Source organism: Amycolatopsis sp. NBC_00438, from assembly GCF_036026695.1.
Taxonomy (GTDB): domain Bacteria; phylum Actinomycetota; class Actinomycetes; order Mycobacteriales; family Pseudonocardiaceae; genus Amycolatopsis.
Map to the genome: position 1 here is coordinate 1638367 of NZ_CP107923.1, position 57671 is coordinate 1696037.

49 protein-coding genes (2 of these 49 only partly in view) are annotated in these 57671 nt (G+C 72.7%); 26 read left to right on the plus strand and 23 right to left on the minus strand.

What is annotated here, in order from left to right:
- Both OG494_RS07870 and OG494_RS07875 read right to left on the minus strand, forming a co-directional pair.
- Positions 1 to 769, minus strand: partial view of an N-acetylglucosamine kinase gene (locus OG494_RS07870; protein WP_328453416.1) — the 5' portion only. It extends 182 nt beyond the left edge of the window; 769 of the gene's 951 nt are visible here — the first part of the coding sequence; the start codon lies at positions 767 to 769; the stop codon falls past the left edge of the window.
- Positions 770 to 771: 2 nt separating this feature from the next.
- The gene (locus OG494_RS07875) at positions 772 to 1911 is read right to left on the minus strand and encodes an SIS domain-containing protein (protein WP_328453418.1); all 1140 of its coding nucleotides are present in this window, start codon (positions 1909 to 1911) and stop codon (positions 772 to 774) included.
- A gap of 378 nt (positions 1912 to 2289) precedes the next feature.
- Here OG494_RS07875 and OG494_RS07880 point away from each other — a divergent pair, with 378 nt between their 5' ends.
- From OG494_RS07880 to OG494_RS07890, 3 genes are all read left to right on the plus strand, one after another.
- Positions 2290 to 3144 (plus strand): DeoR/GlpR family DNA-binding transcription regulator, encoded by an 855-nt coding sequence (locus OG494_RS07880; protein WP_328453420.1) that lies wholly within the window; start codon positions 2290 to 2292, stop codon positions 3142 to 3144.
- A 301-nt stretch (positions 3145 to 3445) separates the two neighbouring features.
- Complete coding sequence (locus tag OG494_RS07885) at positions 3446 to 4201, plus strand: endo alpha-1,4 polygalactosaminidase (protein WP_328453422.1); 756 nt, start codon at positions 3446 to 3448, stop codon at positions 4199 to 4201.
- Between the two features lie 157 nt (positions 4202 to 4358).
- Complete coding sequence (locus OG494_RS07890) at positions 4359 to 5558, plus strand: cytochrome P450 (protein ID WP_328453424.1); 1200 nt, start codon at positions 4359 to 4361, stop codon at positions 5556 to 5558.
- A 122-nt stretch (positions 5559 to 5680) separates the two neighbouring features.
- On the opposite strand, the gene OG494_RS07895 is transcribed toward OG494_RS07890, so the two are convergent.
- Positions 5681 to 7315 carry a vWA domain-containing protein gene (locus OG494_RS07895; RefSeq protein WP_328453426.1) on the minus strand — a complete coding sequence of 545 codons (1635 nt, stop codon included), beginning with the start codon at positions 7313 to 7315 and terminating at the stop codon, positions 5681 to 5683.
- A 167-nt stretch (positions 7316 to 7482) separates the two neighbouring features.
- Between OG494_RS07895 and OG494_RS07900 the strand changes: the two genes are divergently transcribed.
- Positions 7483 to 10485, plus strand: a complete 3003-nt coding sequence (locus OG494_RS07900; RefSeq protein ID WP_442874391.1) for a BTAD domain-containing putative transcriptional regulator — start codon at positions 7483 to 7485, stop codon at positions 10483 to 10485.
- Here the strand turns inward: OG494_RS07900 and OG494_RS07905 are convergent.
- The gene (locus tag OG494_RS07905; protein WP_328453427.1) at positions 10469 to 11245 is read right to left on the minus strand and encodes a Calx-beta domain-containing protein; all 777 of its coding nucleotides are present in this window, start codon (positions 11243 to 11245) and stop codon (positions 10469 to 10471) included. The two genes, OG494_RS07900 and OG494_RS07905, sit on opposite strands and share 17 nt — an antisense overlap.
- Positions 11246 to 11411: 166 nt before the next feature.
- Positions 11412 to 11981: a dihydrofolate reductase family protein gene (locus OG494_RS07910; RefSeq protein WP_328453429.1), complete on the minus strand. Its 570-nt coding sequence runs from the start codon at positions 11979 to 11981 to the stop codon at positions 11412 to 11414.
- A gap of 82 nt (positions 11982 to 12063) precedes the next feature.
- On the opposite strand from OG494_RS07910, the gene OG494_RS07915 reads away from it, so the two are divergent.
- Complete coding sequence (locus tag OG494_RS07915; protein ID WP_328453431.1) at positions 12064 to 12636, plus strand: TetR/AcrR family transcriptional regulator; 573 nt, start codon at positions 12064 to 12066, stop codon at positions 12634 to 12636.
- A 92-nt stretch (positions 12637 to 12728) separates the two neighbouring features.
- Here the strand turns inward: OG494_RS07915 and OG494_RS07920 are convergent, their stop codons facing one another.
- From OG494_RS07920 to OG494_RS07935, 4 genes are all read right to left on the minus strand, one after another.
- A complete protein-coding gene (locus OG494_RS07920; protein ID WP_328453433.1) occupies positions 12729 to 13886 on the minus strand; it encodes a PrsW family intramembrane metalloprotease in 1158 nt (385 codons plus the stop codon).
- Positions 13883 to 14524: a hypothetical protein gene (locus tag OG494_RS07925; RefSeq protein ID WP_328453434.1), complete on the minus strand. Its 642-nt coding sequence runs from the start codon at positions 14522 to 14524 to the stop codon at positions 13883 to 13885. The genes OG494_RS07920 and OG494_RS07925 overlap by 4 nt, the downstream gene beginning before the upstream one ends.
- Before the next feature lie 110 nt (positions 14525 to 14634).
- On the minus strand, positions 14635 to 15504 hold the full coding sequence (locus OG494_RS07930) for a trypsin-like serine peptidase (RefSeq protein WP_328453436.1): 870 nt from the start codon (positions 15502 to 15504) through the stop codon (positions 14635 to 14637).
- A 112-nt stretch (positions 15505 to 15616) separates the two neighbouring features.
- Positions 15617 to 16186 (minus strand): TetR/AcrR family transcriptional regulator, encoded by a 570-nt coding sequence (locus OG494_RS07935; RefSeq protein ID WP_328453438.1) that lies wholly within the window; start codon positions 16184 to 16186, stop codon positions 15617 to 15619.
- Positions 16187 to 16326: 140 nt separating this feature from the next.
- Here OG494_RS07935 and OG494_RS07940 point away from each other — a divergent pair, with 140 nt between their 5' ends.
- The 4 genes from OG494_RS07940 (at position 16327) to OG494_RS07955 (ending at position 20909) form a co-directional block, all read left to right on the plus strand.
- The gene (locus tag OG494_RS07940) at positions 16327 to 16887 is read left to right on the plus strand and encodes a hypothetical protein (protein WP_328453440.1); all 561 of its coding nucleotides are present in this window, start codon (positions 16327 to 16329) and stop codon (positions 16885 to 16887) included.
- Between the two features lie 27 nt (positions 16888 to 16914).
- A complete protein-coding gene (locus OG494_RS07945) occupies positions 16915 to 17871 on the plus strand; it encodes an alpha/beta hydrolase (RefSeq protein WP_328453442.1) in 957 nt (318 codons plus the stop codon).
- Entirely contained in the window at positions 17868 to 18770 is a 903-nt protein-coding gene (locus OG494_RS07950; RefSeq protein WP_328453444.1) for an NADP-dependent oxidoreductase, read from the plus strand. The genes OG494_RS07945 and OG494_RS07950 overlap by 4 nt, the downstream gene beginning before the upstream one ends.
- Before the next feature lie 111 nt (positions 18771 to 18881).
- A complete protein-coding gene (locus OG494_RS07955; RefSeq protein WP_328453446.1) occupies positions 18882 to 20909 on the plus strand; it encodes an MGH1-like glycoside hydrolase domain-containing protein in 2028 nt (675 codons plus the stop codon).
- Here OG494_RS07955 and OG494_RS07960 read toward each other — a convergent pair whose 3' ends face one another.
- Entirely contained in the window at positions 20910 to 21260 is a 351-nt protein-coding gene (locus OG494_RS07960) for a DoxX family protein (protein WP_328453448.1), read from the minus strand.
- A 114-nt stretch (positions 21261 to 21374) separates the two neighbouring features.
- Positions 21375 to 21965 carry a TetR/AcrR family transcriptional regulator gene (locus tag OG494_RS07965; RefSeq protein ID WP_328453450.1) on the minus strand — a complete coding sequence of 197 codons (591 nt, stop codon included), beginning with the start codon at positions 21963 to 21965 and terminating at the stop codon, positions 21375 to 21377.
- 88 nt (positions 21966 to 22053) lie between these two features.
- On the opposite strand from OG494_RS07965, the gene OG494_RS07970 reads away from it, so the two are divergent.
- Positions 22054 to 23523 (plus strand): MDR family MFS transporter, encoded by a 1470-nt coding sequence (locus tag OG494_RS07970; RefSeq protein WP_328453452.1) that lies wholly within the window; start codon positions 22054 to 22056, stop codon positions 23521 to 23523.
- On the opposite strand, the gene OG494_RS07975 is transcribed toward OG494_RS07970, so the two are convergent.
- The gene (locus tag OG494_RS07975) at positions 23490 to 24215 is read right to left on the minus strand and encodes a hypothetical protein (RefSeq protein WP_328453454.1); all 726 of its coding nucleotides are present in this window, start codon (positions 24213 to 24215) and stop codon (positions 23490 to 23492) included. The two genes, OG494_RS07970 and OG494_RS07975, sit on opposite strands and share 34 nt — an antisense overlap.
- A 139-nt stretch (positions 24216 to 24354) precedes the next feature.
- Here OG494_RS07975 and OG494_RS07980 point away from each other — a divergent pair, with 139 nt between their 5' ends.
- Positions 24355 to 24975 (plus strand): sulfotransferase family protein, encoded by a 621-nt coding sequence (locus OG494_RS07980; RefSeq protein WP_328453456.1) that lies wholly within the window; start codon positions 24355 to 24357, stop codon positions 24973 to 24975.
- 125 nt (positions 24976 to 25100) lie between these two features.
- Here the strand turns inward: OG494_RS07980 and OG494_RS07985 are convergent, their stop codons facing one another.
- Both OG494_RS07985 and OG494_RS07990 read right to left on the minus strand, forming a co-directional pair.
- Entirely contained in the window at positions 25101 to 25751 is a 651-nt protein-coding gene (locus OG494_RS07985; protein WP_328453458.1) for a TMEM175 family protein, read from the minus strand.
- Positions 25752 to 25857: 106 nt separating this feature from the next.
- Entirely contained in the window at positions 25858 to 26373 is a 516-nt protein-coding gene (locus OG494_RS07990; RefSeq protein WP_328453460.1) for a MarR family winged helix-turn-helix transcriptional regulator, read from the minus strand.
- Between the two features lie 75 nt (positions 26374 to 26448).
- Between OG494_RS07990 and OG494_RS07995 the strand changes: the two genes are divergently transcribed.
- Complete coding sequence (locus tag OG494_RS07995; protein ID WP_328453461.1) at positions 26449 to 27231, plus strand: oxidoreductase; 783 nt, start codon at positions 26449 to 26451, stop codon at positions 27229 to 27231.
- A gap of 137 nt (positions 27232 to 27368) precedes the next feature.
- Here OG494_RS07995 and OG494_RS08000 read toward each other — a convergent pair whose 3' ends face one another.
- Positions 27369 to 28382 (minus strand): NADP-dependent oxidoreductase, encoded by a 1014-nt coding sequence (locus tag OG494_RS08000; protein ID WP_328453462.1) that lies wholly within the window; start codon positions 28380 to 28382, stop codon positions 27369 to 27371.
- A 110-nt stretch (positions 28383 to 28492) separates the two neighbouring features.
- On the opposite strand from OG494_RS08000, the gene OG494_RS08005 reads away from it, so the two are divergent.
- On the plus strand, positions 28493 to 29044 hold the full coding sequence (locus tag OG494_RS08005; RefSeq protein WP_328453463.1) for a TetR/AcrR family transcriptional regulator: 552 nt from the start codon (positions 28493 to 28495) through the stop codon (positions 29042 to 29044).
- Positions 29045 to 29048: 4 nt separating this feature from the next.
- Here OG494_RS08005 and OG494_RS08010 read toward each other — a convergent pair whose 3' ends face one another.
- The 3 genes from OG494_RS08010 to OG494_RS08020 are packed head-to-tail and all read right to left on the minus strand — an operon-like array spanning position 29049 to position 33280.
- Positions 29049 to 30590 (minus strand): hypothetical protein, encoded by a 1542-nt coding sequence (locus OG494_RS08010; RefSeq protein WP_328453464.1) that lies wholly within the window; start codon positions 30588 to 30590, stop codon positions 29049 to 29051.
- Between the two features lie 23 nt (positions 30591 to 30613).
- Positions 30614 to 32587, minus strand: coding sequence for a hypothetical protein (locus OG494_RS08015; protein ID WP_328453465.1), 1974 nt, complete (start codon positions 32585 to 32587; stop codon positions 30614 to 30616).
- 60 nt (positions 32588 to 32647) lie between these two features.
- Positions 32648 to 33280 carry a TetR/AcrR family transcriptional regulator gene (locus tag OG494_RS08020; protein WP_328453467.1) on the minus strand — a complete coding sequence of 211 codons (633 nt, stop codon included), beginning with the start codon at positions 33278 to 33280 and terminating at the stop codon, positions 32648 to 32650.
- Positions 33281 to 33515: 235 nt separating this feature from the next.
- Here OG494_RS08020 and OG494_RS08025 point away from each other — a divergent pair, with 235 nt between their 5' ends.
- The 5 genes from OG494_RS08025 to OG494_RS08055 all read left to right on the plus strand — a co-directional run bounded on the left by OG494_RS08025 (position 33516) and on the right by OG494_RS08055 (position 39542).
- Positions 33516 to 34298, plus strand: coding sequence for a sigma-70 family RNA polymerase sigma factor (locus tag OG494_RS08025; RefSeq protein WP_328453469.1), 783 nt, complete (start codon positions 33516 to 33518; stop codon positions 34296 to 34298).
- A 68-nt stretch (positions 34299 to 34366) separates the two neighbouring features.
- Positions 34367 to 35401: an aldo/keto reductase gene (locus tag OG494_RS08030; protein WP_328453471.1), complete on the plus strand. Its 1035-nt coding sequence runs from the start codon at positions 34367 to 34369 to the stop codon at positions 35399 to 35401.
- Positions 35402 to 35552: 151 nt separating this feature from the next.
- A complete protein-coding gene (locus OG494_RS48330; protein WP_442874392.1) occupies positions 35553 to 37931 on the plus strand; it encodes an ABC transporter permease subunit in 2379 nt (792 codons plus the stop codon).
- Between the two features lie 30 nt (positions 37932 to 37961).
- Entirely contained in the window at positions 37962 to 38930 is a 969-nt protein-coding gene (locus tag OG494_RS08050; RefSeq protein ID WP_328453474.1) for a glycine betaine ABC transporter substrate-binding protein, read from the plus strand.
- Positions 38931 to 39131: 201 nt separating this feature from the next.
- Positions 39132 to 39542 (plus strand): STAS domain-containing protein, encoded by a 411-nt coding sequence (locus OG494_RS08055; RefSeq protein WP_328453476.1) that lies wholly within the window; start codon positions 39132 to 39134, stop codon positions 39540 to 39542.
- Positions 39543 to 39674: 132 nt separating this feature from the next.
- Here OG494_RS08055 and OG494_RS08060 read toward each other — a convergent pair whose 3' ends face one another.
- The 4 genes from OG494_RS08060 to OG494_RS08075 all read right to left on the minus strand — a co-directional run bounded on the left by OG494_RS08060 (position 39675) and on the right by OG494_RS08075 (position 43540).
- The gene (locus tag OG494_RS08060; RefSeq protein WP_328453478.1) at positions 39675 to 40223 is read right to left on the minus strand and encodes a hypothetical protein; all 549 of its coding nucleotides are present in this window, start codon (positions 40221 to 40223) and stop codon (positions 39675 to 39677) included.
- Between the two features lie 380 nt (positions 40224 to 40603).
- Complete coding sequence (locus OG494_RS08065; RefSeq protein WP_328453480.1) at positions 40604 to 41887, minus strand: fatty acid desaturase family protein; 1284 nt, start codon at positions 41885 to 41887, stop codon at positions 40604 to 40606.
- Between the two features lie 16 nt (positions 41888 to 41903).
- Positions 41904 to 43001 (minus strand): ferredoxin reductase, encoded by a 1098-nt coding sequence (locus tag OG494_RS08070; RefSeq protein WP_328453482.1) that lies wholly within the window; start codon positions 42999 to 43001, stop codon positions 41904 to 41906.
- Positions 43002 to 43111: 110 nt separating this feature from the next.
- Positions 43112 to 43540: a pyridoxamine 5'-phosphate oxidase family protein gene (locus OG494_RS08075; protein ID WP_328453483.1), complete on the minus strand. Its 429-nt coding sequence runs from the start codon at positions 43538 to 43540 to the stop codon at positions 43112 to 43114.
- A gap of 82 nt (positions 43541 to 43622) precedes the next feature.
- On the opposite strand from OG494_RS08075, the gene OG494_RS08080 reads away from it, so the two are divergent.
- From OG494_RS08080 to OG494_RS08095, 4 genes are all read left to right on the plus strand, one after another.
- Positions 43623 to 44558: an AraC family transcriptional regulator gene (locus tag OG494_RS08080; protein WP_328453484.1), complete on the plus strand. Its 936-nt coding sequence runs from the start codon at positions 43623 to 43625 to the stop codon at positions 44556 to 44558.
- A 304-nt stretch (positions 44559 to 44862) separates the two neighbouring features.
- Positions 44863 to 46806: a potassium transporter Kup gene (locus tag OG494_RS08085; RefSeq protein WP_328453486.1), complete on the plus strand. Its 1944-nt coding sequence runs from the start codon at positions 44863 to 44865 to the stop codon at positions 46804 to 46806.
- Between the two features lie 224 nt (positions 46807 to 47030).
- Positions 47031 to 47753, plus strand: coding sequence for a TetR/AcrR family transcriptional regulator (locus OG494_RS08090; protein WP_328453488.1), 723 nt, complete (start codon positions 47031 to 47033; stop codon positions 47751 to 47753).
- On the plus strand, positions 47737 to 49218 hold the full coding sequence (locus OG494_RS08095) for a glycosyltransferase family 39 protein (RefSeq protein WP_328453490.1): 1482 nt from the start codon (positions 47737 to 47739) through the stop codon (positions 49216 to 49218). Before OG494_RS08090 ends, OG494_RS08095 begins: the two co-directional genes overlap by 17 nt.
- A 6-nt stretch (positions 49219 to 49224) precedes the next feature.
- Here OG494_RS08095 and OG494_RS08100 read toward each other — a convergent pair whose 3' ends face one another.
- On the minus strand, positions 49225 to 49641 hold the full coding sequence (locus OG494_RS08100; RefSeq protein WP_328453492.1) for a hypothetical protein: 417 nt from the start codon (positions 49639 to 49641) through the stop codon (positions 49225 to 49227).
- 142 nt (positions 49642 to 49783) lie between these two features.
- Here OG494_RS08100 and OG494_RS08105 point away from each other — a divergent pair, with 142 nt between their 5' ends.
- The 4 genes from OG494_RS08105 to OG494_RS08120 all read left to right on the plus strand — a co-directional run.
- Positions 49784 to 52471, plus strand: coding sequence for a LuxR family transcriptional regulator (locus tag OG494_RS08105; RefSeq protein ID WP_328453494.1), 2688 nt, complete (start codon positions 49784 to 49786; stop codon positions 52469 to 52471).
- Between the two features lie 175 nt (positions 52472 to 52646).
- A complete protein-coding gene (locus OG494_RS08110) occupies positions 52647 to 53540 on the plus strand; it encodes a TIGR03619 family F420-dependent LLM class oxidoreductase (RefSeq protein ID WP_328453496.1) in 894 nt (297 codons plus the stop codon).
- Positions 53541 to 53698: 158 nt separating this feature from the next.
- On the plus strand, positions 53699 to 56899 hold the full coding sequence (locus OG494_RS08115) for a family 78 glycoside hydrolase catalytic domain (RefSeq protein ID WP_328453498.1): 3201 nt from the start codon (positions 53699 to 53701) through the stop codon (positions 56897 to 56899).
- Between the two features lie 12 nt (positions 56900 to 56911).
- Positions 56912 to 57671 carry the 5' end (the start) of an SGNH/GDSL hydrolase family protein gene (locus OG494_RS08120; RefSeq protein WP_328453500.1) on the plus strand. It continues 998 nt past the right edge of the window, so the window shows 760 of its 1758 coding nt (coding positions 1–760); it begins with the start codon at positions 56912 to 56914; the stop codon falls past the right edge of the window.

The following is a 57671-nucleotide window of genomic DNA, read 5'->3' on the forward strand; positions in this document are numbered from 1 at the left end:
AGACGGGCACGGTCTCGCCCGCCTCGAACCCGAGGGCGTCGGCGCCGACACCGACGTGCAGCGCGAGTTCCCGGCCGGCCTCGCGCAGGATCTCGAGGGCGGCCGGGTCGCCCGCGTCCGCGGCGCGCGTGACGACCTTGCTCAGACCGGCGATCTTCCCGCGGTCCCCGTGCCAGCGGTTGACGACGACGTCGATGGCGTCGAGGTCGGTGGCCAGGCCGAGCTCGGCGCGCAGCTCGTCGGCGAGGACACCGGCGGGCCGGCGCCCGTCGCTCATCCGGCTGAACGCCGCCAGTCCCTTGACCGCCACCCAGTAGCCTGAGCCTTCGTCGCCGAACAGCTCGCTCCAGCCGCCGCCGCGCCAGCTGCGTCCCCGGTTCTCGCCGTAGGCGATCGAGCCGGTCCCGGCGACGACGTTGATGCCGTCGGCCCCGCCGAGTGACGCCGCCCAGCCGCAGATCATGTCGTTGCCGCACGCGTAGCCGACCGGGCCCAGGATCCGCCCGGGCAGCGCGTCGAGCACGGGGACGTCGGCGCTGATCTCGCCGTAGCAGGGGATGCCGAAGAAGGCGTGGGTCAGCTGGTCGGCGGAAACCCCCGCGGTGTCGCAGACTTCGCCGATTCCCCGGCGCAGCAACGGTTCGACGATGTCGATGCCCTGCATGAGGTAGTAGATGCTGGCGGTGCGCGCCTCGGCGACCACCTCGCCGTGCGTGTCGACGACGCAGAACGCGGTCTTGGTGCCGCCGCCGTCCACTCCGAGAAACATGGTCAGACCTCCGAAGGTCGGGCGAACGCGTGGATGACGACGCCCCGCACGACGCGGTTGACTTCGCCGCCGGGGAAGGGGTTGTCGGGTGCGAGGCCCCGGGCGACCGAACACGCGAGGGCGATCGCCTGCGCGGGGATGACGGCGACGAGCGCGCGCACGGCGTCCGGCCAGCCGGACGTGCCCGGCAGCGGCCAGCTGCGGGCGCCGTCCGAAGACTCACCCGCGCCGCCGACGGCGAGCACCCGGTCCGGGCCGAGGGACCGCACGAGCTCGCGGGTGATGTCCTCGTCGTAACCGCGGGTGTAGGGGTCCGCCGAGTGGAAGACGACGGCGGTGGTCGCCTCGTCCAGGACGGCTTTGGGGCCGTGGCGGAACCCCAGCGGCGAATCGCTCACGGCGACGACCGCGCCGGCGGTCAGCTCGAGGCACTTGAGGGCGGCCTCCAGCGCCAAGCCCTTCAGTGCACCGGAACCCAGGTAGACCAGCCGGGCCGGCTCGGCCGCGGCGACCGCCGCCGCCCGGCTCCCCGCGGTCTCCAGCACGGCCTCCGCCGCGCGGGCCGCGGCTTCGACGTCGACCTCGAGGCCCAGGCAGAGCAAGGCGGCCAGGACCATGCCGGTGAACGACGAGGTCATGGCGAACCCGCGGTCGTTCAGTTCCGGGGGAAGGGCCAGCACGACGGCGTTCGCGGCGCCCGACCACCGGCGCGCGAGCTCGCCCGACGCGTCGCAGGTGATGACGAGGTGGTGCGCGGCCGGCGCCAGCCGGTCCACGAGGCCGGCCGCCGCGGCCGATTCGGGGCTGTTGCCGCTGCGGGCGAACGAGACCAGGAGCACGGGCCGATCGCCGGCGACCACCGAGCGGGGGCCGGCGACGATGTCGGTCGTCGCGATCGCCTCGACCTGCCGGCCGAGGTGCCGGGTGAGGTCGGGTGCCACGACCTCACCGACGAACGCCGACGTGCCCGCGCCGGTCAGGACGATCCTGGTCCGCGGGTCCGCCAAGGCTTCGCCGAGAAGCCGGTCGACGCCGGAACGGGCGTGCGCCACGGTCCGCGCCACCCGGCGCCAGGCGGCGGGCTGCTGCCGGATCTCGGCGGCCGTGCGGCTGTCGCCCCACTGCTTCTCGTCCACTGCCACGCAGGTCACCTTTTCGCTCTCCGGACGGGTTCCGGCGGCTCGAGTCGCCGGGGACGGGTGGGTAGGCGTACCGGACGGGCCGTGCAGAGAGCGCTTTCACCGGCCGGGGCGTCGTTCCGCGGTGGGTGGTCCGGGTATCCCGCCGGTCGGCGAGTGGTCCTTTACTACGCGTCCGCGCGATCGCCGAGCAAGACCTGGTGCGCAAACGAGCATCGCGAATGTTCGTTTGCGCGGTCGTGTGTGACACCGGAGACCGAAACGTAGTGCGCCGAACGGCCGAATCATCGCGGAACGTGGTTGTCCTGTGTGGACATCGTGCTGCCGGGAACGCGCACATCCGATGTACGAATTCGTTCGAAACGCCAGTACCGTGGGAACATGAGCATTCCCACCGCCGCCGCTCCCGTCGCGGAGAAGCGCCGTCGCGGCCGCCTCGCCCGTCCCGAGCGCATGGCGCAGATCCTGCACGAGCTCAGCGAATCGGGTTCGCTGCACGTCGGCGACCTGTCCCGCCGGTTCGGGGTGTCCGAGGCGACGCTGCGCCGGGACCTCACCGCGCTGGAGGAACAGCGGCTGCTCACCCGGACCCACGGTGGCGCCCTGGCCCAGGAAGTGGACTACGAACTGCCCGTCCGGTACCGGGAAGCCCAGTCGCGGGACGGGAAACGCGCGATCGCGCGCGAGGCCGTGCGCCGGTTGCCGCCGGAGCCGCACGTGATCGGGCTGACCGGCGGCTCGACCACGGCGGCGCTGGCGAAGGAACTGCCCCAGCGCGCGGACCTGACCGTCGTCACCAACGCGTTGAACACGGCCATGGACCTCGTGTTGCGCCCGCGGGTGAAGCTGGTGGTGGTCGGCGGCGTCTCCCGGCCGCGGTCCTACGAGCTGGTCGGGCCGTGGGCGGAGCAGGTGCTGGCGTCCATCAACATCGGCACGGCGTTCATCGGCGTCGACGGGATCGACGTGGCGGGCGGGCTCACCACCCACGACGAGAACGAGGCGCGGACCAACCGGGCGATGCTCTGCCGGGCGCAGCGGGTGGTCGTCGTGGCCGACGGCAGCAAGCTGGGCCGGCGCACGCTGGCGCGGATCGCGGACGTCGGCGAGATCCACGAGCTCATCACGGACTCCACCGCCGACGAGGACGCCGTCGCCGCGATCCGGGCGGCCGGAGTGCGGGTGACCGTGGTCGACGTCTTCCCGGGAAAAACGGTCAGCCGATCGCTCGGCTGAGCCGGGGAAAGAATCGCGGTAAACGGTCGAACGATCGGCGTTCGCGGATTCCGGCGCGCGCTCCGGAAACGAACATCGCGCGTGCGCGGTTGTTTGACGTTCCTTATCCGGCCGTTTATGTTACGCGGGTCACAGTCCGGCCGGATGGCCTTCCGGCGTCGATCGCGTGGCCTTCGCCGGCCGGACTCTTTCCCGCACGCCGGTTTGCCGCGGAATCGGTGTGCCTGATTACGTGGAGCCCGATGTGAAACTCTCGCACGGTCGTAAATCGTGGTTGGCGACGGCTGTCACAGTCGCCGCTTTGACAGCGTCCGGATTGGTGGCGACGGCGGGAACGTCGTCGGCCGCGGTGACGCTGCCGCCGCTCGCCGCGGCGTGGGACTACCAGATCGGCGGGGCGTACACCCCGCCGTCCGGGGTCAAGATCGTGAGCCGGGACAACTCGGACCCGGCGGCGAGCGGGCAGTACAACATCTGTTACATCAACGCCTTCCAGGTCAATCCGGGCCTCGACGGCCAGTGGAGCAGCGACCTCCTGCTGCGGGACGCCAACGGCACCAAGGTCGTGGACGAGGACTGGGGCGAGACCCTGCTCGACCTCCGCACCGCGGACAAGCGCACCCGCGTCGCGGCGAAGATCAACGGAATCATCGACAGCTGCGCGGGCAAGGGTTTCCAGGCCGTCGAGCCGGACAACTACGACAGCTACGAACGGTCGGAGAACCTGTTCGGCGCGACCCAGGCCCAGGACTACATCAAGCTGCTGTCGAGTCACGCCCACGCCAAGGGGCTGGCGATCGCCCAGAAGAACACGTCGGACCTGGCCGGCAACCGCAGCGCGAACGGCCTGGACTTCGCGGTGGTGGAGGAATGCGGCCACTACACCGAGTGCGACGCGTACACGGGCCCGTTCGGGAACCGGGTCGTCGACGTCGAATACACCAATTCGGGCCTGAGCAAGGCGTGCGGCTCGTATCAGGGCAAGATCAGCATCGTCCAGCGTGACGTGGACGTGGTTCCCGCCGGCGAAAGCGGCTACGTGCGCAAGACCTGCTGACCTCGGGTGCCGTTGCCCCGCCACCGCCGCCGGGCGAGGCGGGGCAGCGGCCCCGGCGGTGCACCGCGGCCGGCCGCTCCGGTGACGTGTTGACCAACTCGCCCCGCCGTGGGTTCACTGGAGGTGACCGCGTCTTCCGGCACTGGAGGTAAGGCCCGTGGAGCCCGACGTCTTCGAGTACCCGTTCCGCTATCCCGGCGCGTTCGAACCACCGGCCGAATGGGCCCGGCTGCGTCAGGAATGCCCGGTGGCGCGGGTGCGGCTGGAATCGGGTGACGAGGCCGTGCTGCTCACCCGCCACGAAGACGTCAAACAGGTGCTGGCCGATCCCCGCTTCAGCCGTCAGATGGACGCCGACGACGCCGCGCGCCTGACCGCGGACGAATCGGGTGGCCCGTTCGGCGGGGAGAACACGGTGGCGACCGGGGAGGCGCACCTGCGGTGGCGGCGCATCGTCGGGCGGTACTTCACCGCCAAGCGCATGGCCGACCTGCGGCCCAGGATCGCCGAGATGACCGAGCGGTTCGTCGGCGACATGGTGCGGAAGGGCGCGCCGGCGGATCTCGGCGCCGCGGTCGGTTTTCCGTTGCCGGTGTGGGTGATCTGCCACCTGCTCGCCGTCCCCGACGCCGACCGGGACCGGTTCGCCTACTGGTCGGACACCCTGCTGAACCTCAACCGCTACCAGCAGAGCGAGATCGACGCCGCCCAGGCCGGTTTCGTGGCGTACCTGGGAGACCACATCGCCGACCGCCGCGCCCACCCCGGCGACGACCTGATCAGCGAGCTGGTGGCGGTCCGCGACGCCGACGACGGCCGGCTGTCGGAGGGCGAACTGCTGATGACCGCCCAGGGGCTGCTGATCGCCGGGCACGAGACCACGTCGAGCATGATCGGCAAGATGGTGGCGATCCTGCTGGCCGACCGCAGCCGCTGGGAACGCCTGCTGGCCGAACCGGACCTGGTCCGCACCGCCGTCGAGGAACTCCTGCGCTTCGACACCATCGCCGGGTTCGGCGTGCCCCGCTACGTCAGCGCCGACGTCACCCTGTCCGCCGGGACGATCGCCGCGGGCACGACGGTGATCTGCCAGGTCGGCGCGGCGAACCGGGACCCCGAGGCCATCGAGCGGGCCGACGAGCTGGACGTGACCCGCGCCCCCAACGGGCACCTCGCCTTCGGCGCCGGGCCGCACTCCTGCATCGGGCAGGCGCTGGCGCGCACCGAACTGCAGACGGTGCTCGAAGTGCTCCTGCGCACGCTCCCGACGCTGGAGCTGGCCGTCCCGCCGGAGCGGCTGCGACCGACCGAGGGCCTGATCGTGGGCAGCCTGCACGAGCTGCCCGTGCGGTGGTGAACCGCCGGTTCCCGTTGTCCGGTAAGGGATCCCGCGCCGGCGGGTGAGCCGGACCCGGCGGCCCGGCGTGCCGAAGGCCACCTCGGGACGCGCCCGAGGTGGCCTTCGGAACCGTGGTCGTGCTACTCGGTGGAGAGCTGGAACTCGACGCCGCCGAGGTCGTCCTTGCCGTCGGACTGCGACATCCGGAACACGAACTCACCGCCGGCCGCCGCGTCGGTCGCGGTGAACGTCACCGCGGTTTCGAGGCGTTCCTTCGGTTCGATCACCAGGCCCTGCAGCGTCGCCTGCTGCGGGTCCACGATCTCGACCTGCGTCTCCCCGACCGGCCGCACGCCGACGCCCTTCTGGCCGCTCTGGCGCCAGCGCTCGGCGAGCACCTTGCCGAGGTCGACGACCACCTTGCCGGGGCCGCCCGCGAACGGCTTGCCGGGCTGGGTGAAGACCAGGTCCGTGGTCAGCCGGTCGGCGACCGGGTTGCCGAGGGTGAACGGGTGGGTGGTGCCCACGCCGGGCTTGAGCTTGATCGTGTCCACGTTGTGCCACGCGATGTTGTTGTTGTTCCGCGTGTTGGTGAGCGTGTTCGAGCCGGGCAGCTCGGGGTAGTTCATCGGGTCGGTCGCCGAGATCCACCGCGCCAGCAGGCAGAAGTGACCGGGACCGGGGACGCCGGCCCAGACGACCGGGACCTGCACGCTCCCGGATGCCACGGTGACCGTCGCCGAGGAGCCGACCGGCACCCAGTCCGTCGGCCACAACGCCGCGCCGCCCTGCGCGGTGTAGGAGACCTCCACGTGGCCGGTCGACGCGCCCGCGCCGTACGGGCCCGGATTGTTGAGCGTCACCACGACGTAGTTCGTCGCGCCGACGACCGGGTTGATCGGGGCGCACGGCGGCAGCGACGCGCACACCTTGATGTCCGGGCTCGTCCAGATCGGGTTCAGCGCGTGCGGGGCGACCCCGCTGTCGGCGGGCGCGTCCTTGATGAAGACGTCCGTCTTGCGGCAGTTCTTCAGCGCGTCGAGGATCGCGGTCCCCGCGCCGGCGCCGCTGGCGGGCGTCGCCGCGTAGGTGCCGCCGGTCGTGGTGGCGTAGTCCTGCATGATCGTCGGGATGACCGGGTAGGCCGTGCTCGTCTGGACGTAGACCGACGAGATCTTGATGGCCTTGGTCGCCGCCTGCACCGCCCGGAGGTGGGCGTTCGCCTGGTCGGCCGCGGCGAACGCGTCGTCGAAGCCGCCGGGGCGCGCGTCGGTCACCAGGATGACCATCTTCGTCGCGTTGGTGCGCCAGACGCCGGAGAAGTTGCCGACCTGCGGCCGGCCGGTGGCGGGCAGGTTGTTGACCGCCGTGTTGACCGCCTCGTCGGAGGCCTCGGGCTCGTTGCCGCCGCCGGTCGCGGTGAGGGCGTTGATCTGTGGGGTGACCGTGCCCAGGTTGAGCGCGGTGAGGTCGCTGTGCACGGTGACGTTGTCCTTGAACGTCACCAGGCCCAGCTTGTAGTCGTTGCCGGAGTTGGTCTGCACCGCGGTGGCGATGTTGCCCAGCTCGTTCTTGATGGTGGTCAGGGCCGGGCCCATGCTGCCGGTGTCGTCGATGACGAACGTGACGTCGAGCGGCCCGCACGGCGACTGGGCCGCGGGTGCGGCGGCCGGGGTGGCCGCCGCGGTGAACACGGGCAGGAACGTGGCCGCGACGGCGACCGCGAGCGCGGCCACGAAGGGTCTGCGGCGCCGGTGGCGCAGAGTGGTGGTCATCCGGGTTTCCTCCACGGGAGTCGGGGGCGGGACTGCCCCGAGCGTCGCCCCGTGTGGTTGTGAACGGGTTGTCGCTCTCCCGCAGATCAGCTGGTTGGCTGTTTTCGCACCGCATCCGCGTGGTTACGCTCGCTGAGCCGTTGTGGCGCGCGGGAAGGAGCTGGGGGGTGTCCCAACCCGGGGAACTGCGCGTGCTGGGCCCGGTCGAAGCCGTGGGCCCGGCCGGGCTCGCGACGCTGCACGGAACGCGGCAGCGGGTCGTGCTCGGGGTGCTGGCGCTGCACGCGGGCACGGTGCTGCCGATCCCGCGGCTCGTCGACGTGCTGTGGGGCGAGGACCCGCCGCGCACGGCCGTCAAGACCCTGCACAGCCACGTCGCGCGCCTGCGCCGGGCCTTGGACGTCTGCGGCTTCCCGGCCGTGCTGGTCACCCGCGAGCCGGGCTACCTGCTGACCGTCCCGCCGGTGACGGTCGACGCGCACCGGTTCGAGCAGCAGGTGCGCGCGGCCGCGGCGGACCTCGCGTCGGGCGCCGTCGAGCGGGCGGCCACGACCCTGCGCGCCGCGGTGACGCTCTGGCGCGGGGACGCCTTCGCCGACGCGGCGCTGTCCGGCTGGGGCCTGCGCGAGGTGGACCGCCTGCACGAGCTGCGGCTCTCGGCGGTGGAGGACCTCTGGGACGCCGAACTGCGCCTCGGCAACCACGAGGAAGCCGTCCGCGAGCTGCCGCGCCTGCTCGCCGCGTTCCCGACGCGGGAGCGGCTGACCGGCTTGCACATGCTGGCGCTGTACCGCTGCGGCCGGCACACCGACGCGCTCGACACCTTCCAGCGGCTGCGGCGGCGGCTCGCCGACGAGTTCGGCGTCGACCCCGGTCCCGAGCTGCTCACCCTGCACACCGCCATCCTCCGCCGGGACCACGAGCTGGCCCCGCGGCCCGCCGAAGCCGGACCGTCCCAGCTTCCCGCGGGCGTCGGCCACTTCACCGGACGCGACGACGAGCTCGCGTCGCTGGACGCGGCACTCGAGCAGAGCGAACGGCCGGTCGTCGTGATCTCGGGCGCCGCGGGCATGGGGAAGACGGCGCTGGCGCTGCACTGGGCGCACCGGATCGCGCCGGCGTTCCCGGCCGGGCAGCTGTTCCTCGACCTGCGCGGCCAGGACCCGGCCGAGGCGATGCCGGGGGCCCGGGCGCTCGCGCACCTGTTGCGCGGCCTGGACGTGCCGGAGGAGAACATCCCCGGCGACCCGGCCGAGCGCGCCGCGCTGTACCGCTCGCTGCTGCACGGGCGCCGGTGCCTGGTCGTGGTGGACAACGCCCGCGGGCTCGACGACGTCCTCCCGCTGATCCCCGGCACCGGCCCGGCCCTGCTCGTCGTCACCAGCCGGCAGACCCTCGCCGCGCTGAGCACCCGCCACGCCGTGCACCCGGTCGCCCTGGACGCCTTCGCGCACGCGGAGTCGCTCGCCTTGCTGAACCGCGTGCTCGGCGCGGAACGGGTGCAGCGCGAGCCGGGGCCGGCCGCCCGGGTGGCGCGGCTGTGCGGTGGGATGCCGCTGGCGTTGCGCATCGCCGCCGCCCGGCTGGTGGGCGCGCCGAAGCGGCCGCTGGCCGAGCTCGCCGCCGAGCTGGCCGGCGCCGGGCGCCTCGACACCCTTGCGGTGGAAGGGGATTCACGCACGGTCCGGGCCGTGCTCGCCACCGCCTACCTCCCGCTCGGCGACGCGCAGGCCCGGTTGTTCCGCCGGGTCGCGCTGAGCCCGGGGGCCACGTTCACCACCGCGCTCGGCGCGGCGCTGTGCGGGATGACGTCCGACGCCGGGGAGCGGGCGGCCGCCGGGCTCGCGGCCGCGCACCTCGTCACGGCCGCGGGGGAGGACCGGTTCCGCTTCCACGACCTGATCCGCGAGTTCGCCCGGCAGTGCGCGCGGGCCGGCGAACCCGCGGCCGCCCGCGCGGCGACCGGCGACCGGCTCGTCGACTGGTACCTGCTGGCCGCGGCCGCGGCGAACCGGGCGCTCGACCCGAACCGCGACCTCGTGACGCCGGTGCCGCGCTACGCCGCGCCCGCGGTCGACGTCGGGGCCGACCGGCACGCCGCGCTGGCCTTCCTCACCGCCGAGCGCGACAACCTGCTGCCCGTGGTGCGGTTCGCCCGCGAACACGGCCGCCCGGAAGCCGCCTGGCAGCTCACCTACCTGCTGACCAGCTTCTACGACACCGCCGGTCACTGGCACACCCGCGTCGAGCTGTGCCGCCAGGGTGCGGCCGCCGCGACCGAACTCGGCGACCCGCTGGCCGAAGCCGAGATGCTGCGGGCGCTGGGCGTTGCGTACTTCATGACCCGGCGGCTGCAGGAGGCGCTCGACACCAACGCGGCCGCGTTGCGGACGGCCCAGGCCGCCGGGGACGTCCAAGGCGAGGGGCACATCCACAACAACACCGCCAACGCCTACGCCGAACTGCGCCGCTTCGAGGAGGCCATCGCGTCGCACCGGCTGGCGGTGGCGCGCAACGCGGAGGCGGGCAACGACCTCGGCCACGCGCTGTCGCAGCGCAACCTCGGCCACACCTACGTCCGGATGGGCCGCGCGCAGGAGAGCCTCGACCCGCTGACCGAAGCGCTGGCGACGTTCCGGGAACTCGGCAACGCCCGCCTGGAGGCCGCCACCCTCGACACGCTGGGCGAGGCGCACCTGCAGCGCGGCGACCACCGGACGGCGCTCGCGCACCTCGGCGAGGCCATCGCGGTCAGCCGGGCGATCGGCGACCGCTGGCTCGAATGGGAGTCGCTGCTCGACGCCGGCCGGGCCCACCTCGGGCAGGGCGACCACGCCGTCGCGCTGGCGCACTTCGGGCAGGCGCTGGACCTCAGCCGCGACGTCGGCGACCGGCACGGGGAGGCGTCGGCGCTCGAACACCTCGCCCGCGCCCGGCTCGGCGCGGGCGACCTGGCCGCCGCACGGGAGCACCTGGAACGCGGGCTGGCGCTGCGGGCCACGGTGCCCGACGGCTACGAACAGGCGCACCTGCACCGCGACCTCGGCGAGCTGGAGGCCCGGCTCGGCCGCCCGGCCGACGCGGCCCGGCAGTGGGCCACGGCCGCCGCGTTGTACACCCAGGCCAACGCGACGGCCGAGGCCCGCGAGGTGGCTAACCGCCGGGCTTGATCGTCACCTCCGTGCGCGCGTTGCCGAGCGTGCCCGCCGAGGGCGAGAACAGTTCGAGCACGAACTTGGCTTCGCCTTGGGGTGTCAGGAGTTTGACCACGGCGTCGCCGCCGCTCGCCCCGGCCGGGATGGTGAGGAGCGCGTCCTTGACCGGCACGTAGGCCGGTTCGCCGGCACCGACCGGCAGGGTCCGGTAGTGCACGGTCACCGGCGCCTTCGCGGGGGTGCCGAGGTGCACGCCGACCGCGCAGACCTTCCAGCAGATCTTCCCGCCGTCGGTCGAGACCACCACGGGCGGCCCGTCGGCCCCGTCGTCGTCGAGGACCCCGCCCGCGGCCAGGTCGTCGGCGAGGTTCAGCCCGACCGGGTCGTACAGGCGCAGCAGGAAGGGTTCGTTGGGCTCCGGGACGGCGTCCTTGAGCACGTCGACCGAGACGGTCCGCGGGCTCGCTTCGCCGTTCCAGCTCAGCTGCCCGTGCACCGGGACGTAGTCGGCCGGGCCGGTCGCGCCGGGGGAGCCGTCCTCGGTCTTGTAGGAGACGGTCCCGGTCGGCGCGCAGCCGGTGACCGAGACGGTGAAGGTGAAGGTGGTGTAGGCGGAGTCACCGGGGGCCGGGGTGCCCTCGTAGAGCGTCCGATCGGCGACCGACACGGAGGCGGAGGAGCACCCTTGGGCCGGTGCGGCCGCCGCCGCCACCGCCACGGGCGCGGGTGCCGAGCCGAGCAGGAGCACGACCGCCGCGAGCACCGCTGATCCCATGCGAGCCACCCCTCGAGTCCGGGCACGCGGGAGCAGCGCGCCGCCGGGTATTGGCGTACCGCACCCCGGTTGTGACCGGGTTGTGAGGGCCGGCCGTTGTGTCGTGAGGGGCACTCTCGGGGACCTGGAGTCCCTGAGGGTGCCCCTCACGACATGAGCGGGGGTGTCAGGCCGGGTGGTAGGTGGTGACCGTGCCGCCGTGGCTGAACGTCCGGGTCTCGGCCGGGGTGAACGGCCGCGGCCGGAACGGGCCGCTGAACGCCGGGAGGCCGTGGCCCGCGACGACCGGGTAGCGCTTGAACACCAGCTCGTCGAGCTCCGGCAGCAGCTCGCCCGCGAGCCGGGCGCCGCCGCAGAGCCAGATGTCCGCGCCGGGCTCCTCCTTGAGCCGGCGGACGGTGGCCACGGGGTCGGTGATCAGCTCGACCGCGGGATCGGCGATCTCCCCGAGCGTCGTCGACGCCACGTATTGCCGCAGGTGGGTGTAGGGGCTGGTGACGCCGGCGTCGAGCCCGGGCTGGTAGGCGCCGCGGCCCATCAGCACGGTGTCGAACCGCTTGTTCGGCGCGCCGTCGAGGCCGATGTGCGGCCGGATGTGGCTCGGCATCGTCTCCGGGAACTCCGCCCGGAGGTACTCGACCATGTCCGGCGCCTCCGGGTAGAAGTCGAACTCGCCACCCGGTCCGGCGATGAACCCGTCGATCGAGACGGCGATGTAGTAGACGAGCTTGCGCACGCGACCCCCGGAATAACTCGAGTTGTAGTACTTTGCCTGTAGTGGTTTCACGATAGCACTACAGACGGAGTGGTCTCAAGCGATGGCGCGACGCAATCCGGAACGACGGGCGGCCCTGCTCGACGCGGCGATCGAAGTCCTGGCGGCGGACGGCGCGCGCGGACTGACGTTCCGCGCGGTGGACCAGCGGGCCGCGGTGCCCACCGGCACCGCCTCCAACTACTTCGCTGGCCGCGAGGAGATCCTCACCGGCGCGGGTGAGCGCGTCTACGAACGCCTGGTCCCGGACGCGGCGACGCTGGCCGCCCCGTTCGACGGCCCGCGCGACCGCGCCCGCCTCGCCGAGCTGATGCACGACCTGGTCGAGCGCGTGGCGGCGTTCCCGACGGGGTTCCTGGCGCTGCTGGAGCTGCGTCTGGAAGCGGCCCGCCGGCCGGAGCTGCGGGAGGTGCTGACGAAGCGGATCCGCGCGGACCTCGACTTCAACGTGGAAAACCACCTGAAGACGGGCCTGCCGGGCGACGCGACGACGGTCAAGCTGCTGTGGCTGGCCCTGAACTGGCTGATCATCGAGCGCCTGACCCTGCCGGACCTGCTGGCCCCGGAAGAGCGCGTCGCCCTGGTCGACGCCCTGGTCGAGCGCCTCGCCCCCTGACCCCGCCCCCAAGTCCGTGAAGGCCTCCTTGAGGGACTCAGAGTCCCTCAAGGAGGCCTTCACGGACTTGATGTCGCGGGACGCCCCGGGACTCAGGGGGCCGGGTGCTGGAGGCGCAGGACTTCTGCTCGGGCGTGGGCGACCCGGTCGGTCTCCCGGCCGCCCGCGTGGGCGATCTCCCGGGCGAGGTCGCTCGCGGCCGCCATCCGGTGTCTCGCCGCGCGGCGGCTGTGGACGTGCTTGCGGTAGGCCTTGCGCTGCTTCCGGAGCCCGCTGACCGCGTCGAGCAGGGCCGGGTCGAGCACGCCCGCCTCGGCTTCCGGGCCGAGCAGTTCGCGGGTCCACGTCCGCTCGCGGCGGGCGGCGTGGCGCAGGACGGAGAACAGGACCGTGAGCTCGACGGCCGCGATCACGAACGGCAGCACGGCGACCAGGGGACCGTTGCCGCCCAGGCCGTTCATGTCGTCCCAGGCGAAGTGGAACACCATCGCCACCAGCATGGTCAGCACGCCGCGGACGACGTCGCGCTCACCCGGCACCCGGCCCAGGACCCACATCAGCCCGGCGCAGAAGATCGCGCTGAACAGCGCGTGCGACACGATGCCGGACGCGCCGCGGACGAGGAACACCTGCAGCGACGCGCCGATCTGGTCGGTGCCGAAGCTCTGGGCGGCGCCGTTGTAGACGTAGAGGAGGTCCTCGAAGACCTGGAAGCCCAGGCCGATGAAGGCGCCGATGATGGCCCCGTCGTAGACGCTGCGGACGAGCCGGGGCGCGAGCCCGATCAGCAGGACGAGGCCGAGGGCCTTCGCGAACTCCTCGTCGATCGGTGCGGTGAGCCCGGCGGCCCAGTCGGCGGCGAGGGCCGTGCCGCCGAGCTTCGTCCACAGCTCCAGCAGGGCCGTGTTGGCCGGGAGCGCGATCCAGAACGTCGCGGCGATCCCGCCCCAGGCGAACGCCGTCGTCAGCAGCCGGCCCGGCTGCGCCGTGTAGCGGTTCTGGTGGCGCAGCAGCACCAGCCAGGGCACGAGGTAGAGCCCGAACAGCAGGATCCCGCCGGTCAGGGCCGGGGTGTAAAAGCCGCCGTCGCCGCCGAAGAAGCGGAACATCCCGAGCGCGCCGCCGCCGACGCCGACGAGGTACACCCAGAACGCCAGGTTGTGCGGCTGGAAGAAGCGGAACGGCAGGCCCCAGCCGGACTGCTCGATGGCGGCGAGCTGGGCCGTCTTGGTCTCGGACGTCGTGGTCACCGGCCCGCTCCCGGGGTGATGCTGCGCAGGACGCCGCCGATCTCGTCGCGGTACCGCTCGAACTGGCCCGGCGCGGTGCGCACCCGGAACAGCAGCGCGGGCGCGGTGTCCGCCGCCTGGCCACGGCCGGCCACCTTGAAGGCGACGTCGAGCCCGTCACCGCTCGGCGACGTCGTGCTCTGCGCGACACCGGTGAGCCCGGCGGTGGTCGTCACCGTGCCCCGCGCGCTGTCGATCGCGGGGGCGTCGTCGCCTTCCGAAAGCCGCACCTGGTCGAGGAAGGCCGCCGCGGTGCCGTCGTAGGGCGCGCCGCGCAGTTCGATCGTCGCGCCGCCCGTGGCCAGGACGACCTGCAGGGTCGCCGGGTTCGCGACGGCGGTGCCGGTCAGCGTGCCGTTCTGCAGCTGCCAGCCCACCGGCGGGACGGCGGTCGCGCCGTCGCCGAGGTCGAGCAGCTCACCGGCGCGGATCTCGTTGTGCCAGGGGATCGCGGCGTTGAGCGCCGGCAGCCCGTACGCGAGCACCAGGGCGATGGCGAGCGCGATCAGGGCCGGGGTGAAGGTCCGGCGGTCGAGCCCGAGGAGCCGGTGCTCGACCGGGACCCAGCCCGGCGGTGGTTCCGGCGCGGTGACGGTCAACGAGCACCTCTCCCATGGTCGGATTGCGGTCATCAGAACACGAACCGGCCCACCGCGGCGATCACCGCGGTGGACCGGGTGAGGGGTGCACCCGTGCGGGTGAATCCGGGTCAGAGCTGCCCGGCGCGCTCGTACAACGCCCGCACCGGATCGGTGAACGCGGCGCTCGTGAGGTCCTGGGTGACGCCGTCCTCGGTCATCGTTCCCCGGCTGGTGACGCCGAAGACGGTGCCCCTGCCGGTGGCGGCGTCGAAGTTCCGCAGCCACGGGCCGCCGCTGGAACCGCCGGACAGGTCGCAGTCCGTCTTCCAGTCCGACAGCACCGAGTTGACCTCGAGGGTGGCCGGCCGCGCGCAGGACAGCAGCGCCTCGCCGCCGGCCAGCCGCGAGACCGGGTAGCCGAGGATCGTGGTGTCCACAGGGGACGGTGGCTGCGCGAACGAGACGTCCTGGGTGCCCGCGACGTCGGCGGCGTGCCGGCCGCCGACCGGATCCAGGGCGAGCACGGCGTCGTCGTCCGTGCCGCTCATCGGGCCCGAATAGGTGGCGGACCAGGCGAAGGCCCGGACCGGGAACACGCCGTACGGCGCCTTCCCGCGGTCGTAGCCGGGGACGAACACGACGTTGACGATCTTGATCGGGTTGTCGAAGCGGTCCAGGCCGCCGTTGACGCAGTGCCCGGCCGTGAGCGCGACGTCCTTGCTGGAGCTCGGGACCACGGTCGCGGTGCAGGACTCGTCGACGCCGGGTTCGGCGGTGAAGAACAACCGCCCGACCCCCGCCGGCACCGGGCCGTCCCACAGCCGGCCGAGCTTTTCGGCCGGGGGCAGCCAGTCCTCGCCGACCCACTGGCGCATCCGCTCCGGTGTCCAGTGGGCCAGCGCCGCGGCCCGGTCCGCCGCGCTCACCCGCGTCACCACCTGGTCGCCTTCGGCCGCCGTGGCCGGGGCGGCCAGGACCGCCGCCGCGGTGCCGGCCACCGCCAGCAGGGTGACGGCTCGGGAAAGGCGCGGCGCGGGTTCGTGGTCATACCCGGTGGACGCCCGCCCGCCGGTGGGGTTGTTCGCCGAGCGGGTGATCTTGAAACCGGGCTCAGGGCGCGACGGAAGCGTTCCGGTAGCTCAGGATCCCTTCGACACCGAGCAGGAACGTCTCGCAGATCGGCGCCGGGTCGGTGAGGCAGCCCGCGGCCATCGCGCCGTCGCGGAGCATGACGAAGTGCCGGGCGGCCGGCTCCGGCGGCGTCTCCCCGGTCTGCGCCAGCAGCTCGGTGACGGTGTCCAGGAACCACTGCCGGTGGGCGAGGACGGCCTGGTGGACCGGGTGGGCGGGATCGGGGTACTCCGCCGCGGCGTTGAGGAACGCGCAGCCGCGGAACCCGGGGGAGCGGATGCCGTCGGCGATCGACCGGGCGACCGCCCGGACGACGTCGGCCGCGGCGCCGCCACCGGCCCGGGCGGCCTCGGCCTGGGCGCGGATCGCCTGGTCGGCGGCGCTCAGGTAGGCGACGAGCAGGTCGTCCTTGCTCGCGAAGTGCCGGTAGAGCGTGGCGCGGGTGACCGACGCTTCGGCGATGATCCGGTCGACGCCGACGGAGTGGAGCCCCTCCGTGTAGAACAGCCGGGTCGCGGTGCTGAGCAGCCGCGCTCGTGCTTCGGACACCTGAGATCCACCTCCTGGTTCGTGACCTCCACGGTAGCAGATAGAACGGTCGGTCTTGACAGGCTCGGCCGTCCGCTGTCATAGTCGTCGGCAGCAAGACCGATCGTTCTATCTACCTCGCAGTGTCCGAAGGGGAAAACATGACCACCACCGTTCCCGCCGCCGACGTCGCCTCGTCGTTGCGGCGGCTGTACTTCGTCCGGTTCGGCTTCGCCGTCGTCTGGGCCGCACTGGTGTTCGCGACCGGGTCGGACCTCGGGCCGGCCGGTGTCGCGCTGCTGGTGCTGTACCCGGTGTTCGACGTGGTCGCCGCCGTCGTCGACGTCCGCGCTTCGAAGGCGGCCCAGTCGGTTTCGGTGCTGTACGTGAACATCGCGATCAGCCTGCTCGCCGCCGTCGGCCTGGCCGTGGTCGGCTCGGGCGGGATCGCCGGCGTCCTGCGGGTGTGGGGGAGCTGGGCCGTCGTGGCCGGCGCCGTCCAGCTCGTGGTCGGGGTCCGCCGCCGAGCACTGGGTGGTCAGTGGCCGATGATCCTCAGCGGTGGCATTTCCGTGCTGGCCGGGGCGTCGTTCGTCCTGCAGTCCACAAAGGACGGAGCCTCGCTGGCGAACCTGGCCGGGTACGCGACGCTCGGCGGGATCTTCTTCCTCGTCTCCGCGCTGCGCCTGGGCCGTGCTCGGCGACGTGCCGAACTTGTCTAACTAAATTTAGTCAGTTAATATAGTGGTATGCGCACCGACACTTTCCCCGCTCCGGCCACCGTCAGCGAGCAGGCACAGGACTGGCTCGCCCTCGACCAGGGCGAACTGACCTACCCGGCCCTGGACGACACCGCCGGCTGGCTCGCGCTGGCCGAGGAGGCGAACCGGTCCACGGCCCGGCGCTTCCCGGTCGCCGAGCTGCCGGTCACCGTCGAGGACCTCGACGTCGACGGCGTCACCGTGTACGCCGCGAGGCCCGACGGCGTCGGGAACGCGGCGGACGAGCCCGTCTTCCTCTGGATGCACCCCGGCGGTCTCGTGGTCGGCGGCGGGGACGCGTGCCGGCTGACGACGGCGCGGACCGCGTCGGGCACGGGGCTGCTCGTGTGGGGCGTGGACTACCGGCTGCCGCCGCGGCACCCGTACCCGGCCGGGCTCGACGACGCGCTCGCGGTGTACCGGCACCTGCTGCGGGACCACGATCCGTCGCGGGTGTTCGTCGGCGGCGACTCCGCCGGCGGGAACATCGCCGCCGCCCTTCTGTTGCGCGCCAAGGACGCCGGGCTGCCGATGCCCGCCGCCCTGGTGCTCAACACCCCGCAGGTCGACCTCACCGAGTCGGGTGACACCTTCCGGACCCTGGCCGGCGTGGACAACGTCCTGCGCAGCCTGCGGGTGCCGAACGCGCTCTACGCCGCCGGGGCCGACCTGCGGGAGCCGTACCTCTCGCCGGTGCTGGGCGACCTGACCGGCTTCCCGCCCACCTTCCTCCGGAGCGGCACCCGCGACCTGTTCCTCTCGAACACCGTCCGGATGCACCGCCGGCTGCGCGACGCCGGGGTGGCGGCCGAGCTGCACGTGTTCGAAGCCATGCCGCACGCCGGGTTCGGCGGCGACAGCCCGGAGGACCGGGAAGCCGTCGCCGAACAGCGGCGCTTCCTCGGCCGGCACGGCGCGACCGCGCCGGAGATGGAGGACGCGTGAAAGCCGCGCGGTTCAGCCGGTTCGGCCCGCCGGACGTGCTCGAAATCGTCGACCTGCCCGACCCTCAGCCGGCCGCCGGGCAGATCCGGATCGCGGTGCGCGCGGCCGGCGTCAACACCGGCGACTGGCTCAAGCGGCAGGGCCTGATGGACCGGGAACTGCCGCAGACGCTGGGCTACGAGGCGGCCGGGATCGTCGACGAACTCGGCGAGGGCGTCACCGGGGTGGCCGTCGGGGACCGGGTGTTCGGGCTGTCCGAGGGCGGTGCGGCGCAGGCCGGGCGGACCGTGCTGTCCTGGTACGCGCCGATCCCGCCGTCGCTGGACTTCGCGTCGGCGGCCGCGTTGCCGGTCGCCGGGGAGACGTCGGCGCGGGCGCTCGACCAGCTCGGCGTCGAGGCCGGCGCCACACTGCTGGTCAACGGCGCCTCGGGCAGCGTCGGCACCGCCGCGGTCCAGCTCGCCGTGGCCCGCGGCGCCCGCGTGATCGGCACCGGAAGCGCGGCCACGCACGACTTCCTGCGGTCGCTCGGGGCGGAACCCGTCGCGTACGGCGAAGGCATGCCGGAACGCGTGCGCGCGCTGGCGGCCGACGGCGTGGACCTCGCGCTCGACGTCGCCGGCAACGGCGTCCTGCCCGAGCTCGTCGAGCTCGCGGGCGGCCCGGAGCACGTCGTCACGGTCGCGGACCTCGCCGGCGCGCAACAGCACGGGGTGCGGTTCAGCCGAGGCGACGCCGGACGCGCGTACTACTCGCTGGCGGAGATCGGGCGGCTGGTCGAGGCCGGGCGGTTCGTCGTCCGGGTCGGCGAAACCTTTCCGCTGGCCGGGATCGCCGAGGCGCACCGGGCCGGCGAGTCCGGCCGCGTACGCGGAAAGCTCGTACTGCTGATGGGTTAGCGCGCCGGACAGAAGCGGACAGGATCTTCGCCGGCCCTCTCCCCGGCCGGGATTCCGTGGTGCAATGGGCTTTCGGTCCGGCGCGGCCCGGGGCCGGGGAAGGTGCACGGCATGAGCCACGCACGCAAGACCGCTCTCGCACTCCTCGCGCTGGTGACCGCGTGCGGCGTCGTCGCCGGTGTCGCGCCGGCGACCGCGGATCCGGTCGCCACGCCGACGCTCGAGTTCGCGAACCCGGACAGTCAGGCCCTGTTCGGCGGCGCGTACACAGCCGCGCTGGACAACCTGCTGCGCACCAACACGATCGGCTACGACGCCAAGTACGACAAGAGCGGCCTGCTGGACCCGGCCGTCGGCCTCGTCCGCGCGGGTGGCGGGTACGACCAGCCGTGGACCCGGGACGCGTCGGTGAACAGCTGGAACGCGACGAGCCTGCTGGCCCCGGCGCTGGCGGAGAACACCCTCTGGGCGGTCGTCGACAAGGACGCGGGCGGCGCGCTGCGCGTGCAGCAGGACGACCAGCAGTGGGACCAGGTCGTCTGGGTGACCGCCGCCTGGCACCACTACCTGGTCACGGGGGACCGGCGGTTCCTCGGCGACGCCTACCGCACCGCCGGCGACACGCTGGCCATCCGGGAACACGCCACCAGCGCCGGGTTCAACGCCACGTACGGGCTGTTCACCGGCCCGTCGTTCTTCAACGACGGCATCGCCGGTTATCCCGCGCCGCCCGCCGACGCGACCGAGTCGGTCAGCACCGGCAGCTCGCCGTGGCCGGGCGTCGCGAGCGGGATGTACCTGAGCACCAACGAGGTCTACTACGCCGCCTACGTCAACGCCGCGAACATGGCCGGGCAGCTCGGAAGTCCGTCGGAGGCCGCCGGCTACCGGGCCAAGGCCGCCGCACTGAAGGCGTCCATCAACAACCACTTCTGGAACGGCGCGACCGGCCTCTACGACTACCAGCTGCTCGCCGACGGGACGCGAGGCGCCTACCAGGAGGGCACCGGGCTGGCGTTCGCGATCCTCTTCGGTGTCGCCGATCCGGCCCAGGCCCGGTCGATCCTCGCCCACGCCCGCGAGATGACCTGGGGCATGCCCGACACCTACCCGCACTGGGACCGTTACTCCGCCGCCCAGCCCGGCCGGCACAACGCGATCGTCTGGCCCCTGGTCCAGGGCCTGTGGGCGAAAGCGCTTGCGGCGCAGGGAGATCAGCGCGGATTTGCCGCGGAAACGGCGCGGCTGGCGAAACTGGCCACGGGCAACAGCGGGTTCTGGGAGATCTACAACGGGGACACCGGGGTCGTCGACGGCGGCTGGCAGCGCCTCGGCGACACGGTGAAGTTCCACTGGGGGTCCGAGCCCGACCAGACCTGGTCGGCCACCGCGTTTCTCGACATGGTCCACACCGGACTGTTCGGCCTGACCTTCGCCGACAGCGGCCTGACGTTCACCCCGGACCTGCCGGCGGGCTGGGGTGACGTCACCCTGCGGAACCTGCGCTACCGCGACGCGGACCTGACGATCGCGCTGCACGGGGCGGGCACCCGGATCGGCTCGTTCACGCTCGACGGCCGGCCCGTCGCCGGCAACGCCGTCCCGGCGACGTCGAGCGGCGCGCACCGGGTCGAGATCACCCTCACCGGCGCGACCGCCGGTGACCGGGACGGCGACCACGTGGCGGACGCGGCCGACCGCTGCGCCGACACGGCCGGGACCGTTTCCGGTTGTCCCGCCCCGGGCCACCTCGAAGCCGAGGACGCGCACAACACCGGCGGGGTCAAGACGAACGTCAACCACACCGGGTACGCCGGCCGCGCGTTCCTCGACGGGCTGTGGGCCCAGGGCGCCGCGTCGTCGTTCACGCTGCACCGGACGTCGGCCGCCGCCGCGACCGGCGCGGTCACCGTGCGGTACGCGAACGCCAACGGCGACGCGCGCACGATGACGCTGTCGGTGGACGGGAAAGCCGTGCGGCAGGTGAGTTTCCCGGTCGTGTCCGGCAGCTGGGACGACTGGGGCACGGTGACGTTCGCCGGCCTGCCCGTCACCGGCCGGGACCCGGTCGTGACGCTGTCCTACGCGCCCGGTGACACCGGCTCGATCAACCTCGACTGGCTGGAGTACCGCGGCTGACTACCCGTGGTAGCCCAGGTTCAGCACGAGGTCCGCCACCGCGAGGGCCAGGAACACCACTCCGCCGACGAGCTGACGGGAGCCCACGCGCAGGTGGGCGATGAGCGCGCCGACGAAGTACAGCACCAGCCCGCCGGCGGCGAGGAGGCCCAGCAGCGGCACGGCGAGCCCGGCCAGCACGCCCGCGGCCCCGGCCGCCAGGGCCGCGCCGAGCCACGGCAGCCACGACCGCGGGACGCCCTTCATGTCCGCCTGGGCTTTCGGGTAGTCGTGGCCGATCAGGTAGAACACGGCGGCGCTGCCGGTGAGGACCGCGGCGACGAGCGTGACGATGAGATAGGCGGCGGACATGGCCTCCCTTTCCGGTGGGGTGTCCGCCGGGGGACGAGGCAGGCCCGCGGGATGTGACAGGCCGGGGCCCGGGCCCGACTCGCCACCGGGTGCGGCAGCCGGCCCGGGAGCGGGTCAGCCGGTGACGAGCGGCCAGAAGACGTCGTCGACGATCGAGCGGATGCGCTCGGGGGAGACCGGCTTCAGCGTCATCAGGATGTCGTGGCGCATGAGCTGGAACGGCAGGTCGAGGACGTCTTGCGGGATGCGCGAGAGGTCGATCTCGCCGCGGTCGTGGGCCCGGCGGTACACCGGGTCGGACCGCTTCGGGCCGTCGCCGAGCACGGTGAGCCGGACCTCCTCCGGTGTGAGGCCGGCGCTGTCGTGCAGGCCCGCGAACGTCGCGCCGACGAGCGTCGCGAGCTCCGTCCGGCCGGCGTTGATGTTCCGCATCAGCTCGAACAGGTCGTCGCGCAGGCTGCCGGTGTCCGGGATCTCGACCGGGTGGGTGTCGCCGAAGTGCCGGATGGCGGCGAGCACCAGGGCGTTCTTGTCCGGCCAGCGGCGGTAGAGCACCGCGATCCCGGTCTTCGCGCGGTCCGCGACGGACTCCATCGTCAGCTTCGCGAAGCCGGCTTCCGCCAGCTCCGCCCAGGCCGCGTCGAGGAGCGCGTGCTCCAGCTCGGTCCCTCGGCGGCGGCGTTTGACCGTATCGGACGTCGGCATGCGTCCAGGATAAGAGAGACTTGCATTCCTTCGCCAGTCCCCCTACCCTCGCCAATAAGGAAATAATCCCTCTCTTATTGGGGTAGTGATGACAGCGGACACACCGGCGCGCGACGGCGTCGACCCGAAGGTGCTGAAGACGGCGTTGATCCTGGTGGTGGGGGCGCTGGCGGTCGTGTTCGACACGACGATCGTCAGCGTCGCGCTGCACCGGCTGGCGACCAGCCTCGACGTGCCGGTCTCGACGATCCAGTGGGTGACGACCGGCTACATGCTCGCCCTCGGTGCAGCGGTCCCGCTCAGCACCTGGGCCCTGACCCGCTTCGGCGGCAAGCGCGTCTGGATGTTCGCCCTCACGGTCTTCCTCGCCGGCTCGGTCGGGTCGAGCCTCGCGTGGGACGCGGGATCGCTCATCGGCTGGCGGGTCCTGCAGGGGCTCGGCGGCGGGCTGATGCTGCCGGTGATGACGACGCTGATCATGCAGGCGGCGGGCGGCCACGCGCTGGGCCGCACGATGACCTGGGTCGCGTTGCCGGGCCTGCTCGGGCCGATCCTCGGCCCGCTCGTCGGTGGCGCGATCATCACGGACTTCAGCTGGCGCTTCATGTTCTGGGTCAACGTGCCGTTCTGCGTCGCCGGTTTGATCCTCGCCGGCCGCTACCTCGCGAAGGACACCCCGGACGCCGCCGCCGCGCGGCCCCGGCTCGACGTGTGGGGGCTCGTGCTGCTCGTCCCGGGCATCGTCGCCGTGCTCCTCGGCCTCTCCGACGCCGGCGCGGCCGGCTTCGGCCGGCCCGGCGTCCTCGCGCCGCTCGCGATCGGCGTCGCCTTCCTCATCGCCTTCACGGTCCACGCCCTGCGCCGCCGCGACCCGCTCGTGGACGTCCGGCTGCTCGCCGCGCGCTCGGTCGGGTCGTCGACCGCGGTGCTGTTCCTGTCGGGCTTCTCGCTGTTCGGGGCCATGCTGCTGCTCCCGCTGTACTACCAGGAGGTCCGCGGCGTGACCGCGCTGACCGCCGGGCTGATGCTCGTGCCGCAAGGGATCGGCGCACTGCTCAGCCGCCAGATCGCCGGCCCGCTCACCGACCGGATCGGGGCGCAGTCGATCGCGATCGTCGGGTTCGTCGTCGTCGCGGCCGCGACCGTGCCGTTCGCGTTCGTCGACGCGACGAGCGACGGCTGGCTGCTCGCGCTGTGGCTGCTGATCCGCGGCGTCGGGCTCGGCGCCGTCACCATGCCGGTCATGACGGCCTCCTACGTCGGGCTCGCCCGCGCCGAGATCGGGCACGCGAGCGTCCTGACCCGGATCGCGCAGCAGGTCGGCGGGTCGTTCGGCACGGCGGTGCTCGCCGTCGTCCTCGAGCAGGCCGTCGCCGGCGACGGGCCGGGCGCGGTCGTGGCGGGCTTCCACGTCGCGTTCTGGTGGGCGACGGGATTCTCGCTCCTCGCGACCGCGTTGTGCGTGTGGCTGCCCGGAATCAAGCAAGTCCGAGCCGCTGCCGCCGCAGCGTCGGCGGCCCCGCCTCAGCCGGTCAAGTCGGGGAAGTCCTCCGTGTAGCCGAGGAACAGGTACGGCCGCTCCGGGAGCAGGGCGGCGAGCGGTGCCCAGGCGCCGGACGCGCCGTAGAGGTGCTGCAAGTCGGCGACGACCGCGCGGACCTCGTCCTCGGACGGGGCGCCCGCGCGGTCGAACCCGAGCAGCGACGCGCCGATCCCCACGTGACGGTAGCCGTGCCCGGCCAGCCGCCGGATGACCGCGTGGTTCTGGAAGACGTTCCAGTCGGCGGTGAAGTAGCCGTTCGGGATCCCGGCGATCGCGAGGTCGTCGCGCGGCACCGGCACCCGCTGGACGAGCACGACGTCGTCGAGGAAGGCGTCCGGGTCCCGGTTCACCTCGACCAGGGCCGCGACGTCGGCTTCCCCGCCGAGGCGCTCGCCGGGCAGGTCCTCCCACGCGACCCGCGACCCGGGATCGTCCAGGGCGGCGGCGATGTGGGCGGCGCGGGCGTCGGCGTCGTCGCTGTCCGGCCGGAGCCGGTCGTCTTCGCTCGCGTGCCCGCTCGTGTACGCGCACTGGTTGACGTCGTCGAGGGTGCAGAGGAGCCGGGCCGGAGCGTGCTCGGCACGCAGCGCGCCGAGCACGTCGAGCAGTCCGGTGAAACCGGCGACCTCGTCGAGCCGTGCGACGGTGTTCGTGTCCAGCCGGCCGCGTCCGGCCTCTTCGGACGGTCCGTAACGGGTCGCTCGCATGCCCGGCATCCTGCCACCCGCGGCTGACGACCTTTCACCCCGTGATCACCTCTGCTCCCGTGTGAAGCGGCCCCGGGCACGGCGGCCGACGCCGTAGGCGGGTGTGCCAAAATGCGGGCTCGGTCCGGGGAGGGTGGGCATGGTGGAGGTCATCGGCGCCGGGTTCGGCCGCACCGGCACGATGTCGGTGCGCGGCGCGCTGGAGGCGCTGGGTTTCGGGCCGTGTCACCACATGGCGGACATCCTCGGCGACCCGGTCGCCGCCGTCCGGTGGACGGCGGCCCTGCGCGGCGACCGCGAGGCATTGCGCGCCGCCGTCGCCGGATACCGGGCCACCGCGGACTTCCCGGGGTGCCTGCTCTGGCGTGAACTGCGGGAGCTGTTCCCGGACGCCAAGATCCTGCTCAGCGTCCGCGATCCCGAGCGCTGGTACCGCAGCGCCGCGGAGACCATCTTCGACCCGCTGATGGACCAGGTCTTCGCGAAGCTGGGTCCCGAGACCGTCGAGCTGATGGCGGCGCTGGCCGAGCGCGGTTTCCGCCACACCGGCCGGGAGGCCGCGATCGCGTGGTTCACCCGGCACAACGCGGAGGTCCGGGCCACGGTCCCGGCGGAGAAGCTGCTGGTGTACCGGGTGAGCGAGGGCTGGGCACCGCTGTGCGCGTTCCTCGGCGCCGAGGTGCCGCCCGAGCCGTTCCCGCGGATCAACGACGCGGACGACTTCACGGCCGCCGCCGACAACTTCCTCGGCGGCGCCTGACACGAGCCGCCTCGCCAGAGCTGCCCGACAGTGCAGCGACCAGACGGGGGTGTCCGGCTTCTGCGGAGCCGAGGTGTTCCAGCCGGTCTCTGTGCGGAGGCTTTTCCCGACCGTGGCCGGGACTGTCAGCCGGTCGCCGTCTGCTGGTGCTCGTCGCGACCGTCCTCATCGGACTTCCGGTCGCCGCCGCGACGGCGGGTGATCAGGGGCTGCAGGGCCAGCAACAGCAGGACGTAGTACCCGAACCCCGGCCGGATGCAGGCGACGACCACCGCGAGGGCGAAGATGCCGGTGCTCACCACGAAGCTCCGGGTCCACTGGGCGGACACGGGTTCGGCGTCGCCGTGGACTGCGGGGTCGCGGCGGACGATGAACAGCAGCGCCGTGTGGCACAGGCTGCCGGCGAGCAGGGTGCCGAGGTAGAACAGCACCGTGAAGCGCTGTGACTGGTAGGCGCCGATGAGCTGGGTCGGGAACGGCAGCACCGCGATGGTGAGCAGCCAGCAGAAGTTGACCACCACGAGCGGGCCGTTGAAGGCGCGCACGTGCTCGAAGATGCGGTGGTGGGTGAACCAGAACCGGCCGATCACCGCGAAGCTGAGCAGGAAGCTGAAGATCTTCGGCCAGTTCCCGGTCACGGCCTCCGTCGCGGGCTGGCCGGCCGCGATCAGCTCCGGCACGAGTTCGGTGAGCGGCAGCACCAGCAGCGTCAAGGCGATGGCGACGACGGCGTCGCTGAAGAAGACCAGCCTCTCGGGCGACCTCTGCCGTTCCATGGAGAGCTCCTGTCGGTGATCTTCCGCGGCCGGTGCCTCTTGCGATTTCGAAAGCCGTGAAGGGCACCTTCAGGGACTCTATGTCCCTGAAGGTGCCCTTCACGGCTTATCGCCTGGCGCTACCGGCGGCCGGCCGGCTGTCCTCGCGGTCGAGGGAAGCCGGGGTGCCGCACTGTTCGTGGCCGCCGGTGAGGTCGTCGCGGACCAGGACCAGGAGGCGGGTCAGCTGCGCGCGCTGGGCCGGGGTGAGCGCCCGGAAGACGTCGTCCTCGACCTCCTGCTGGGCGGCGCCGGCCTTCTGCAGGCGTTCGCGGCCGAGGGCGGTGAGCAGGACGACGTGGCGGCGGCGGTCGTGGGGGTCGCGTTCGCGGGAGACGAGGCCGTCCGCTTCGAGGGGGTTGAGCTGCGTGACCAGGATGCTGGCGGCGGTGTCGACCGCGGTCGCCAGGTCGCTCTGGCCGAGCGGGCCGCGGTCGTGGAGCAGGCCGAGGATCTGGAACTGGCGCGGGCTCAGGCCGTTCGCGGTGTGCGCGTCCCGCAGGCGGCGCATGGTCTCGTTGCCGAGCAGGGCGAACATCAGGCCGGGACTGTCGCGGTGGCCGGCGGGCGGGACGGTGGTCACGTACGCACTGTAGCGGACTATATCGTGTAGCCTTCTAAACGATATAGTCCGATCAATCACTTTCGGAGGACAGCCATGCTCGAAATCCGCGACGACCTGGGTCTTGCGGGTGCGCGTGCCGTCGTCACCGGCGGTACCCGGGGGATCGGTGCCGCCGTGGTCACCCGCCTGGTCGCGGCCGGCGCGCGCGTGGTCGCCATCGCCCGCACCCCGGCCGAAGTGCCCGACGGCGTGCACCTGGTGACCGCCGACCTGACCGTGCCGGCCGAGATCGAGGCCGCCGCCGAAGCGGCGCTCGGCCACCTCGGCGGCATCGACGTGCTGGTGGCCAACGCCGGCCGCAACCGGCACGTGCCCGGCGGCGTGCTCGCGGCGACCGACGAGGACTGGCAGGCGAACCTCGACGCGAACCTGCTGTCGGTCGTGCGCCTGGACCGGATCCTGGTGCCCTCCATGACCGCGCAGGGCAGCGGCGCCGTCGTGCACGTCTCGTCCGGCGCCGCCCGCTACCCGCAACCGTCCGGCATCCCTTACGCGGCCGCGAAAGCCGCGCTCAACGCCTACAGCAAGGGCCTCGCCACCGCCTGCGGCCCGCACGGCGTCCGGGTCACCGCGGTCCTGCCCGGCGTCGTCGAGACCAGCGCGCTCGACGACACCCTGCGGCGGCTGGCCGAAGACTCCGGCCGGACCGAGGACGAGGTCCGCGCGCAGTTCCACGCGTCGCTGTCCGTGCCGCTCGGCCGGCCGGGCCGGGCGGACGAGGCCGCCGACCTCATTGCGTTCCTGGCCTCACCGCGCGCGTCTTACGTGACGGGCACGGCCATCACGCTGGACGGCGGCCTGCTCCCGACACTGTGACCGCGAGGCCGGCTCGGATTCTCGGTACGGCGCGGGGTGACGCGCACGCCTTCCGCGGCGACCTTCAGTCCGATCCCGGACGACGCACCGCACACGATCGCCGACTCGCCCGACAGTCCCGGACCCATGACCCGACCTCAGTCGACGGTGAGGACGATCTTGCCCCGCAGGTGCCCGCGCGCGGCCCGCTCGTGCGCCGCGGCCGCCTTCTCCAGGGGGTACGTGCTGTCGATCGCGACGCGGAGCGTGCCGGCGTCGAGCAGGCGCGTGAGTTCGGCGAGCTGGGCGCCGTCCGAGCGGACCTGGGTGGCCGTGACCGTGACGCCCAGCCGCTCGGTCTCCTCGTCGTCGAACTCGGCGAGGTACACCGGGTACAGGGCGCCGCCGCGCTTGAGGGTGCGCAGGAAGCGCCGGCTTCCCGGGCCGCCGACGGTGTCCAGCACCAGGTCGAGGTCGTGCACGGACTCCTCGGGACGGACCTTCGTGTAGTCGATGACCTCGTCCGCGCCGAGCTCGCGCAGGAACGGCTCGTGCCCGCCCGAGGCGACGGCGATGACCTTCGCGCCTCGCCACTTCGCCAGCTGCAGGGCGAGGTGCCCGACACCCCCCGCGGCGCCGTTGACGAGCACTGTGGTGTCCGCGCCGAGGGGCATCGGCTGGTGCCGGGCTTCCTGGAAGGGGGAGGGGTGGTCGTGGCCGAGCTCGATCAGGAACTGCCACGCGGTCAGCCCCGCCATCGGCAGCCCGGCGGCGGTCACGTGGTCGACACCGGCCGGCTTGCGGGCGAGGTCGGTGACCGGCGCGGTCACGTATTCGGCGTACGCGCCGCTCTGGAGGTCGCCCGGGAAGCGGACGAGGCCGAGGACTTCGTCGCCGGCCGCGAACTCCTCGACGTCGTCGGCGACCGCCTCGACCACGCCCGAGACGTCCGTCCCCGGGATCAGGGGCAGGGTCAGCGGCGGCAGCATCCCGGGCGGCACGCCGGGCATCCCTTCGCGCACGTACCAGTCGGGGGGATTGACGCCGATCGCGTGGACCCGGACGAGCACCTCACCCGGTCCCGGCTCGGGCACCGGCACGTCGTCGTACCGCAGGACCTCGGGCCCGCCGAACTCGTGCAACCGGATCGCCTTCATCGTCCGTGGTGACACGGCCTTCTCCTGTCTGCGCAGCGGGTACGCTGAACGGATCAACGATCCACTTATGTGGACCACTGATCCGATTATGCGGATCAGTGGTCCGGATGTCAAAGGAGGCGGAGATGCGGGCGGACGCCAAGGCCAACCACGACCACCTGCTCGTCGTCGCGGGCACCGTCATCACCGAGCACGGCGTCGACGCCTCGATGCGTGACATCGCCCGCCGGGCCGGGGTCGGGCTCGCGACGCTGCTGCGGCACTTCCCGACGCGCGAATCGTTGCTGGAAGCCTTGCTGCGCACCAGTTTCGACGAGCTGACCGCGAGAGCGGACGCGGTCGAGGCGACGAGCTCCCTCGAGGACGCGCTGCTGGCGTGGCTGCGCGACTTCGTCGCGTGCACGACGAACTACCGCGGTGTGGTGACCTCGATGATGAACGCCATCGAGGACCCGGAATCCGCGCTGCACGACTCCTGCGTCACGATGCGCGCGGCCGGCACCCGCCTGCTCACCCGCGCCCAGGCCGGGGGCGTGGCCCGGACCGACATCGACGGCGCCGACCTGTTCGCCCTGGCCGCGTCCCTGGCCTGGCTCGGTGACCAGCCCGCATTGGAGCCCCGCGTCGACCGCCTCTTCGGGGTCGTGATGGGCGCCGTCCTGGTCAAATCGGGCTAGCCCGTCACGAGTGGGTCCAGTGGCCGAGCCAGGATTCGCGCCACGCCACCGTCAGCTCGCTCACGCCGTCCACCCCGGACCGGTCCACGTGGGCCTTCCACGCCTCCTCCAGTGACGCGCAGAGCTTCGACGCGGGTAGCTCGGCGCCACCCGAAGCGAACTGGCGCAGGGCCGACTTGGGCACGGCCAGTTTCGCTTTGCCCCGGATCACCGACTGCTCGGTGGCGCGGCAGATGAGGTACTCGACGGTGGTCAGCTCGGCCGCCGACGGCAGGGAGTCCGCCGGGGGCGCGATCTGGGCCAGCGCGCGGTAGAGGCAGTCCAGCGGGGCGGCGAGCCCCTGGTGCTGGCGGGCGATCTCCCACGAAACCCACACCGCCATGCAGTCGGGCATCTGGTACGGCCGGTAGGCGAACGCGGGACCGGCGAAGGTCTGGTAGTCGCCGGTCGGGTCCGGCGCGGCCGAGTCCGGCCCGTCGGGATCGGGCGGCAGGCCGAGCCGCTTGAACAGCTCGCGCAGCAGCCGGTACGGCCGGGCCGGGGTCGTGGACTCGCCGAGCAGCTTGCCCAGGATGCGGTTCAGCCGGTCGGCGGCCACGCCGTGGATCGCCAGCTGCAGGTGGACGAACGCGACGTCCGACAACGTCGTGCCCGCGCAGCCGACCACGCCCACCTGGGGGTAGCGCTGCAGGAACGAGACGATCGCGTGCGTGGAGCCGATCCGCGCCGGCCCGACGAACGTCACCGGCAGGCACGTGCCGATCCGCTGGCGGGACCGGAGATCCCCCTTGTACAGCGGGGAGAACTCGCCGTCGGCGTGGTAGACCTCGAACCAGTTCCCCTGCCGGTGCCCCGGGCGCGTGTCGGCGAGCCAGAAGCTGTACCCGTTCTTCTCGCACAGCTCCCGGAACCGGTCGGCCAGCTCGAACCGCGCGGCCGCGGACGCGTCCCGCAGCGCGATCGTGAACCGGACCGCCAGCGACGCGCACGGGGGCGCGACCTCCTTGCGGGTGCGGAGATCGTGGTTGCGGGTCTTCACGAGCGTCGGCAGCTGCGCCGGGCTCTGCAACGACAGCAGCGGCGCGTCGATCAGCGCGGCCGCGGCGTCGGAGATCTCGCTCGCCAGGTCGCGGATGGCCAGGCCGTGCCACTCGCACACCTCGCGCGCCGCCGGGTCGACCGCGATCAGGCCCTCGAAGGTCTGCGCGGACTCGTAGATGAACGTCGGGTTCGGCGACGTCGTCTGGTGGAACACCCAGGCGCCCGCCTGCTGTTGCGGGCGCTCCGCCGGCTGCCGGCCGTCGACGCGTTCGACGACTTCGGTGCCGTCCGGCGGTTTGCGGGTGCGGGTGCCGATCACGACGCCGGCGCCGTTCGTGGCCGAGCAGAGCGTCTCCAGGAAGATCGTGCCGCCGGAGTCCGCGGACACCAGCTCGCGCAGGTAGCCGTGGCGGGCCGCCGCGTGGTGCACCTCGAAGTCCACTTTGGTCACCGGCTGGCGCGCGATCTCGAAGCCGGCCCGCGCGAGGTCGGCCACGTTCCGCACGGAAATCCTCTGGTTGCGCACTTTCACCACCCCCCGGACGAGTCGAACCGCACGTCGGCTTCCAGCGGTTCGCGGCGGTCCCAGGCCCCGGCGCCCGCCCACCGCGGCGCCCCGATGCGCGAGAGCGGGATCGCCGATACGCGCCACGACACCTGGCTGAACAGCACCAGCGCGGCGAGCACCGGCAGCCCGACGGCGATCGTGAGCGTGACCTGCACGACCTCGCCCCGGCTCTGCGTCGCGACGGCCGCGGCGAACCCGGCGACGGCCGCGATGCTCAGCTGCACGAGCGCCTGCGGCAGCGTGCCGAGGTAACCGAGCACGGTCCGCCGCGGCGGCAGCGACAGCCGGCTGTAGAGGAAACCCGGCAGCAGCAGCAACATCGTGATCACCGACTGGCCGTCGCCGATGTGGCCGAGCGCCTCGGTGGCGGCCCGCCCGTAGAACCACGGACTGCCGACCAGCATCCAGCCGAGCACGAACGAGACCGTCGCCACGGCCAGCGCGTAGAAGGTCACGTTGAGCGGCCCGGACTTCGTGGAGTCCTTGAGCACGAGCGTCGCGCGCACCCGGACGTGGTCGCCGCGCACGTCCCGCCCGCCCGAGCGGCGCCAGTACGCCCGCGCCTCGTTGTCGGCGATGCCGTTGACGAGCACGAGGTCCTGCCCGAATTCCCGCTCGGTCAGCTCCCGCGCGGCCTCGCGGAGGTTCGCGGCGGTGAACTCCGGGTGCCGCCGCAGCGAGTTGTCCAGCTCGCCCGACTCCGTCCGCACCGCCTCGCCCGTCGTGGCCGCGGCGGCGAGCCGGTGACAGGCCGGCAGGCTGCGCGGGGACAGCTCGACGCCGGACTGGCCGGCCTCCCACTTGCGGCGGCGCACCAGGTCCGCCAGCCGGCGCAGCACGGTCTGCGCCTGCAGTTCCAGGATCTTGTGCCGGGCGCCGCCGGCTTCCTGCAGCGGGGCGGCGTCCTGCCGTTCGGCCAGCGAGACCAGGTCTTCGGTCAGGCCGTCCACCTGGTGCTGGTCGGCGTCGGTGGACAGGTACATCCGGGAGATCTCCGCCTCGGGCGCGGTCCGGGCCACCAGGTGGTAGGACTTCAGCGTGGCCGGGATCATGGTCTCGTAGCTCACGACGTACCCGCGGCGGCTGGAGGCCAGGCGCCGCCACTGCTCTCGCGCCACGGGCTGGCGCGCGTCGACGTGCAGCGGCGTTTCGTAACTGAGCCGGTGTTCCTCGACCGAGTCGTCGAGCGCCACCACCAGCATGTAGTCCCGGACGGCGACGTTGAGCAGGTAGGCGTATTCGACGAGCAGGTCGGCGCAGCCGGTGAGGATGTCCAGCGCCAGTTCCCGGCATTGCCTGCCGTACCCGGGAACCGTGCCGCCGGCCGGGGCCAGCGCGAACTCCTCTTCGGGGTGGTTCCGCTCGGTGAGCAGCGTCAGCAGCGCCTGCTGGATGAGCCAGCGCGGTTCGTGCACCTGGAACAGGAAGGTGTTCAGCTCGTGCTTGGCCGTCTGTGCGTTCTCGTCGCCGGCGAGGATCCCGCGCAGCAGCCGGTAGAGCCCGGCGGCGACCAGCCGGGACGCCTCGTGCTGGGTGAGCCGCGGCAGTTTCTGGCCGGCGCTGTCGAAGACGTCGATGGGGGAGACGTCGCGGCGCGGCAGCCGGGCCAGCGGTACCCACAGGGACCGTTGCCGCGCCGGCCTCGAGGTGGCCCGCTCGCCGTGTTCCTGGCCGATCAGGTCCTGCAGCTGCGCGGTGGCCTGGCGCTGGCCCTCGTCGAGGAGCTTGAGGCTGACGTCGACTTCGGTGCTGCGCCGCGCGGTCCCGTGCTCGACGACGGTCAGCCGTTCGGTCAGCCGGCGCACGTGGTTGAGCCGCAGCGAGGTGTCCAGGAGGGCCAGCCCGACCGCCGCGCCCTGGCGGGACAGCCGCGGCGGGGCGCCGGGAATGGGAATAGTTTCGATCGCGTGCCGGAGACTGTCGATGCCGTCCACCCCACTGAGAGTAGGAGGTGGGGCGCGTTGATACGAGAAAACGCCGGTACCCGGCGGAACTCAGTCCGCGGTCAGGTGCGCGAGCGAGGTGACGACGCGTTCGGCGATGTCCGGCGGCCACACGAAATTGGGGGACACCCCGCGCTGGTGGGCCAGCCCGTGCACGCCGAGCCACAGCGCGACCGTGTCGGCCGCGAGGTCGGTGCTCGTGGCGAGACCGGCTTCGACGCAGTCCGCGAGAGCGTCGTGGAGCAGTTCCATGCTCACCCGGCCGAGCGTGGACAGGTCGGTCTCGGTCACGGAACTCTCGGTCAGGTCGGGCATCCACAGCCCGCCGAACATCGTGCGGTAGCGCCCCGGGTGGGCCTCGGCGAAGGCCAGATAGCTGTCGCAGATGGCGAGGAGCCGCTGCCGGGGGCCGGGGGCGGCGTCGCGGGCGGCGCGGAGTTCGACGTCCAGTTCGGCGAAGGCGTTCTGCACGACGGCCAGCATGATCGCGGGCTGGTCGGGGAAGTGGCGGTAGATCGACGGCGCGGCGATCCCGACGTGCCGCGCGACGGAGCGCAGGGTGATGGCGCTTTCGTCACCGGTCTCGTCGAGCAATGCGACAGCCGCCGCCACGATTTCGTCGCGCAGGCGGGCGCCTTCCCCTCGGCGGTTGCGGGTGCGCGTCGCGCTCTTGTCGTCGTCCACACCGTGAGCTTACAGCACGAAACTTATGCGCGTTAACTCTCGTGAAGGCCGGCGAAACCGCGTCTGACCGCTCCGCTCCCTGAGAACCTCCGGTCCCGGCGTGCCTGTTCCGAAAGAACCCGGGACCTGCCGCCGAACCCTTGCGCCGGGTCACTCGTTGGGCGAGTATTTCCGCATTCTGCACGTGCAGGCGCGCGAGCAGCGGCACGGGCAAGGGCATGAGCAAGGGGGAGTGGTGACCGAGGTGGTACCGGCGGTGGCCGGGACGAGCGAAATCCCGGACGACGCGGTCCTGATCGAGGCGGTGCGCGGCGGGGACGTCGCGGCGTACGGCGAGCTCTACGACCGGCACCTGGTCGCCGCCCGGCGGGTGGCGGCCGCGATCGCGGCCGACGCGGCGGAGCGGGACGACCTGATCGCCGAAGGATTCACCCGCGTACTACGGATTCTGCGCTCGGGAGAGGGGCCGGACGAGGAATTCCGGCCTTATCTGCTCACCACGATCCGGAACACGATGATCACCTGGCGCCGGCGCGACTCGGCCGTCTCGGTGGTCGCCGAGGTGCCGGACGTGCTGCCGAGCGTGGGAAGCGACGAACAGGTGGGCAGCCGGCTGCACGCCACCGTCGCCGCGGCGGCGTTCGCCGGTCTTCCCGAGCGGTGGCGGACGGTGTTGTGGCGCACCGAGATCGAGGGCGAGTCGCCGGCGCGGATCGCGCGGGACCTCGGGATGTCGCCGAACAGCGTCGCCGCGCTGGCCTACCGCGCCCGGGAAGGGCTGCGCCAGGCCTACCTGGACCAGCACGTCCCGGCCTCGCAGCGCCGGAACTGCCGCGACGTCGGCGGCCAGCTGGGCCGCTGGGTGCGCGACGGGATCGGCCACCACAAGGCGAGCCGGATCCGGATCCACCTCGACGCCTGCGCGGACTGCCAGGAGCTGGTCGCCGGTCTCCGGCGGCTCAACGAGGAACTGCCCGCCGTCGTCGCGCCCCTCCGGCGCGCGGAGGCCGCGGCCTGACCGCGATCCGCGGCACCCGAAGGAAATAGCGGACACCAGCTGGCCGCTACCCGTGCGACGGTGCGTCCATGAAGACACGTCCCCTCGGCCGCGGCGGCATCCGGGTCAGCCCCTACTGCCTCGGCACCATGATGTTCGGCGGCGCCGGCAACGCCGACCGTGCCGAATGCGTCCGGATGACCCACCGGGCGCTCGACGCCGGGATCACCTTCATCGACACCGCCGACGTCTACGCCGGCGGCGAGTCGGAGGAGATCCTGGGCCTCGCGCTGCGGGACCGGCGCGACGACGTCGTCCTGGCCACGAAGGTCAACGGCCCGATGGGCGCGGACCCGAACCGGCGCGGCGGCTCCCGCCGCTGGATCGTCACCGCGGTGGAGGAGTCCCTGCGGCGCCTGGGGACCGACTACATCGACCTCTACCAGGTCCACCACCCCGACCCGGACACCGACATCGAGGAGACGCTCTCGGCGCTGACCGACCTCGTCCGCGGCGGCAAGGTGCGGATGATCGGGTCGTCCAGCCTGCCCGCGTCGGAGATCGTCGAGGCGCAGTGGGTCGCGGAACGGCGCGGGCTGCACCGCTTCCGCACCGAGCAGCCCACGTATTCGATCCTCAGCCGCGGCGTCGAACGCGAGGTGCTGCCCGTCTGCCGGCGCTACGGCATGGGCGCCCTGGTCTGGAGCCCGCTCGCCTCGGGTCTGCTCAGCGGCCGGTACCGCGCGGGGCGCCCGCCCGCGGCCGGCACCGAGCGGATGCGCTGGGTGCCCCGCTACCTGACCGACGAACGCAACCTCGACGCCGTCGAGCGGCTGGCCGTCCTCGCCGACGAAGCCGGCCTGCCGCTGGTCCGGCTGGCGATGGCGTTCGCCGTCGCGCACCCGGACGTCACGGCCGCGATCATCGGCCCTCGCACGATGGCGCAGCTGGACGACCTGATCGCCGGCGCCGGAACGACGCTCGAGGACGACCTCCTCGACCGGATCGACGAGATCGTGGCCCCGGGCACGGACGTCGCCCCGCTCGACATCGCCTACCACCCGCCGTCGACCACCGAACCGTCCCTGCGACGCCGGTCCCCGGAGTCCCGCGCGGCCGCGTGAGCCGGGCCCGGCGGTGGACAGGAGCACCGCGGACGTGCTGGGGTTGGGGGCGAAGCCGGACTGGGGTGGTCGGTGATTTTCCGCCCCTCGACGCCCGAGGAGCGCGGCCCTGAGCCTTTCGGAGTACCTCCGCGAGAACTGGATCGACGTCGTGAACGACGCGATCCTCCACGTGGACCTCACCCTCGCGGCGATGGCGCTGGCCGTGCTGATCGGGATGACGCTCGGCCTGCTCACCTACCGGCGGCGGTGGCTCGGCTCGATCGCGACCACGACGACCGCGGCGTTCCTGACCATCCCGTCGATCGCGCTGCTGGGCATCCTGATCGGCCCGTTCGGGCTCGGGCTGACGAACGTCCTGTGCGCGCTGGTGCTCTACGCGCTCCTGCCGATCACGCGCAACACGATCGTCGGGCTGCGCGGGGTCGACCCGGCCGTGGTGGACGCGGCGCGCGGGATGGGGCTCGGCCGCGCGCGGCTGCTGTGGCGGGTGCGGCTGCCGCTCGCGTGGCCGGTGATCCTCTCCGGCATCCGGGTCTCGACGCAGATCACGATCGGCATCGCGGCCATCGGCGCGTACGTCAAAGGTCCCGGGCTGGGCAACGAGATCTTCGACGGCCTCGGCCGGTTCGGCTCGGTCAACTCCCTGAACCAGGTGCTGACCGGGACGCTGGGGATCGTCGTGCTGGCGCTGCTGTTCGACCTGGCCTTCGTGGTGCTCGGCAAGCTGACCACACGGCGGCGTCCGCGCAAGCTCGCGATCGCGACCTCGGACGAGACGGCCGGGACCGCCGGCCGGACGATCGAGCTGCGGGAGCTCCGCAAGCAGTACCCCGGGCAGGCGGGGCCCGCGGTCGAGCGGCTCACGATGCGGATCCCCGCGGGCGAGATCGTCGTGCTGACCGGCCCGTCGGGCTGCGGCAAGACGACGACGATGCGGATGATCAACCGGCTCGTCGAGCCCACCTCGGGCGCCGTCACGATCGGCGGCACCGACGTCGCCGCGCTCGACCTCGACGAACACCGGCGCCACACCGGCTACGTCATCCAGCAGATCGGGCTCTTCCCGCACCTGCGCGTGGCCGCCAACATCGGCGTGGTGCCGCGGGTGCTCGGCTGGACGCGGCGGCGCGTCGCCGCCCGCGTGGGCGAGCTGCTCGACGTCGTCGGCCTGACCCGCGAGCACGGAACCCGGTACCCGCGCGAGCTTTCCGGCGGTCAGCAGCAGCGCGTCGGCGTGGCGCGGGCGATGGCCGCGGATCCGCCGGTGCTGCTGATGGACGAGCCGTTCGGCTCCACGGACCCGATCACCCGCGCCCGGCTGCAGGACGAATTCCTCCGCCTGCAACGGGACGTGCGCAAGACGATCGTGTTCGTCACGCACGACTTCGACGAAGCGCTCAAGCTCGGCGACCGGATCGCCGTGCTGCGGCCGCGGTCGGTGCTCGCCCAGTACGACACCCCCGAGGCGATCCTGGCCGCGCCGGCCGACGACTACGTCGCGGCCTTCGTGGGCTCGAAGCGGAACCTGAAGCGGCTCGCGCTGATCCGGGTGGCGGACCTCGAACTCGGGCCGCCGCGGGACGGCCTGCCCCCGATCCCGCGCGAGGCCACCCTCCGGGACGCGCTGGACACGATGGTGCGCACCGGAAGCACCGCGGTCGCCGTCACCGGCAACGGCCACGCGCTGGGGGTGTGCGACGTGCCGCGCCTGGTCGCGGCGCTCCGGCCGGCCGACGGCACGCCGCCACCCGCGGTGCCGGACGCCGTCGAAACGCCTGGCGTGGACCGGGTTCCACCGGCCCGGCCCCGGCGCCGGTCCGGGTTGCTGGTGCGCCCGGTCCTGCTCACCCTCGGCCTGCTGGCGCTGTTCCTGATCGTGCGCGCGCAGCCGCTCGACTCGATCGAACAGCGCTACCTCAACGCCGGCGAGATCTTCACCGAACTGGGCGCGCACCTGCGGCTCACGCTGATCTCGACGGTCTGCACCATCGTCATCGCCCTCCCGCTCGGCATCCTGCTCACGCGCGCCGGCGCCCGCTGGGCCCGGCCGATCGGCCTGGGCCTGTGCAACCTCGGGCAGGCGATCCCGTCGATCGGGCTGGTCGTGCTGCTGGCGCTCTGGACCGGCACGGGCACCGCGACGGCGGTGACGGCGCTGGTCGTCTACGCGACCTTGCCGGTGCTGCGCAACACGATCGTCGGGCTCGACGGCGTCGACCCGGCCCTCGTCGACGCCGCGCGGGGGATGGGCATGACGAAGACGGCGATCCTGTGGCGGATCGAGCTGCCGCTGGCCGTCCCGGTGATCCTCGCCGGGATCCGGACGGCGCTGGTGCTCACCGTCGCGAGCGCGACGCTGGCGACCTTCATCGACGGCGGCGGTCTCGGCGGCGGGCTCGTCGCCGGGATCGGCCTGTACCGCCCGATCCTGAGCCTGACCTTCGGCATCGTCGTCGCCGCGCTGGCGCTCTTCGCCGACTGGCTCGGCCTGGTCGCGGAGGAGGTCCTGCACCCGCGCGGTCTGTAGCTCTTCCCACGATCCCAGGAGGACCGACCCATGCTCCAGCGCACGACAGCCGCCGTGCTCGCGTTCGTCGCGGCGGCGGCGCTCACGGCCGGGTGCACGATCGGCAAGGACGACACCGGCGCCCAGGTGGGCGCGGGGTCCATCAAGAAGATCGACACGCTGAGCGGCGCGCAGATCCGCGTCAGCTCCAAGGAGTTCGACGAGCAGCTGCTGCTCGGCCAGATCGCGCTCGTCGCGCTGCAGGCGGCCGGCGCGAGCCCGCAGGACAAGACCAACATCACCGGTTCGAGCAACGTTCGGCAGGCGCTGACCAGCGGCGCGGTCGACCTGTACTGGGAGTACACCGGCACCGCCTGGGTCAGCTACCTCAAGCAGACCAAGCCGATCGTCGACCCGCAGGCGCAGTACGACGCGGTGAAGCAGGCCGACGTGGCCAACAACGTCACCTGGTGGGCGCGCTCGCCGGCCAACGACACCTACGCCATCGCCGGGAACCCGGCGACCCTCGCCAAGACCGGCGTCAAGACGATCTCGGACTACGCGGCGCTCGCGAAGAAGGACCCGGCGGCGGCCTCGACGTGCATCGGCCCGGAGTTCAAGAGCCGGGACGACGGCTTCCCCGGCGTGGAGAAGACCTACGGGTTCACCCTGCCCGAAGCCCAGGTGCACGTGCTCAACGACGCCGTCGTCTACCCGAGCATCGGCAAGGGCGATCCGTGCGGGTTCGGCTCGGTCGCCTCCACCGACGGGCGCGTGGCCGGGCAGAAGCTGACCGTGCTGGACGACGACCGGCACTTCTTCCCGACGTACAACCCGGCCATCTCGATCGCCTCGGCGGTCGCGCAGAAGTACCCGCAGCTGGAACAGGTCTTCACGCCGATCGCCGCGAAGCTCGACACCGCGACGCTCACGGACCTGAACAAGAAGGTCAGCGTGGACGGCCGGAAACCCGCCACGGTGGCGCACGACTGGCTCAAGGCGGCGGGCTTCATCAGCTGACCGGCATCCGGGTGAGTGGATAGTCATCCACTCACCCGCACGGTACTGCGGTGGTCGCGGCGCGACGGTACCGTCGTAGGGCAGCGGTTCCGCCCGGGAGCCGTCGCACCCCGAACCCGCGGCCCCGACCTGGGCCGGCGTGGGACCGGACTGGTGCCCCTGTGGTTTGGCCTCACGGTCTATCCGAGGAGGCCGTCCGTCGTGTCCGAAACCCGGCCGCACGACCCGTCCGGATCGACCGCGTGCTTCCGCATCACGACCAGCGCCGGCGCGACCGTGCTGGCGGCGGCGGGCGAACTCGACCTGACCGTCACCGACCGGCTCGCGGACCTGCTGGAGCGCGAACTCGGCCTGCGGCCGCGGGCGCTGGTGTTCGACGCGGAGTCGGTGACGTTCTGCTCGGCGCGCACGATGACGATCCTGGTGAAGACGGCGACCGACGCGAAAGCGGCCGGGATCCCGTTCGTGATCGTCACCCACCGGAGCGCGGTGCTGCGCCCGCTGACCGCGCTGGGGCTGGAACAGGACCTGCCGGTGTACGGCGACGTCGCCGGGGCCCTGGCGTGGCTGGAGTTGCTGCCGCAGCTGGCGGAACCGGTGACCGAAAGCTAGCTCGGTGCCCGGCCGCCGCCCGGCCGGCCGTGGTCGCGGACCAGAGCGTCCGCCATCAGCCGACCGCATGTAGCTGCCGGGAGGGGCGGCGAGGCGCGCACCCGCCTGCAACGGGGTTGGCCAGAGGCGGGATCAGAAGAGCGAAGTGTCGTGGTCACCGGACGCGCGGCGTTGCCGGGCCTCGCCGATCGCCTGGACGAGCAGGTCGCGCACCTCGGCAGGCTCAGCGATGCCCGCCAGCACCAACGGCAGGTGCCGGCGCTTGACCCGGTGACCGAACCTCGCGTGCGCCAGCAAGTACGGCTCGAGCTCGCCGAAGCTGATCGTACCGGTGCCGTTCCGTTCCGGGTGCACGACCGGGGGTTCCAGGTCGGCGAGATACACCGTACGCACGACCGGCCCCAGCAGGCCGCCGGTGGCCGTCACGCGGTGGTCGGTGATCGCGTAGGTTGTCCGCCGCAGCCGGACGATCCGTGCGGCGGGCTCCAGAAACACCAGGGCGCCGAACGCGATCGTCGCGGCCAGCGTCGTCGCTCGGTCGGCGGGCGTCTGGTCCGCGCGGCCGAACCAGGTCGTGACCCCGATGAGCGTACCCAGGACGAGGACGGCCATCGTGTGGTCGTAACGGTGGAAGATCGGCCGGTTCACCGGCTTTCCCGTCCACAGGACGTGTTCCCGCATGCCCCGTACACGTCGGGACCGGTGCCCGGGTTGCCTCGGACGCCGTCAGCGGAGCCGGACGTCGTGGCGGTGGCACCGGCGGCGCGCCGCCGGGATCCGGGCCGGGTCCCGGGCCGCCGTCAAGCCGGATGTCCTGGACCGCCTTGCGCCCGTAGCGGGCCGGCACCGTCACGGCGGCCGACCGGTGCCGTCCGGTGGCCGACCGGGCGACGTTACGTCGGCGTCGATCCCCGCCCGGTCCGGCGGCGAGTTCCTCCCCGGCGCGCACGTGAGGGCCTCACCGAAGGCGAAGCCGTCGAGCGCGGGCTACCGGTGAAGATCGTCGAGAAGGCCGTCGCGGACATCGCCGGGTTGCCGCGCGCCAAGATCGTCGGCCGAGGTCAGGCGGCGCGTTCCACGTCGTCGCCCTGGTACGGGCCGGGCTTCGGGCGCGGCTTCCCGCCCGGGAACGCGAGCCGCAGGATCGTGCGGTGCACCGTGCCCAGCTGACGGGAGAACGGCCCGGTGTTGTAGGGCAGGCCGTAGCGGCGGCAGATCTCCCGGACCTGCGGGGCGATCTCGGCGTAACGGCTGCTGGGCATGTCCGGGAACAGGTGGTGCTCGACCTGGTACCCGAGGTTGCCGCTCATCAGGTGGAACAGCGGGGAACCGGTGATGTTCGCCGCACCCACCAGCTGCCGGACGTACCAGCCGCCGCGGGTTTCGTCGCGGACCTCGTCCTGGCCGAACGTGTAGGTCTGGTCCGGGAAGTGGCCGCAGAAGATGATCGAGTGCGCCCACAGGTTGCGGATGATGTTCGCGGTGAAGTTCGCCCAGAACGTCGCGGCGAACGTGCCGCCGCCTTCCGCGCGGACCGCCTCGAGCTGGGCCCGCACCGCGCCCTTCCGGCGCCGCCCACCGGCCCGGTCCGCCAGCACCCGCAACCGGGAGCGGGGTTCGGGCTTCAGCAGCCGCCCCACCGCCGTGGCGGCCAGCGCGCTCACGAGCGGCCACCCGACGTAGTCCTTCAGGACCTGGTCGCGCGCCTTGCCCGAGATGCCCTTGATGTCGTGCCACACGTCCTTCATCGGCTTCTCGCCGGCGCGGATGGCTTCGACGTCGAGGTCGTGGACCGCGACACCCCACTCGAAGAAGGCCATCAGCAGCAGGTTGTACAGCGGTTGCGCCAGGTAGGCCGGGTGCCACTTCTGGTGCGGGTCGATGCGCATGATCTCGTACCCGAGGTCTTTGTCCTTGCCCCGGATGTTGGTGTAGGTGTGGTGGATGAAGTTGTGGGAGTGCTTCCACGCCGCCGCCGTCGAGGCGGTGTCCCAGTCCCATGTGGACGAATGGATGTACGGGTCGTTCATCCAGTCCCACTGACCGTGCAGCACGTTGTGCCCGATCTCCATGTTCTCCAGGATCTTCGCCACCGCCAGGCAGCCGGTGCCCGCCAGCCAGGCCGGCTTGGACCGGGAGCCGAGCAGCAGCGCCCGGCCGGCCACCGCGATCTGGCGGTGCATCCTGATGACGCCCTTGATGTAGCGGCGATCGCGCTCGCCCAGCTCACCGTGGACCCGGTCGTGGATGGCGTCGAACTCGCGGGCGAGTTCGTCCAGCTGAGCCGCGCTCAGGTGCGCGAACGGGTGGGTGGCTTCCTGGGACAGGGTGTTCTGCGTGGGCATGAGGTCCTTTCCTCGCTCAGAGTTCGACCGTGACCGGGCCTTCGGCGCCGTTGACGCAGGTGCGCACGATCTCGTTGTTCAACTGACTGACGACGTTGGTGCGCAGGTCGCGGATCCGGCCGTCCCGGATCGGCAGCACGCAGGTGTGGCAGACCCCGACCCGGCACCCGAAGGGCATGTCGACGCCCGCGTTCTCGCCCGCGACGAGGATCGGGGTGCCGGGCGGGCACTCCGCGTCGACGTTGCGGTGGGCGAACCGCACGGTGCCGCCCGAGCCGTCGGCGGAGTCGCCGCCGACGATCGGCTGGAACCGTTCGTGGTGCAGCCGATCGACGTCGCCGTGGCTCTTCCAGTGCGCTTGCAGCGCGTCGAGGAGCTCGCCGGGACCGCAGGCGTAGGTGTCGCGGTCGCGCCAGTCCGGGCACAGGGCGTCCAGGTCGGCGGGGGAGAACCGGCCGTCGCGGCTGGTGATGCGCAGTTCGAGGCGGAACCCCTCGTACTGCTTTGCCAGTGTGGCCAGCTCTTCGCCGAAGGTGACGCCGTCCGGCTCCCGCGCCGAGTGCACGTGGACGACGTCGCGCAGGCCGGGCCCCGGGCCCAGGTGACGCAGCATGCTCATCACCGGCGTGATGCCGCTGCCCGCGGTGACGAACAGCAGGCCGCGCTCGAGCCGGTCGGGCAGGGTGAAGGCCCCTTCGACCTCGCCGAGCCGCACGACTTCGCCGGGCCGGGCCCGCTCGACCAGGTACGGCGAGACGATCCCGCCGTCGACCTTCTTGGGGGTGACCGAGATGAGGCCGTCCGCGCGGTCCGGGCTCGACGTCAGCGAGTACGCGCGCCAGTGGTGGACGCCGTTGATGACCACACCCAGCCGGACGTACTGCCCGGGCCGGTGCCCGACCCAGTCGAAGCCCGGCCGGATCAGCACGGTGGCGGCGTCACCGCGTTCGGGCTCGACCCGCTCGACGCGGCCGCGCAGCTCCCGGGTCGACCACAGGGGGTTGATCAGTTCCAGGTAGTCGTCCGCCCGCAAGGGGGTGAACAGCCAGCGCACCGCGCGCAGGGCCCGGCGCCGCAGCGGCGACGCCGGGGGGCGCATTCCCACTTCGGCCATCAGGCACCGCCCCGCTCACGGCCGGCGGTCACGACCTCGTGGACCCAGCTGGTGACGATCATGCTGATTGAGTGTACAGGCGTGCACTCAACTTGCAGCCTGAGCGGCGATCAGTACGTGTAGCGGCGCACCGTCTCCGGGTGGATCACCAGGCGAAGCTGGTCGGCGGCCAGGATCCCGGCGAGGTCGGCGGCCCGCGCCGGGTCGTCGAGGTCCCAGTAGCGGGCGGCCAGCCGGCGGGCCAGGTCGTGGGCGCCATCGGGTTCCAGCGTGGTGCGGCCGGCGACCGAAACCCACCGCTCGCGTTCACCCACCGGCGCGGCGACGACGAGCGAGGCGCGGGGGTCGCGGCCCAGACGTCGCACCTTGAGCGCGTCCGGCTCCGTGAACAGCTGGAGCGTGCCTTCGCCGGTGGCCTCGAACCACACGGGCCGCGGCTGCGGCGGGAGCGGGGTCGCGGCCACGGTCAGGAAGCCGTGCAGGGGCCGGCGGAGGAAGTCGAGGTCCGGGGCGGTCAAGGAATCGGTGTCGCTGCTCATGACGTCGATTCAACGCGGCCGGCTCGGACAATCCCATAGGTGAAAGCCCGGATCGCCTGTCCATTCGTCTAACCTCGGTGCGGTGGACGTGTTCGACGACCTGATCCGCGGGGTGCGGGCCCACGGCTCGCTGTTCGGCAGCTCGACCCTGTCCCCGCCCTGGGCGCTGGAGTTCGTGGACGGCGCGCCGCTCACCCTGTGCACCGTGCTCGGCGGCGCGGGCTGGATCGTGCCGGAGCACGGCCCGCCCGAGCGGCTGCGCGCCCGCGAGACGGTCGTCGTGCGCGGCCCCGCGACGTTCACCTTCGTCGACGAGCTCGGCACCCCGGCCGAGCCGGTCGCGTGCGGTGAGTTCTGCGCGGCGCCCGAGGAGGGCGGCACCCGGCACCGGCGCGGCTGGACCGACGACAGCGGCGGCGCGACGACCTTGATCGTCGGCGCGTACCCGGTGCGCGGCGAGATCAGCCGCCGGCTGCTGGAGGCGCTGCCCGTCGTGCTGCGCGCGGACAGCGGGGGCACCGGGGACGCCGTGCTGGACCACCTCGCCGCCGAGGTCGCCGTGGACGCGCCGGGCCAGCAGGTGGTGCTCGACCGGCTGCTGGACTGGATGCTCGTCTGCACGCTGCGCGAGTGGTTCGACCGGCCCGGCGGCGAAGCCCCGGCCTGGTGGGCCGCCCAGCGCGACCCGGTGGTCGGCGACGCGCTGCGCCTGCTGCACGCCGAACCGGCGGCGCCCTGGACGGTCGCCGCGCTGGCCGGCCGGACCGGCGTGTCCCGGTCGACGCTGGCCAAGCGCTTCGCCGAGCTGGTCGGCGAACCACCGCTGACGTACCTGACGCGCTGGCGCATGACGCTCGCGGCCGACCTGCTGCTCGAGCGGGAGACGGCCACCGTCGCCGACGTCGCCCGCGCGGTGGGGTACGCCGATCCGTTCGGGTTCAGCGCGGCGTTCAAGCGGGTCCGCGGCGCCAACCCGAGCGAGTTCCGGCGTGCTTCTCCGGTGGGGCCGAGCGCCTGAATCCCGGCCTCACGGCCGGTGCGTGGTCTCGCGTACCCGGATGCCGTCGTCGTAGGCCGGGCGGTCCGACCGTCCACTGTGGCCGGCACGGGACGGGCCGCCGCGGCCCGGGCGACGGCCGGGGCGATCGACGGGCGTCGCCGTCCAAGAGGCGTACCAGCCGGCCGAGGGGGAGGTCGCCGGCGGGCAGGCCCGGTCGGCGCGTCGCGGGCCGGGCGGACCGGGCGCGGCGCGGGTGTCGGTAGGGTCCGGCACGGTGCACCGGGCGACGAGGGTCCTGGCTGCCTGCTCGGAGGGGAACGTCATGGCTGATCGGAACCCGGCCGCCGATCCGGTGGCCCCGGCGCCGGCCCGGCGCGAGACCGTGCGGCTCGCGGTGGTCGTCGGCGCCCTGGGCGTGGTGTTCGGCGACATCGGGACCAGCCCGATCTACACCCTGCAGACGGTGTTCAGCCCCAGTGACCCGCACCCCGTCCCGGTCAGCACGGACAACGTGTTCGGCGTCGTCTCGCTGATCTTCTGGTCGGTGATGATCATCGTCACGGTCACCTACGTGCTGCTGGCCATGCGCGCCGACAACGACGGCGAGGGCGGCATCATGGCCCTCATCACGCAGCTGCGGCGCTGGAGCGGCCAGCGCGGCGCCCGGACCGCGCTGGTGCTGTCCGGTGTGGGCATCTTCGGCGCGTCGCTGTTCTTCGGCGACAGCATGATCACCCCGGCGATCTCGGTGCTGTCCGCGGTCGAGGGGCTCAAAATCGTGCAGCCTTCGTTCGACGAGCTGGTCGTGCCGATCACCGCGGTCATCATCGTGGTGCTGTTCTTGTTCCAGCGCAAGGGAACCGCGACCGTCGGGCGGCTGTTCGGGCCGGTGATGATCCTCTGGTTCGTCACGATCGGGGTGTTCGGCATCGGCGGCATCGCCGGTAACCCGGAGATCCTGAAGGCGCTCCTGCCGACGTACGCGCTGGGCTTCCTGGCCGGCCACTTCGGGATCGCGTTCTTCGCGCTGGCCGCGATCGTGCTGTCGGTCACCGGCGCCGAGGCGTTGTACGCCGACATGGGCCACTTCGGCCGGCGGGCGATCACCCGCGGCTGGCTGTTCCTGGTGCTCCCCGCGTGCGTGCTCAGCTACCTCGGGCAGGGCGCGCTGATCCTCAAGGACCAGGCCAACGTCGCCAGCCCGTTCTTCCTGCTCGTGCCCGGCTGGGCGCGGCTGCCGCTGGTGCTGCTGGCCACCGCGGCGACCGTGATCGCGTCCCAGGCGGTCATCACCGGCGCGTACTCGGTCACGGCGCAGGCCGCCCGGCTCGGGTACCTGCCCCGGTTGCGGATCCGGCACACCTCGGAGTCGGAGATCGGCCAGATCTACGTCCCGTGGATCAACTGGCTGCTGCTGGTCTCGGTGCTGACGCTGGTGTTCGCGTTCCGCAGTTCGGCGGCGCTGGCCTACGCGTTCGGCATGGCGGTGACCGGCACGATCACCATCATGACCCTGCTGTTCTTCTACGTCGCGCGGGTGAAGTGGGGCACGCCGAAGTGGCTGATCGGCGTCGGCGCGACCGTGCTGCTCTCGGTGGACCTGCTGTTCGTCGCGGCCAACCTGACCAAGCTGGTCCACGGCGCGTGGCTGCCGCTGCTGATCGCCCTCACCGTGTTCACCGTGATGATCACCTGGCAGCGGGGCCGCCAGATCGTCACCGCGGAACGCGAACAGCACGAGGGCTCGCTGCGCGAGTTCATCGACGACCTGGAGAACAACAAGCCCGCCACGCAGCGCGTGCCGGGCACGGCCGTCTTCCTCAACCGCGGCAAGGTGACCGCGCCGCTGGCGATGCGGGCCAACGCGGAGCACAACCACGTCCGCCACGAGCACGTCGTGATCGTGTCGATCGAGACGGAGCCGGTGCCCCGGGTGCCGGAGGGCGAGCGCACCGTCGTCGACGACCTCGGCCACGCCCACGACGGCATCACCCACGTCAGCGCCCGGTTCGGGTACATGGAGCGCCCGGACGTCCCCGCCGCGCTGCGGTCCCTCGAACCGGCGGAGACGGAGGGCCGGCTCCAGGTGGACGACGCGTCCTACTTCCTGTCGAAGATCGAGCTGCAGCTCGGCAAGGAGCCGACCATGGCAGGCTGGCGCAAGCGGCTGTTCATCGCCACGTCGTACATCACCGCGGACGCGGCCGAGCAGTTCGCGCTGCCCCGCGACCGCACCGTCGTGATGGGCTCGCACATCGAGGTGTAAACCGAGCGACAGCCCGCGGGGACACCCAGGTCCTGGTGGGCTACACGAAGGTCCGCCACAAGCCGGCCGTGCGGTGGTCCACCGGGTCTTCCCGGACCGCAAGCACGCCGAGACAATGTTCCAGCCCTGCGTGCCCTGCGTGACAGGTCCGTCTCTGCCGCGACCTGGGAGGGGGAGCAGGACGGACCCTTGACTGACTGACTCGTTCAGTCAATACTCACCGCATGCGTGGACGGGTACAGCCGCGGCCGTTGGGTGAGATCGCGGCAGCCGCGGCGCGGGTGTTCACCGGCAAGGGCTACAAGGCGGCCGGGATCTCCGACGTGGCCGCCGCGCTCGGTCTGAGCCACGGTGCGCTCTACACCTATGTGGACAGTAAGGAAGCCTTGCTGTACCTGGCTTTCCTGCAGCTGGCCGAGCCGGAGACGCTGGCCGGGCTGAGCATTCCGGTGACCTCGCCGGGGCAGGCGGGGATCGCCGGGATCGACGCGCGGTCGGTGGCGTCGGCCGGGTTCCCGGCCCTGGACGCCGCCCTCGGCCGGCGCACCGGACCGGTCGCCGAGGAGCTCGGCGGGATCATCGACGAGCTGTACGCGTACATCGAAGGCCACCAGGGGTTGCTCGCGCTGGTCGAAAGCTGCGCGCGGGACATCCCGGAACTCGCCGAACTGCACTTCGTGCGTGGCCGGCGGGTCGTCCTGGACCGGCTCGGCGACTACCTGCGGCGGCGGATCAGGTCCGGGCACCTGCGCCCGGTCCCGGACGTGCCGACCTCGGCGCGGTTCCTCGTCGAATCCGTCGCCTGGTTCGCCTGGCACCGGCACGGCGACCCGGACTCGCTGATGCTCGGGGACGACGACTGCCGGCGCACCGTGCGCCACCTGCTGCTGGCGGCGTTCCTGCCGGCACCACCTCCTGGGGGAAATGACGATGACGCAGAAGGTTGAGGACACCGGGGAAACCGGAACCGGCGTGGTGTGGCGGCCGGTCCTGCTGATCGCCGGTGTGGTCGCGGTGATCCACCTGGCCGTGGCGGCCCGCTACGGCTGGCACCGCGACGAGTTCTACTACGTGCTCACCGGCCGCCACCCGGCCTGGGGTTACGTCGACCAGCCGCCGCTGACCCCGGCACTCGCGCGGCTGGCCGCCGCGTTGCCCGGCGGTGTGCTGCCGCTGCGGATCCTGGCCATCGCGGCCGAGGTCGGATGTGTGCTGCTGGCCGCGAAACTCGCCGCCGAACTCGGCGGACGGCGCCGGGCACAGCTCATCACGGCCGCCGCGGTGGCGGCCTGCCCGGCGTTCGTGGCCGCCTCGGTGCTGTTCGGCACCACCGTCGTCGACCAGGTGTGCTGGCTCGCCGTGCTGGTCGCGACGGCGCGGGCGCTGCGGCTGGGCACGATCCCGGCGTGGCTGCTCGCGGGCCTGCTCGCCGGGCTGGGCCTGGAGAACAAGGACACGATCGCCGCGCTGCTCGTCGGCATCGCGCTCGGCCTCGTCGTCACCCGGCGCGCGGTACTGCGCACGCCGGGGCCGTGGCTGGCCGCGGTGACGGCGTTGCTGATCGCGCTGCCGAACATCCTGTGGAACGCCTCCTACGGCTGGCCGTGGCCGGCTGTGCGGATGGCCGGGGTGCTGTCCGGCCGGGCGGGCAACGCGCTCACCCAGGTACCCGAACTGCTGGTGCTGCTGACCGGCCCGCCGCTGCTCGTCCTGGGTGTCATCGGCGTGCGCCGGCTGTGCGCCGTGGCCGGCCGCCCGCACCGGTGGCTGCTCGTGGTCGCGATCACCGCGGTGGTGTTCATCGCCGTCACCTCGGGCAAGTCCTACTACGCCGCCCCGATGCTGCCCGGCCTGTTCGCGGCCGGCGCGGTGCGGGTGGCGGAGGCGGACACCCGCGACGGCCGGCGGTCGTGGCCCATCGCGATCGCCGCCACGGCCGTCTTCGCGATCGTCATCGGGCTGCCCGTGTTCCCGCCGAAGGTCACGAACAGCATCGGCTTGAGCAGCACGGTGATGGAGACCTACGGCTGGCCCGAGTACGTGCGCCAGATCGTCTCGGTCGCGGACCGGTACCCGGCCGGCACGGTGATCTTCACCGGCAACTACGGCGAAGCCGGCGCGCTGAGCCTTCTCGGCCCGGCCGAGGGCCTGCACAACCCGGTGGGCAGCGGCCACAACGCCTACGGGTTCTGGGGTCCGCCGCCGGGCGGTGACGACACCGTGTTGTGCGTCGGCGAGTTCACCCCCGAGTACCTGCGCCGGTTCTGGTCCCAGGTCACCGAGATCGCGCCGCTCACCCTGCCGGACGGGCTGTCGGACGAGGAGACCCGGCAGGGCGCGGCGATGTACCTGTGCCGGCAGCCGCACGGCACCTGGGCGCAGCTCTGGCCCGATCTGGCGCACCTGGACTGAGCGGATTCAGCGCGTTTCCGTGCTTCGCCAGCCCTGCCAGCCGCGGCACAGGAAGTAGGAAGCCACGAGGATCACGACGAGGCCGAAGTCGACGTAACCGGCCTCGCCGGCTTCGGGCACGTCACCCAGCACCACGGCGATGACGACGAGCACGGACTTCTGCGCGAAGAGCACCTCCCACACCCCCCGCTGCGCCCGCGGTTTCCAGGCGAGCAGCGCGAACAGGCCCGCGACCAGCCAGAACGCGGTCATGCGCCAGTTTTCGATCCAGATCCGGTCGTCGGCCACCCGGCCGACGTACACCATCCCGCGGATGGCCGCGCCGACGGTGGCGAGCGCGGCGACGGCGAGCAGCCCGCGCCCGATCAGGTCCCGGGGCGACGTCGTGCCGCGGGTGCCGGGCGTGGTGTCCGTGGTGGTCATGGGTTCCTCCTGGGTGCTGGACGGATGCCCACGGTCGCACCGGAGGGCGTTCGTTCGCGTCGGCGGGAATCACCTAGGTAACGCGCCGCGAGGTTCGGTGACCGCGTCGCCTGCGGCCCCCGGCCCCGCTAGCATCCGGGGGATGCGGACGCCGGTGGACTCCCGTGGACCGCTCTTCGGCCGGCGCGCCGAGATCCGGCGGATCGACGAGCTGACGACCGCCGCGCGGGCGGGCGCGGGCGGGGCGCTCGTTTTCCGTGGTGAGGCGGGGATCGGCAAGAGCGCGTTGCTGGAGTACGCCGGGCAGACGGCCGGCTTCCGGGTCGTGCGGGCCTGCGGGGCGGAGTTCGAGTCGGAGCTGCCGTTCGCCGCCCTGCACCAGTTGTGCGTGCCGGTGCTGGCGCGGCTCGCCGACCTGCCCGACCGGCACCGCGACGCCCTGCGCGTCGCGTTCGGGCTCGCCGACGGCGTCCCGGACCTGTTCCGCGTCGGCCTGGCGACGTTGGCGCTGCTGGCGGCCGCGGCGGGGGAGCGTCCGCTGCTGTGCGTGGTCGACGACGCGCAGTGGCTGGACTCGGCGTCGTCGAAGGCGCTGGCTTTCCTCGCCCGCCGCGTCAGCGCCGAGCCGGTCGCGATGGTGTTCGCGGTCCGGTTGCCGGGCACGAGCGAGCTGGCCGAACTGCCGGGGGCCGTCGTCGACGGGCTGGCCGACACCGAGGCGCGGGAGCTGCTGGCGGCGCAGAGCCACGTGACGCTCGACGAGCGGGTGCGCGCCCGGCTGCTGGCCGAAGCGCGCGGGAACCCGTTGGCGTTGCTCGAACTCTCGACGTCGGACGGGTTCCCTTCGCCGGACGCGTCGTCCGTGCCGTCCCGGATCGAACGCGGGTTCCAGGCCCGGCTGGCGGACCTGCCCGCCGGCGCCCGGCTGCTGCTCACCCTCGCGAGTGCCGACCCGACCGGCGATCCGGGGCTGTTGTGGCCGGCCGCGCGGCTGCTGGACATCGACGTCCCGGCCGCCGGCGAGGCCGCGGCCGCCACCGGGCTGGTCGAGTTCGCCACCCGCGTCCGCTTCTGCCACCCGCTGGCGCGCTCGGCGGTCTACCAGGCCGCCGAGGCGAGCCGGCGGTACGCGGCCCACCGGGCGCTGGCCGAGGTCACCGACCCGGCCGGGGACCCGGACCGGCGGGCCTGGCACCGCGCCCAGGCCTGCGCCGGTCCCGACGACGACGTCGCCGCCGAGCTGGAACGGTGCGCGTCGCGGGCCCGGTCCCGGGGCGGTGTGGTGGCCGCAGCGGCCTTCCTGGAGCGCGCGGCCGCGCTGTCGCTGGACGCCGGGAAGCGGCTCGAACGGACGATCGTGGCGGCGCGGGCCGCACTCGACGCCGGCGCTCCCGACGCGGCGGCGGAGCTCCTCGCGGTCGTCGAACCCGCGGCGCTGGACGAGGTCCGGCACGCGCAGGTCGATCTCCTCCGCGGTCAGGTCGCCTTCCAGCGGCACCACGACGGCGACGGCCCGATGTTCATGGTGCGGGCCGCGCGGCGGCTCGCGGACCTGGATCCGGAGCGGTCGCGCGAGTGCTTCCTGGACGCGGTCGAGATGGGTCTGCTCGTCGGCCGGCCCGGCGGCGTGCTGGACACCGTCCTGGCCGCGGCCCGGTCCGCCGGGCCCGTGCCGCGGTCCCCGGACCTGCTCGACGTACTGACGCTCGTGGCCGAAGGAGACCATCGGGCGGCAGTTCCCTTGCTGCGCAAGTTATTCGACGACGAGGAGACTCCGATGTGGACCCGGCGCCCGGCGCTGGCGACCATGCTCGCGTCGGAGATGTGGGATCCGCACACCCAGACGGCGATCACCGAGTGGCTCGTGAAGACCGGCCGCGAGTCGGGCTCGCCGCTCGTCCTGCGGCTCGGCCTCGCCCAGGTGGCCTCGCAGGGCGCGCTGACCGGCGACTTCGGGCCGGCGATCGCGGCCATCGTCGAGGAGGAGGCGATCGCCGACGCGGTCGGCGGGCCGCCGATGCTGTACCCGCGGCTGCACCTCGCGGCGATGCGCGGCCGCCGCGACGAAGCCCTTCAGCTGTTCGAAGCCGCCACGGCGACCGCGACCGCCCGCGGCGCGGGGCAGCTGGTCGCCAACGTGCACTGGGCGTCGGCCGTGCTGCACAACGGGTTGGCCGACTACCCGGCCGCGCTGGCCGCCGCCCGGCAAGCCACCGCGCACGGCGACCTCTCCCTCGCCGGCGCGACCCTGCCCGAGCTCGTGGAGGCGGCCGTCCGGGCCGGTGAGCCCGGCGAAGCCGCCGCCGCCCTGGCGTCGTTGACCGAACGCACCGAGGCCAGCGGAACCGGCACGGGCCTCGGCATCGCGGCGTACGCCCGGGGCGTGGTGACCGGCGTGGAGGACCACTACCGCCAGGCCGTCGAGTGCCTGCGGGAGAGCCCGCTGCTCCCGTACCGGGCGCGCGCCCATCTCCTGTACGGGGAGTGGCTGCGCCGCGAAGGCCGCCGGCGCGACTGCCGCGAGCACCTGCGCACCGCCCACGAACTCCTGTCGGGTGCCGGGCTCGAGGCGTTCGCCGAGCGCGCGGCGAAGGAGCTGCGCGCCACCGGCGAAACGGCCCGGGCCCGGTCGGCGCGCACGGCCGACCAGCTCACCATGCAGGAGACGCACATCGCGCGCATGGCCGCCACCGGCGCGACGTCCAACGAGATCGCCGCGCAGCTGTTCCTCAGCCCCCGCACCGTCGACGCCCACTTGCGCAACATCTTCCGCAAGCTCGGCATCACGTCCCGCCGGCAGCTGCGGAACCAGCCGGGCCTCGACCGCTGACGCGCCGGTGTCCCGCGGGGAGCCGCACCGGCAGCGGGAACCTGTCGAATCCATCTCCGGTTTCGCGGCCGCCGCCCACCGGATTGACGCCCGAGATACTTGAACGAGCAACCAGATGCGAGTAGTAGTGGCATCAGGACCTCCATGATCCGTTCGTTCTCCAGGGGAGTCATTGATGCGCATTGGTTTCAGCCTTCCGGTGTTCGGCAAGGCGGCGGCCACGCCCGGCGGGATCGCGCGGTACGCGCGTGCGGCCGAACAGGCCGGGGCGGCGAGCCTCTGGGTCGGCGACCGGCTGTTGTCGCCGGTCCGCCCGGTGGTGCCGTACCCGGGTTACGAGACCATGCCCGAGGAGTTCCGGACCGCCCAGGACCCGTTCACCGCGCTGGCCGTCGCCGCGGCGGTGACCGAGACCGCGATCCTCGGTTCCAGCACCATCAACGCCACGCAGTACCAGCCCGCCAACTTCGCGCGGCTGCTGACCAGCATCGACGTCGCCAGCGGCGGCCGGCTGCTGCCCGGGCTGGGCATCGGCTGGTCGCCCGACGAGTACGACGCCGTCGGCATCCCGATGTCCGAGCGCGGCAAGCGGCTCGACGACCTGCTCGACCTGCTCGACACCTGGTGGAGCAAGGACATCGTGTCCCACGAAGGTGTCGGCTACAGGATCGCGGAGTCGCACGTCGGCCTCAAGCCCGTCCGGAAGCCGCCGATTCACCTGGCCGGGTTCGGCGAGAAGTCGCTGCGCCGGGTCGCCGAGCGGGCCGACGGCTGGCTGCCGGTCTGGTCGGTGCCCGAGGCGTTCCCCGCGGACGTGCTCACCTCGACCCTCGCCAAGATCCGGGCCGACGCCGAGCAGGCCGGGCGCGACCCGCGGGCCCTGGGCGTGGCGCTGCGCGTGAACGCCGCACCCGGGACCGAGCCGGAGGACATCGCCGAGTCGGTGGTGAAGATCGTCGCGCTCCTCGAGCCGGACCACACGTTCATCGACATCAGCTACCTGACCGGAAGCGTGGACGAGCACCTCGACCTCACCGGCCGGCTGCTCGAGCTGACCGCCGAGGGCTGACTCGCCGGTGGCGGCTCACCTCGAAGGTGAGCCGCCACCAGGGCGATCCCGGCGAGTTTCGGTTGTCTGCGTCACAGGTGCGGTGATAAGATAACTTGAAACGTTTCAAATCAGCGAAGATGTGACGTCGGCCGGTTGCGGCCGCGAGTGGAGCGTCCATGTCCGGTCACCCCGCACGAGTCGCGCTCGTTTTCCTGTGCGCCTTGCTTTCGACGCTCTTCGTGGACACCTCCGCGCTCGCGGGGCACCGCGGCGCGGGCGTCGAGGCCTACGACCTGCGCGCCGACAACGTTGTCAACCCGCTGGCCACGTCCGGCCCGCCGGCCCTGAGCTGGAAGCTGCGGTCCACCCGGCCCGATGCCCGGCAGACGGCCTACCGGATCCTCGTCGCCGGCACGCCCGGCCTGCTCGCGCAGAACCGGGCCGACGTCTGGGACAGCGGGAAGGTCGTGAGCGGCGACTCGGTTTCCGTGCCCTACCGCGGTCCGGCCGGCGCGGCCGGGAAGCGGAGCTACTGGACCGTCGAAGTGTGGGATTCCCGGGGCGGGGTGACAAAACCGGCCGTGCCCGCGTGGTGGGAGACCGGGCCGGCGGACTGGGGGAGCGCCGCCTGGATCAGCCCGGACGCGGGAAGGGCCTACGCCTGGCAGGACTTCTCCCTCGACCTCGACTTCACGATCAAGGCGGGCGCCGCGAGTGTCCTCTTCCGCGCCGCCGACGCCGACGACTTCCTGATGTGGCAGATCAACGCGGCCACGACGCCGGGCAAGGTGCTGCTGCGGCCGCACGTGAAGAGCCACGGCGCCTTCAGCCTCCTCGGCGAGGTCGACCTCGCGCCGGTCATCACCCCGGCCACCGCGACCGCGCCGCACCACCTGCGTCTCGACGCCCGCGGCGACACCGTGGTCACCTCGATCGACGGCACGCAGGTCGACTCCCGCACCGTCGGCGCGGTGACCACCGGCACCCTCGGCTTCCGGACCTCCGTCAGCCAGGGCACGGCCGAGGTCGCCCGCTACGACACCATCGTCGTGCGCGCGCCCGACGGCTCGCCGCTGTTCTCCGACGACTTCACCGCCGACCCGGACCCGCGGTTTCCCGGCGCCACCATCACCGACGGCCAGCTGGAGCCGCGAGGTGATCCGGTGCTGCTGGCCCAGTCGCCGGACGCGCCGTTGCTGCGCCACGAGTTCGTCCTGGACAAGCCGGTCGCCGCGGCGCGCGCGTACGTCTACGGCCTCGGGTTCTACGAACTCCACCTCAACGGGGAGAAGACCGGGGACCAGGTCCTCTCGCCCGCGAGCACGCCGTACGACCAGCGCGACCTCTACGACTCCTTCGACGTCACCCAGCAGGTCCACGCCGGGCGCAACGCCGTGGGCCTGTGGCTCGGCAACGGGTACGGCCCGCGGTTCAGCCAGTACGGCTTCCGCTGGACGGGGCCGAAACAGGGCATCCTCGCGCTCGACGTCACATTCACCGACGGGACGCGCCGGACCGTCACGACCGACGACACGTGGCGGTGGTCCGACAGCCCCGTGACGGCCAACGACCTCTACGCGGGGGAGAGCTACGACGCGCGTCTCCAGCAGAACGGCTGGGACCGTCCCGGCTTCGACGACGCGTCCTGGCACGCGGTGCGCACGGTCCCGGCGCCCGGCGCGACCCTGACCGCCACCACGGCGCCGCCGATCCGCGTGGTCCAGACCCTGCGCGCGGTGTCGGTGAAGCAGCCCCGCCCGGGCATCCACGTCTACGACTTCGGGCAGAACTTCGCGGGCTGGGCGCAGCTCCGCGTCGCCGGGCCGGCCGGGACGACCGTGCGGATGCGCACCGCGGAGGAGGTCGGCGCCGACGGGATGCTCGACACGGCCACCAACCGGAACGCCGCGTCGACCGACTCCTACACCCTCGGATCCGCCGCGGGGACCCAGGTCTACGAGCCGCGGTTCACCTACCACGGCTTCCGCTACCTCGAACTCACCGGCTTCCCGGGCACGCCGGACCTCGGCAGCGTCACCGGCCGCGTCGCGCACGCCGACGTCGCCGCGACCGGGCACGTCGAGACGTCCGATCCGCTGCTGAACACGATCTGGGCGAACAACCGGCGCGCCGTGCTGAACAACTCGATGAGCCTGCCCACCGACAACCCGGTCCGCGACGAGCGGACGCCGCCGGGCATGGACGTGCAGGCCTACCACGGCGCGTCCGTCCTCGACTTCGGCATGGACGGCTTCTACGGCAAGTACCTGCTCGACCTGCCACCCGGCACCGCGCTGCCCAGCGACGCGGGCAACGCCCAGCTGCCGGACATGGGCGGCGGCTCGGTCGAGCTCGCCTGGTCGCTCTACGAGCAGTACGGCGACCTCGGCCGCCTCGCCGCGGTCTACCCCAAGATGAAGGCGTTCGTGGACACCAACGCGGCCGCCTACCCCGGCCGCATCTGGCCGGACGACCGCGGGTTCGGCGACTGGTGCCCGCCCGACCGCGGCCCGAACGCCAACGGCGGCCAGGGAAACCCGTCGGCGGGCGACTGCTTCAGCGAGCGGTCGATCGTCAACACGGCCTTGTCGTTCCGGCAGGCCGGCGACGTCGCGAAAGCCGCGCGGGCACTGGGGAACACCGCGGACGCGGCCCACTTCGCCGGATTGGCGACGTCGATCGCCGACGCGTTCAACGCGCACTTCCTCAACGCGGCCGGCACCACCTACGGCGACGGTCGCCAGACGACCAGCATCCTGCCGCTCGCCTTCGGCATCGTGCCGCCGGACAAGGTCGCCGCCGTCGGCGCGCAGCTCGCCGACACGATCCTGACGAAGAACGGCGGCCACCTCGACACCGGCATCTTCGGCACCCGGTACCTGCCCGAGGCGCTCGCCCGGGCCGGCCGGATCGACGTCGCGCTGACGGTGCTCGACCAGAAGACCTACCCCGGGTTCGGCTACGAGATCAGCCGGGGCGCGACGACGCCGTGGGAACAATGGACGTACCAGTCCGGCATGGAAACCCACGACCACGCGATGTTCGCGGGGGTCAACGCCGCGCTGTACACGCAGTTCGCCGGGATCACCCCGGCCGCGCCCGGCTACTCCGCGATCGCGTTCGCGCCGCAGGTTCCCGCCGGGCTCGGGCACGTGTCGGCGTCGATCGACACGGTCCGCGGCCCGGTCTCCTCGGCCTGGACGCAGTCCGGGTGCCGGCTCGACCTGACCGTCACCGTGCCCGCCAACACAACCGGCACGGTGACGGTCCCCGGTACGGGCGTGACGGCGCCTCCGGGTGCGACGCCGTTGCCGGGGGCGAACCGGTACTCCGTGGGCTCCGGCACCTGGACGTTCACCGCCCGCCACTGCGACTGACTGGGAGTGCTTGTGAAGCGAATCCTCTTGGCCGCCTTGGTGGCCGCCGGTCTCGTCACCCCGGTCGGCGCGGCCGGCGCGGCCGTCAGCTACCCGGGTCTTGCCGCCGCCTTCGACAACGTCGGGGTCAGCACGGCCGCCCAACCGGGCGCGGCGGACCTCGACGGGAGCGGGCACAGTCTCGTCGCCGAAGACCTGGCCGCGGCGGGCTGGGCTCCCGGCCGCACGATCACCGTCGACGGCGCACCGCTGGCGCTGCCCGCGTACAGCCCGGGCGCACCCGACAACGTCGTCGCCGCCGGGCAGCGGATCGAAGGCTCCTTCGCCGGTGCGGCGCTGTCGTTCCTGGTGACGAGCACGGGCACGGCGTCCAGCGGGACCGGGACGATCGACTACGCGGACGGGCACGTCCAGACCTTCCGGCTCGGCGCGCCCGACTGGTACTTCGGGCCGGGTGACCGGATGACCGTGTCGTTCCCGCGGTGGAACACCCCGAGCGGGCCGAACGCCTTCTCCGCCAAGCTGTACACGGTGTCGGTCCCGCTCGACCCGGGCGCCTCGGCCACCGCCGTCACGCTGCCCACGATCGGCTCGGGCGCGGCCCTGCACGTGTTCGCCCTCGGCGTGCGGCCCGCGGCCGGACCGTGGGCGGGAACGTGGGCCGCGGCGACCGACGACGGTCTCGCCGCGGGACCGTGGACCGAGCGGACGTTGCGCATGGTCGAGCACACCAGCCGCGGCGGCTCGCAGGTGCGCGTCCGGCTGGACAACG

What these genes read in the sequence shown, in the direction of transcription:
- OG494_RS07880 (WP_328453420.1), top strand. Translation starts at nt 2,290, where the DNA reads ATGAGCATTCCCACCGCCGCCGCTCCCGTCGCGGAGAAGCGCCGTCGC.
- OG494_RS07895 (WP_328453426.1), bottom strand. Translation starts at nt 7,315, where the DNA reads ATGACCACCACTCTGCGCCACCGGCGCCGCAGACCCTTCGTGGCCGCG.
- OG494_RS07905 (WP_328453427.1), bottom strand. Translation starts at nt 11,245, where the DNA reads ATGGGATCAGCGGTGCTCGCGGCGGTCGTGCTCCTGCTCGGCTCGGCA.
- OG494_RS07915 (WP_328453431.1), top strand. Translation starts at nt 12,064, where the DNA reads ATGGCGCGACGCAATCCGGAACGACGGGCGGCCCTGCTCGACGCGGCG.
- OG494_RS07940 (WP_328453440.1), top strand. Translation starts at nt 16,327, where the DNA reads ATGACCACCACCGTTCCCGCCGCCGACGTCGCCTCGTCGTTGCGGCGG.
- OG494_RS07945 (WP_328453442.1), top strand. Translation starts at nt 16,915, where the DNA reads ATGCGCACCGACACTTTCCCCGCTCCGGCCACCGTCAGCGAGCAGGCA.
- OG494_RS07955 (WP_328453446.1), top strand. Translation starts at nt 18,882, where the DNA reads ATGAGCCACGCACGCAAGACCGCTCTCGCACTCCTCGCGCTGGTGACC.
- OG494_RS07960 (WP_328453448.1), bottom strand. Translation starts at nt 21,260, where the DNA reads ATGTCCGCCGCCTATCTCATCGTCACGCTCGTCGCCGCGGTCCTCACC.
- OG494_RS07965 (WP_328453450.1), bottom strand. Translation starts at nt 21,965, where the DNA reads ATGCCGACGTCCGATACGGTCAAACGCCGCCGCCGAGGGACCGAGCTG.
- OG494_RS07970 (WP_328453452.1), top strand. Translation starts at nt 22,054, where the DNA reads ATGACAGCGGACACACCGGCGCGCGACGGCGTCGACCCGAAGGTGCTG.
- OG494_RS07975 (WP_328453454.1), bottom strand. Translation starts at nt 24,215, where the DNA reads ATGCGAGCGACCCGTTACGGACCGTCCGAAGAGGCCGGACGCGGCCGG.
- OG494_RS07980 (WP_328453456.1), top strand. Translation starts at nt 24,355, where the DNA reads ATGGTGGAGGTCATCGGCGCCGGGTTCGGCCGCACCGGCACGATGTCG.
- OG494_RS07985 (WP_328453458.1), bottom strand. Translation starts at nt 25,751, where the DNA reads ATGGAACGGCAGAGGTCGCCCGAGAGGCTGGTCTTCTTCAGCGACGCC.
- OG494_RS07995 (WP_328453461.1), top strand. Translation starts at nt 26,449, where the DNA reads ATGCTCGAAATCCGCGACGACCTGGGTCTTGCGGGTGCGCGTGCCGTC.
- OG494_RS08005 (WP_328453463.1), top strand. Translation starts at nt 28,493, where the DNA reads ATGCGGGCGGACGCCAAGGCCAACCACGACCACCTGCTCGTCGTCGCG.
- OG494_RS08030 (WP_328453471.1), top strand. Translation starts at nt 34,367, where the DNA reads ATGAAGACACGTCCCCTCGGCCGCGGCGGCATCCGGGTCAGCCCCTAC.
- OG494_RS08050 (WP_328453474.1), top strand. Translation starts at nt 37,962, where the DNA reads ATGCTCCAGCGCACGACAGCCGCCGTGCTCGCGTTCGTCGCGGCGGCG.
- OG494_RS08060 (WP_328453478.1), bottom strand. Translation starts at nt 40,223, where the DNA reads ATGCGGGAACACGTCCTGTGGACGGGAAAGCCGGTGAACCGGCCGATC.
- OG494_RS08065 (WP_328453480.1), bottom strand. Translation starts at nt 41,887, where the DNA reads ATGCCCACGCAGAACACCCTGTCCCAGGAAGCCACCCACCCGTTCGCG.
- OG494_RS08070 (WP_328453482.1), bottom strand. Translation starts at nt 43,001, where the DNA reads ATGGCCGAAGTGGGAATGCGCCCCCCGGCGTCGCCGCTGCGGCGCCGG.
- OG494_RS08075 (WP_328453483.1), bottom strand. Translation starts at nt 43,540, where the DNA reads ATGAGCAGCGACACCGATTCCTTGACCGCCCCGGACCTCGACTTCCTC.
- OG494_RS08085 (WP_328453486.1), top strand. Translation starts at nt 44,863, where the DNA reads ATGGCTGATCGGAACCCGGCCGCCGATCCGGTGGCCCCGGCGCCGGCC.
- OG494_RS08090 (WP_328453488.1), top strand. Translation starts at nt 47,031, where the DNA reads ATGCGTGGACGGGTACAGCCGCGGCCGTTGGGTGAGATCGCGGCAGCC.
- OG494_RS08095 (WP_328453490.1), top strand. Translation starts at nt 47,737, where the DNA reads ATGACGCAGAAGGTTGAGGACACCGGGGAAACCGGAACCGGCGTGGTG.
- OG494_RS08100 (WP_328453492.1), bottom strand. Translation starts at nt 49,641, where the DNA reads ATGACCACCACGGACACCACGCCCGGCACCCGCGGCACGACGTCGCCC.
- OG494_RS08105 (WP_328453494.1), top strand. Translation starts at nt 49,784, where the DNA reads ATGCGGACGCCGGTGGACTCCCGTGGACCGCTCTTCGGCCGGCGCGCC.
- OG494_RS08110 (WP_328453496.1), top strand. Translation starts at nt 52,647, where the DNA reads ATGCGCATTGGTTTCAGCCTTCCGGTGTTCGGCAAGGCGGCGGCCACG.
- OG494_RS08115 (WP_328453498.1), top strand. Translation starts at nt 53,699, where the DNA reads ATGTCCGGTCACCCCGCACGAGTCGCGCTCGTTTTCCTGTGCGCCTTG.